General features: G+C 73.1%; 45 protein-coding genes (1 of these 45 running past the window's edge). 18 read left to right on the top strand and 27 right to left on the bottom strand.

All coding sequences use genetic code 11. The features are described 5' to 3' along the window. Positions 1-103 precede the first annotated feature (103 nt). The 5 genes from ACFTWP_RS13215 to sodN all read right to left on the bottom strand — a co-directional run bounded on the left by ACFTWP_RS13215 (position 104) and on the right by sodN (position 3,989). The gene (locus ACFTWP_RS13215) at positions 104-1,240 is read right to left on the bottom strand and encodes a SigB/SigF/SigG family RNA polymerase sigma factor (RefSeq protein ID WP_380264580.1); all 1,137 of its coding nucleotides are present in this window, start codon (positions 1,238-1,240) and stop codon (positions 104-106) included. Positions 1,241-1,415: 175 nt separating this feature from the next. Then, on the bottom strand, positions 1,416-1,829 hold the full coding sequence (locus ACFTWP_RS13210; RefSeq protein WP_380264579.1) for an anti-sigma regulatory factor: 414 nt from the start codon (positions 1,827-1,829) through the stop codon (positions 1,416-1,418). 316 nt (positions 1,830-2,145) lie between these two features. Next, on the bottom strand, positions 2,146-2,622 hold the full coding sequence (locus ACFTWP_RS13205) for a GNAT family N-acetyltransferase (protein ID WP_380264578.1): 477 nt from the start codon (positions 2,620-2,622) through the stop codon (positions 2,146-2,148). A gap of 66 nt (positions 2,623-2,688) precedes the next feature. Continuing rightward, positions 2,689-3,063, bottom strand: coding sequence for a nuclear transport factor 2 family protein (locus ACFTWP_RS13200; RefSeq protein WP_380264577.1), 375 nt, complete (start codon positions 3,061-3,063; stop codon positions 2,689-2,691). A gap of 530 nt (positions 3,064-3,593) precedes the next feature. Further along, entirely contained in the window at positions 3,594-3,989 is a 396-nt protein-coding gene (gene sodN, locus ACFTWP_RS13195) for a superoxide dismutase, Ni (protein WP_380264576.1), read from the bottom strand. Positions 3,990-4,172: 183 nt separating this feature from the next. On the opposite strand from sodN, the gene sodX reads away from it, so the two are divergent. After that, entirely contained in the window at positions 4,173-4,613 is a 441-nt protein-coding gene (gene sodX / locus ACFTWP_RS13190) for a nickel-type superoxide dismutase maturation protease (RefSeq protein ID WP_380264594.1), read from the top strand. Between the two features lie 17 nt (positions 4,614-4,630). Here sodX and ACFTWP_RS13185 read toward each other — a convergent pair whose 3' ends face one another. The 5 genes from ACFTWP_RS13185 to ACFTWP_RS13165 form a co-directional block, all read right to left on the bottom strand. Then, the gene (locus tag ACFTWP_RS13185) at positions 4,631-5,221 is read right to left on the bottom strand and encodes a CGNR zinc finger domain-containing protein (protein ID WP_380264575.1); all 591 of its coding nucleotides are present in this window, start codon (positions 5,219-5,221) and stop codon (positions 4,631-4,633) included. A 114-nt stretch (positions 5,222-5,335) separates the two neighbouring features. Continuing rightward, positions 5,336-6,136: an amino acid ABC transporter ATP-binding protein gene (locus ACFTWP_RS13180; RefSeq protein ID WP_380264574.1), complete on the bottom strand. Its 801-nt coding sequence runs from the start codon at positions 6,134-6,136 to the stop codon at positions 5,336-5,338. Then, on the bottom strand, positions 6,133-7,005 hold the full coding sequence (locus ACFTWP_RS13175; protein ID WP_380264573.1) for an amino acid ABC transporter permease: 873 nt from the start codon (positions 7,003-7,005) through the stop codon (positions 6,133-6,135). The genes ACFTWP_RS13180 and ACFTWP_RS13175 overlap by 4 nt, the downstream gene beginning before the upstream one ends. A 162-nt stretch (positions 7,006-7,167) precedes the next feature. After that, positions 7,168-8,103, bottom strand: coding sequence for an ABC transporter substrate-binding protein (locus ACFTWP_RS13170; RefSeq protein ID WP_380264572.1), 936 nt, complete (start codon positions 8,101-8,103; stop codon positions 7,168-7,170). A gap of 497 nt (positions 8,104-8,600) precedes the next feature. Continuing rightward, a complete protein-coding gene (locus ACFTWP_RS13165) occupies positions 8,601-9,530 on the bottom strand; it encodes an ABC transporter substrate-binding protein (RefSeq protein ID WP_380264571.1) in 930 nt (309 codons plus the stop codon). Between the two features lie 611 nt (positions 9,531-10,141). On the opposite strand from ACFTWP_RS13165, the gene ACFTWP_RS13160 reads away from it, so the two are divergent. Then, positions 10,142-11,347: an NADP-dependent malic enzyme gene (locus tag ACFTWP_RS13160; protein ID WP_380264570.1), complete on the top strand. Its 1,206-nt coding sequence runs from the start codon at positions 10,142-10,144 to the stop codon at positions 11,345-11,347. A gap of 139 nt (positions 11,348-11,486) precedes the next feature. Beyond that, the gene (locus ACFTWP_RS13155; RefSeq protein WP_380264569.1) at positions 11,487-12,449 is read left to right on the top strand and encodes a zinc-binding dehydrogenase; all 963 of its coding nucleotides are present in this window, start codon (positions 11,487-11,489) and stop codon (positions 12,447-12,449) included. 121 nt (positions 12,450-12,570) lie between these two features. Here ACFTWP_RS13155 and ACFTWP_RS13150 read toward each other — a convergent pair whose 3' ends face one another. The 7 genes from ACFTWP_RS13150 to ACFTWP_RS13120 all read right to left on the bottom strand — a co-directional run bounded on the left by ACFTWP_RS13150 (position 12,571) and on the right by ACFTWP_RS13120 (position 23,408). Continuing rightward, entirely contained in the window at positions 12,571-13,623 is a 1,053-nt protein-coding gene (locus ACFTWP_RS13150; RefSeq protein WP_380264568.1) for a PadR family transcriptional regulator, read from the bottom strand. 1 nt (position 13,624) lies between these two features. After that, positions 13,625-14,521 carry a DUF4097 domain-containing protein gene (locus ACFTWP_RS13145; RefSeq protein WP_380264567.1) on the bottom strand — a complete coding sequence of 299 codons (897 nt, stop codon included), beginning with the start codon at positions 14,519-14,521 and terminating at the stop codon, positions 13,625-13,627. 298 nt (positions 14,522-14,819) lie between these two features. Continuing rightward, positions 14,820-14,999: a DUF6104 family protein gene (locus tag ACFTWP_RS13140; RefSeq protein ID WP_380264566.1), complete on the bottom strand. Its 180-nt coding sequence runs from the start codon at positions 14,997-14,999 to the stop codon at positions 14,820-14,822. Positions 15,000-15,093: 94 nt separating this feature from the next. Then, positions 15,094-17,019 carry a serine/threonine-protein kinase gene (locus ACFTWP_RS13135; protein ID WP_380264565.1) on the bottom strand — a complete coding sequence of 642 codons (1,926 nt, stop codon included), beginning with the start codon at positions 17,017-17,019 and terminating at the stop codon, positions 15,094-15,096. 282 nt (positions 17,020-17,301) lie between these two features. Further along, positions 17,302-21,057: a multifunctional oxoglutarate decarboxylase/oxoglutarate dehydrogenase thiamine pyrophosphate-binding subunit/dihydrolipoyllysine-residue succinyltransferase subunit gene (locus tag ACFTWP_RS13130; protein ID WP_380264564.1), complete on the bottom strand. Its 3,756-nt coding sequence runs from the start codon at positions 21,055-21,057 to the stop codon at positions 17,302-17,304. Between the two features lie 391 nt (positions 21,058-21,448). After that, on the bottom strand, positions 21,449-22,579 hold the full coding sequence (locus ACFTWP_RS13125; protein ID WP_380264563.1) for a sensor histidine kinase: 1,131 nt from the start codon (positions 22,577-22,579) through the stop codon (positions 21,449-21,451). 91 nt (positions 22,580-22,670) lie between these two features. Further along, on the bottom strand, positions 22,671-23,408 hold the full coding sequence (locus ACFTWP_RS13120; RefSeq protein ID WP_380264562.1) for a response regulator transcription factor: 738 nt from the start codon (positions 23,406-23,408) through the stop codon (positions 22,671-22,673). A gap of 504 nt (positions 23,409-23,912) precedes the next feature. On the opposite strand from ACFTWP_RS13120, the gene ACFTWP_RS13115 reads away from it, so the two are divergent. The 5 genes from ACFTWP_RS13115 to ACFTWP_RS13095 all read left to right on the top strand — a co-directional run bounded on the left by ACFTWP_RS13115 (position 23,913) and on the right by ACFTWP_RS13095 (position 30,978). After that, positions 23,913-24,686 carry a rhomboid-like protein gene (locus ACFTWP_RS13115; protein WP_380264561.1) on the top strand — a complete coding sequence of 258 codons (774 nt, stop codon included), beginning with the start codon at positions 23,913-23,915 and terminating at the stop codon, positions 24,684-24,686. A 213-nt stretch (positions 24,687-24,899) separates the two neighbouring features. After that, a complete protein-coding gene (lon, locus tag ACFTWP_RS13110; protein WP_380264560.1) occupies positions 24,900-27,293 on the top strand; it encodes an endopeptidase La in 2,394 nt (797 codons plus the stop codon). Between the two features lie 363 nt (positions 27,294-27,656). Next, positions 27,657-29,102 (top strand): hypothetical protein, encoded by a 1,446-nt coding sequence (locus ACFTWP_RS13105; protein WP_380264559.1) that lies wholly within the window; start codon positions 27,657-27,659, stop codon positions 29,100-29,102. Between the two features lie 102 nt (positions 29,103-29,204). Then, entirely contained in the window at positions 29,205-29,732 is a 528-nt protein-coding gene (locus ACFTWP_RS13100; RefSeq protein ID WP_380264558.1) for a GtrA family protein, read from the top strand. A 13-nt stretch (positions 29,733-29,745) separates the two neighbouring features. Beyond that, on the top strand, positions 29,746-30,978 hold the full coding sequence (locus tag ACFTWP_RS13095) for an ROK family protein (protein WP_380264557.1): 1,233 nt from the start codon (positions 29,746-29,748) through the stop codon (positions 30,976-30,978). 281 nt (positions 30,979-31,259) lie between these two features. Here the strand turns inward: ACFTWP_RS13095 and ACFTWP_RS13090 are convergent, their stop codons facing one another. Beyond that, on the bottom strand, positions 31,260-32,318 hold the full coding sequence (locus tag ACFTWP_RS13090) for a DUF3533 domain-containing protein (protein ID WP_380264556.1): 1,059 nt from the start codon (positions 32,316-32,318) through the stop codon (positions 31,260-31,262). Positions 32,319-32,417: 99 nt separating this feature from the next. On the opposite strand from ACFTWP_RS13090, the gene ACFTWP_RS13085 reads away from it, so the two are divergent. Together ACFTWP_RS13085 and ACFTWP_RS13080 are read left to right on the top strand one after the other, a co-directional pair. Next, positions 32,418-32,867 carry a MarR family winged helix-turn-helix transcriptional regulator gene (locus ACFTWP_RS13085; protein WP_380264555.1) on the top strand — a complete coding sequence of 150 codons (450 nt, stop codon included), beginning with the start codon at positions 32,418-32,420 and terminating at the stop codon, positions 32,865-32,867. Between the two features lie 275 nt (positions 32,868-33,142). Beyond that, positions 33,143-34,699, top strand: coding sequence for an MDR family MFS transporter (locus ACFTWP_RS13080; protein ID WP_380264554.1), 1,557 nt, complete (start codon positions 33,143-33,145; stop codon positions 34,697-34,699). Positions 34,700-34,896: 197 nt separating this feature from the next. On the opposite strand, the gene ACFTWP_RS13075 is transcribed toward ACFTWP_RS13080, so the two are convergent. Together ACFTWP_RS13075 and ACFTWP_RS13070 are read right to left on the bottom strand one after the other, a co-directional pair. Further along, positions 34,897-35,148, bottom strand: coding sequence for a hypothetical protein (locus ACFTWP_RS13075; RefSeq protein WP_380264553.1), 252 nt, complete (start codon positions 35,146-35,148; stop codon positions 34,897-34,899). An 11-nt stretch (positions 35,149-35,159) separates the two neighbouring features. Further along, complete coding sequence (locus ACFTWP_RS13070; RefSeq protein ID WP_380264552.1) at positions 35,160-36,332, bottom strand: anion permease; 1,173 nt, start codon at positions 36,330-36,332, stop codon at positions 35,160-35,162. Positions 36,333-36,668: 336 nt separating this feature from the next. On the opposite strand from ACFTWP_RS13070, the gene ACFTWP_RS13065 reads away from it, so the two are divergent. After that, on the top strand, positions 36,669-38,258 hold the full coding sequence (locus ACFTWP_RS13065; RefSeq protein ID WP_380264551.1) for an NlpC/P60 family protein: 1,590 nt from the start codon (positions 36,669-36,671) through the stop codon (positions 38,256-38,258). Between the two features lie 200 nt (positions 38,259-38,458). Here the strand turns inward: ACFTWP_RS13065 and ACFTWP_RS13060 are convergent, their stop codons facing one another. After that, positions 38,459-40,762: an FdhF/YdeP family oxidoreductase gene (locus tag ACFTWP_RS13060; RefSeq protein WP_380264550.1), complete on the bottom strand. Its 2,304-nt coding sequence runs from the start codon at positions 40,760-40,762 to the stop codon at positions 38,459-38,461. Between the two features lie 172 nt (positions 40,763-40,934). Between ACFTWP_RS13060 and ACFTWP_RS13055 the strand changes: the two genes are divergently transcribed. Then, positions 40,935-42,029 (top strand): hypothetical protein, encoded by a 1,095-nt coding sequence (locus ACFTWP_RS13055; RefSeq protein ID WP_380264549.1) that lies wholly within the window; start codon positions 40,935-40,937, stop codon positions 42,027-42,029. 55 nt (positions 42,030-42,084) lie between these two features. Here ACFTWP_RS13055 and ACFTWP_RS13050 read toward each other — a convergent pair whose 3' ends face one another. Next, the gene (locus ACFTWP_RS13050) at positions 42,085-44,028 is read right to left on the bottom strand and encodes an FAD/NAD(P)-binding protein (protein WP_380264548.1); all 1,944 of its coding nucleotides are present in this window, start codon (positions 44,026-44,028) and stop codon (positions 42,085-42,087) included. Further along, positions 44,025-45,122, bottom strand: a complete 1,098-nt coding sequence (locus tag ACFTWP_RS13045) for an amino acid ABC transporter permease (protein WP_380264547.1) — start codon at positions 45,120-45,122, stop codon at positions 44,025-44,027. Before ACFTWP_RS13045 ends, ACFTWP_RS13050 begins: the two co-directional genes overlap by 4 nt. Positions 45,123-45,954: 832 nt before the next feature. Between ACFTWP_RS13045 and ACFTWP_RS13040 the strand changes: the two genes are divergently transcribed. The 6 genes from ACFTWP_RS13040 to ACFTWP_RS13015 all read left to right on the top strand — a co-directional run bounded on the left by ACFTWP_RS13040 (position 45,955) and on the right by ACFTWP_RS13015 (position 52,562). Beyond that, positions 45,955-47,121, top strand: a complete 1,167-nt coding sequence (locus ACFTWP_RS13040) for an LLM class flavin-dependent oxidoreductase (protein ID WP_380264546.1) — start codon at positions 45,955-45,957, stop codon at positions 47,119-47,121. Between the two features lie 123 nt (positions 47,122-47,244). Further along, the gene (locus ACFTWP_RS13035) at positions 47,245-48,204 is read left to right on the top strand and encodes an ABC transporter substrate-binding protein (protein WP_380264545.1); all 960 of its coding nucleotides are present in this window, start codon (positions 47,245-47,247) and stop codon (positions 48,202-48,204) included. Between the two features lie 31 nt (positions 48,205-48,235). Further along, positions 48,236-49,351 carry an amino acid ABC transporter permease gene (locus ACFTWP_RS13030; RefSeq protein WP_380264544.1) on the top strand — a complete coding sequence of 372 codons (1,116 nt, stop codon included), beginning with the start codon at positions 48,236-48,238 and terminating at the stop codon, positions 49,349-49,351. Continuing rightward, positions 49,348-50,124 carry an amino acid ABC transporter ATP-binding protein gene (locus ACFTWP_RS13025; protein ID WP_380264543.1) on the top strand — a complete coding sequence of 259 codons (777 nt, stop codon included), beginning with the start codon at positions 49,348-49,350 and terminating at the stop codon, positions 50,122-50,124. The genes ACFTWP_RS13030 and ACFTWP_RS13025 overlap by 4 nt, the downstream gene beginning before the upstream one ends. Before the next feature lie 81 nt (positions 50,125-50,205). Continuing rightward, positions 50,206-51,195, top strand: coding sequence for an ABC transporter substrate-binding protein (locus ACFTWP_RS13020; RefSeq protein ID WP_380264542.1), 990 nt, complete (start codon positions 50,206-50,208; stop codon positions 51,193-51,195). A gap of 134 nt (positions 51,196-51,329) precedes the next feature. Further along, positions 51,330-52,562, top strand: coding sequence for a serine/threonine-protein kinase (locus ACFTWP_RS13015; RefSeq protein ID WP_380264541.1), 1,233 nt, complete (start codon positions 51,330-51,332; stop codon positions 52,560-52,562). Positions 52,563-52,617: 55 nt separating this feature from the next. Here the strand turns inward: ACFTWP_RS13015 and ACFTWP_RS13010 are convergent, their stop codons facing one another. The 4 genes from ACFTWP_RS13010 to ACFTWP_RS12995 form a co-directional block, all read right to left on the bottom strand. Beyond that, on the bottom strand, positions 52,618-53,463 hold the full coding sequence (locus ACFTWP_RS13010; RefSeq protein ID WP_380264593.1) for an STM4011 family radical SAM protein: 846 nt from the start codon (positions 53,461-53,463) through the stop codon (positions 52,618-52,620). Positions 53,464-53,534: 71 nt separating this feature from the next. Continuing rightward, positions 53,535-54,884, bottom strand: coding sequence for an STM4012 family radical SAM protein (locus ACFTWP_RS13005; RefSeq protein WP_380264540.1), 1,350 nt, complete (start codon positions 54,882-54,884; stop codon positions 53,535-53,537). Beyond that, entirely contained in the window at positions 54,881-55,801 is a 921-nt protein-coding gene (locus ACFTWP_RS13000) for an STM4013/SEN3800 family hydrolase (protein WP_380264592.1), read from the bottom strand. Before ACFTWP_RS13000 ends, ACFTWP_RS13005 begins: the two co-directional genes overlap by 4 nt. 106 nt (positions 55,802-55,907) lie before the next feature. Next, positions 55,908-56,279: the 3' portion of an STM4014 family protein gene (locus ACFTWP_RS12995; protein ID WP_380264539.1), read on the bottom strand. Its footprint extends 825 nt past the window's final position; 372 of the gene's 1,197 nt are visible here — the last part of the coding sequence; its start codon lies off the right edge, out of view; the stop codon is at positions 55,908-55,910.

Here is a 56,279-nt window from a genome sequence, read left to right as displayed (position 1 = left end):
GCCCCCGGGGGGCGGGCGGGCGGGGGGGGGGGGGGGGGGGGGGGGGGGGCGGGCCGCGCGGGGCCCCGGTGTGCGTGTGCCGGCGTTCGCCGTCCCACGGGCCTCACTCCTCGACGAGGAGCTTCTCCCGCAGCTGTGCCAGGGTCCGGGCGAGCAGCCGGGAGACGTGCATCTGGGAGATGCCCACCTCGGTGGCGATCTGCGACTGCGTCATGTTCCGGAAGAACCGCAGGACCAGGATCTTCTGCTCGCGGGGCGGGAGTTGGGCCAGCAGGGGCTTGAGCGACTCCCGGTACTCGACGCCCTCCAGGGCCTCGTCGGTCGTCCCCAGGGTGTCCGCCACGGCCGGCGACTCGTCGTCGCTGTCCGGCACGTCCAGCGACAGCGTGCTGTACGCGTTGGCGGACTCCAGGCCCTCCAGCACGTCCTCCTCGGAGATCCCGAGGTGCTCCGCCAGCTCGTGCACGGTGGGCGAGCGGCCGTGCCGCTGGGAGAGCTCGCTGGTCGCCGTGGTCAGCGACAGCCGCAGCTCCTGGAGCCGGCGCGGGACGCGGACCGCCCAGCCCTTGTCCCGGAAGTGCCGCTTGATCTCGCCCACGATGGTCGGCGTCGCGTACGTGGAGAACTCCACCCCGCGCTCGTGGTCGAAGCGGTCCACCGACTTGATCAGGCCGATGGTGGCGACCTGGGTCAGATCGTCCAGCGGCTCGCCGCGGTTGCGGAAGCGCCGGGCCAGGTGCTCCACCAGCGGGATGTGCATCCGGACCAGCTGGTTGCGCAGCTCCACCCGCTCGGCGGAGCCCTCCGGCAGCGCGGAGAGCCGCACGAACAGCGCCCGGGCGGCCTCCCGGTCCGGCGCCCCGGACCGGTGCGGGGTCGGCTGGGCGGGCACGGCGGCGCGCACCGCCGTGCCGGCCGCCTCGGTCGCGTCGGCGGCCGTGACGTCCGCGGTGTCCTGGTCCGGCAGTGCGGCCGCCGGCTCGGTCGGCCGAGGTGCCGACGGCTCGGCCGCGGGCTCGGTCGACTGCGGCGTCGACGGATCGGACGTCGGCTCGGTCGGCTGGCTCATCCGGTGGGCGTCCTTCGGGTGCGCGTCGTCGTGGGTGGCGAGGCCGGGAACGCTCGCCTGGGGCGGTACGGCCGCTCCGGCCGTCGCGAGGGCGCGGGCCTCCGCGCCGGCAGCCGTGTCGGCGGAGCCGGCCGTTCGCCGGTCGGTACCCGTACGGTCCAGATCACTCACGGCCATTCCCCCGTTCCGTTCCGGGAGCGCCGGGGCCGCGGTCGCGGCCCCGGAGTCATCTCTGTGGTCGTACCGCCTGGGGCGGTACCGGGAGCCGTACGCGCGGCCCGGGTGGTGCCGGGCGTACGGCCCTTGCTCGGTGGTTCGTCGTGCGCCGCGCCTGCGCGCGGCGGCACTACGGGTGGGCCGGGGATCCGCCGCGCTTCTTGTGCAGGCTGATCGACACCGTGTTGTCCTCGCTGACGGAGGAGTCCACCTCGCCCGCCAGCGCGGAGAGCACCGTCCAGGCGAAGGTGTCCCGTTCGGGGGCCCGGCCGTCGGTGGTCGGCGCCGAGACCGTGACCCTGAGCGAGTCGCCGACCAACCGGAACTCGCAGCACAGGACCGACCCCGGCACCGCCTGCTGGAGCAGGATGGCGCAGGCCTCGTCCACCGCGATCCGGAGATCCTCGATCTCGTCCAGGGTGAAGTCCAGCCGGGCCGCGAGGCCCGCCGTCGCTGTTCGCAGCACCGAGAGGTAGGCCCCCGCCGCGGGCAGCCGGACCTCCACGAAGTCCTTCACTCCGGGCTCGCCGTCGATCTGGGACACCCTCACCTCCTGGGTGACGCGCTGTGCTTCCGGCCCCGAGGCCGCGGCACTGTCTGTTGCTTGGCTCAACTGCTTCGCCCCAACTGTCCAGAGGGGTGGTGCGGTACGTACCGGTTCATACCCCGGTAGGGGTGGCCGGACGCCGCGCATCCGCCCGAGACGTTACCGCGATCAGTGGGCGGATGTCGCGATCCTTGACCGTCGTCACGGGAACGGGCGACTCCGGCACCAGGGGTCACTCATGGTAAGTCCTCGCGACGTAGGGTGGCAGGGGGTTGACGCCACCGGCTTTCGGGCGGGTGCGGGCCGGCGCGGGTCAGCGGCGGCCGGCCTCCGCCAGCGCGTCGTCGGTGAGCCGGAAGGTCGTCCACCCGTCCATCGGGACGGCGCCGAGCGACTTGTAGAAGTTGATGGACGGCTCGTTCCAGTCGAGCACCGACCACTCCATCCGGGAGTAGCCGCGTTCGACCGCGATCCGGGCCAGCTCCAGCAGCAGCGCCTTGCCGTGACCGCCGCCGCGGGAGGCCGGACTGACGTACAGGTCCTCCAGGTAGATGCCGTGGGTGCCGCGCCAGGTGGAGAAGTTCAGGAACCAGAGTGCGAAACCGACCGGCTCACCGGTGCTGTCGTCCTCGGCGATCAGGCCGAAAAGCGCCGGGTTCGCGCCGAACAGCGCCTCCCGCAACTGCTCCTCGGTGGCCTGCGCCTCGTGCAGCGCCCGCTCGTAGTCCGCGAGCTCGCGGATCATGGAGCGGATGACCGGGACATCGGTTATGGCGGCGGTACGGATCATGTTGTCGAGGGTACTCAAAGCGCCGGCCGGGCGGGATGTGCCGATCCGGCGGGGCCGGCGGGCGGCTCACTCCTGCTCGTCCCAGGCCTGGATGGACGTCTGGTCGACGATCCGGCCGTCCCTGAGGTCGGCGACCGAGGTGCAGAGCACCTTGACCCCGTCCGGGTACAGGCAGGACTCCATGAAGGCGACGCGGTCGCCCTGGACCACGACCTGCTCCAGTTTGTGGGTCATCTCCCGGCCGTAGACGTCGGCCAGCATGGCGCTGATCTCGGTACGGCCGTGCATGACCAGGGGGTGGCTCGGCTGGGTCTTGTGGTCGACCATGCGGAGCTCGGCGTCGTCCGCGTACAGGGCGAGCAGTGCGCCGGCGTCCCGGTGTTCGATGCCCTCGCGGAGCGCCGTGGTGTCGAAGGCGGTCGGTGCCGCCGTGGTGCCCATGATGTCCCTCCTCCGGTTGGTCCAAGTGGTACCAACGAGCCTACGCCCGACAGCTCAACTGGGCCCCGCCGTGCCCGGATAGGGAGCCGGGCCGGGGGCCGGGGACGGCGCCCCGGAGCGGGCCGCGAGGGGCCGCCCGAGGGCCGCCCGGGGGGCCGCCCGGGGCGGTGCCGGCGGCCGGGATCGGCTCGCCCGTGAGCACCGGAGCACCGCGAGCACCGGGGGTAGGTGCTGGCGGCCGGGGCGGGGGTGCCGGTGCCCGCGGCCTCCCACGGGCCCGCCCGGCACCCGGCCCGACACCCGCGCAAGGGCGCCGGCCGGCCCGGCCCGCGCCCCTCGGCGCCGCCGGGTCGGACGATCCGTCATCCGGCGGCGGGCGGTCCGACCACCCACCCGGGAGCGGTTCATGACGGCGGGCCACCCGGCCGGGTCGGCGGGCGGGGCGGGGAGGCGGCCCGGCGGCGCCCGGACAGCACCGCGCCCCCGCTCGTCGGACGAGCGGGGGCGCGGTGAGGGGTTCCGACCAGGCGTCAGGCCTGCTTGGTCTCCCAGAAGATCTTGTCGACCTCGGCGATGAGGTCCAGCAGGGCCTGGCCGGTGGCCGGGTCCGTCGACGCCTTGGTGGCCGAGGCGGCCTTCAGGGTGTCGTTGATGAGCTGGTGCAGCTGGGGGTACTTCTCGAAGTGCGGAGCCTTGAAGTAGTCGCTCCACAGCACCGAGATGTGGTGCTTGACGGCCTCGGCGCGCTGCTCCTTGATGATGATGGCGCGAGCGCGGAAGTGCGCGTCCTCGTTGGCCTGGTACTTCTCCTGGGTGGCCTTCACGGACTCGGCCTCGATACGGGCCTGGGCCGGGTCGTACACACCGCAGGGCAGGTCGCAGTGGGCGTGGGCGGTGGCGCGAGGTGCAAACAGACGAGAGAACATGGGAGTCCTTCCTTAGATCGTCTTCCCGCGCCGAGATTACCCCGAGAGTCCGGGGCTTTCTCGGCTGCCCCGGGGGCCTAGGGCCAAAGGCGGAGCCTGAACCGGTTGATTTCGGACACGGCCGGGCGAGGTCCGGTGCGGGACACTGGACCCGGTCAACCGGAGGAGGTAGGCGTGGGGCCGATGGAGGAGCCGGCGGGTGGCGCGCCGGGCGGCGGCCTGCTGCCGTTCGGCGTGGTCGACGTAGCGGGGCCGTCGATGGTGCCGACGCTGAACGACGGGGACCTGGTGCTGGTCCGGTACGGGGCGAGGATCAGGCCCGGGGCGGTGGTGCTGTTCCGGCACCCCCTGCAGCAGGATCTGCGGCTGGTGAAGCGGGCGGACGGACGCCGCCGCGGTGGCTGGTGGCTGCTCTCCGACAACCGGCCGGTGGACAGCGACAGTCGTCAGTTCGGTGCGGTCCCGGACGAGTTGGTGCTCGGCCGGGTGCTGCTGCGGGTGCGGCCCCGCCCGGCCTGGCTGGCGCCCTCGCGCCGGTTGGAGCGGGCGCTGCTGGCCGGCCCGCTGGCCCGGGTGCCGGGGCTGGCGCGGCGGCTCGGGGTCTGGCTCAGCCCGGAGCTGTAGGCGCTCGCCGCACCGGCTCAGGCCTGGGCGGCCTCCAGGGCGTCCTGGGCCTCCTGGCGCTTGCGGGCCCGGTAGGCGGCGACGTTCGCCCGGGTCGCGCAGCGGTCGGAGCAGTAGCGGCGCGAGCGGTTGGTGGAGGTGTCGAGGTAGGCGTTGCGACAGGGCGCGGCCTGGCAGATGCCGAGCCGGTCGGCGCCGAGCTCGGTCAGGTGGATGGCCAGGCCCATGCAGGCCACCGCGGTGTAGTTGGCGGCGGCGGTGGGCGCGTTGTCGGCGAGGTGCAGGTGCCAGCGGGGCCGGCCGTTCTCGTCCAGGTAGTCGTGGCCGGAGACCAGCGGGCTGACCGGGTACTCGATCATCAGGCTGTTCAGCAGGTCGACGCCGCGGACCTCGTCGCCCTCGGCGGAGGCCTCGAAGACCCCGCGCAGCCGGGTCCGGGCGGCCCGCAGCCGGGGGAGGTCGGACTCGTCGGCGAGCGAGGCGGCCCGGGACGGGGAGCCGAACAGGGCGCGGACGGCGTCCACCGACGTCAGCTGGTCGGTGCCGCGCCAGGGCTGCTCGCTGTTGACGAGCCGGACGGCGAAGTCGGCGTACGAGGCGAGCTCCACGGTGGTCCTTCCAGGGCCGGTAACGGGTGAGCTGGCTCCAGCCTATTACTTCCGGGGGGAACGCGACGGCGCCCGGCAGGATCGCACCTGCCGGGCGCCGGACCGCGCGGAGGACTAGAGCACCTTGGAGAGGAAGGCCCTGGTCCGCTCGTGCTGCGGGTTGGTGAGCACCTCGCGCGGGTTGCCGGACTCGACGACCACGCCGCCGTCCATGAAGACCAGCGCGTCGCCGACCTCGCGGGCGAAGCCCATCTCGTGGGTGACGACGATCATCGTCATGCCCTCCTCGGCCAGGCCGCGCATGACGTCCAGGACGTCGCCGACCAGCTCGGGGTCGAGCGCGGAGGTGGGCTCGTCGAAGAGCATCAGCTTCGGCTTCATGGCCAGCGCGCGGGCGATCGCCACCCGCTGCTGCTGGCCGCCGGAGAGCTGGGACGGGTAGTTCTTGGCCTTGTCGGCCAGTCCGACCCGCTCCAGCAGGGCCATCGCCCGGTCCCGGGCGTCGCCCTTGCTCTCGCCCTTGACCTGGACCGGCGCCTCGATGACGTTCTCGATCGCGGTCATGTGCGGGAAGAGGTTGAAGCGCTGGAAGACCATGCCGATGTCCCGGCGCTTCATCGCGACCTCGCGGTCCTTGAGCTCGTAGAGCTTGTCGCCCTTCTGGCGGTAGCCCACCAGCTCGCCGTCCACCCAGAGGCGTCCGGCGTTGATCTTCTCCAGGTGGTTGATGCACCGCAGGAAGGTCGACTTGCCCGAACCGGACGGGCCGACCAGGCAGAACACCTCGCCCTGCTTGACCTCCAGGTCGATGCCCTTGAGCACCTCGACCAGGCCGTACGACTTGTGCACGGCCTCGGCCCGCACCATCGGGCCGGCGGGCGCGGTGTCGGCGGGGGACTTCGTCAGATCGGTCATGCCGCACCTCCGCCTTCGCCGCCGCCGCCGTGGACGCCCGCGTTCGCAGGCTTCGCCGCCGGTGCCGACTTGATACCCCGGAACAGTCCGCTCACCCGCTGCAGCGGTGTCGGCGGCAGCGAGCGGTTGGAGCCGCGGGCGTAGTGCCGCTCGATGTAGTACTGGCCGATGGTGAGGATCGAGGTGAGGAACAGGTACCAGAGGCTGACCACGATCAGCAGCGGGATGCTCTGGAAGTTGCGCGAGTAGATGTTCTGCCCGGCCCGGAAGAGCTCCTCCAGGGCGATGACGCTGACCAGCGAGGTGGTCTTCAGCATCGAGATGGTCTCGTTGCCGGTCGGCGGGATGATCACTCGCATGGCCTGCGGCAGGATGATCCGGCGCATCGCGTCGAACCGGTTCATGCCCAGCGCCTGGGACGCTTCCAGCTGCCCCTCGTCCACCGACTGGATGCCGCCGCGGACGATCTCCGCCATGTACGCGGCCTCGTTCAGGCCGAGGCCCAGCAGTGCGGCGACGAAGGTCGGGATCAGGACGTTGGTCTGCTCCGACCAGAAGGCCGGGCCGAACGGGATGCCGATCGAGATCTTGGCCCAGAGCACGCCGAGGAAGTTCCAGAACACCAGCTGGACGAGCACGGGTGTCCCGCGGAACACCCAGATGTAGACCCAGGCCGTGCCGGAGAGCAGCGGGTTCGGCGAGAGCCGCATCACCGCGAGCAGGATGCCGCCGACCACGCCCATGACCATGGCGAGGGCGGTCAGCTCCAGCGTGACCACCAGGCCGTGCAGGATGCGGTCGTCGAAGAGGTAGTGCCCGACGAGATCCCACTTGAAGGCGGGGACGGTCACGATGGCGTGGATCAGCATGGCCGTGAGCAGCAGGATGACTGCGGCTCCGACCCACCGTCCGGGGTGGCGGACCGGGACGGCCTTGATGACGTCAGGCCGTCCCGGGGCAGCCGGCCCCTTGTGGAGAGAGTTCACTTTGTGGCCTCAGAACAGGTCGCTGTGGAACGAGGGCGGCAGGGGTCAGCTGGTGGCACCGTTGAGCTGAGCCTTGTCGATCGCGCCCGCCTCGACGCCCCACTTCTGCAGGATCTGCTTGTACGTGCCGTCGTCCATCAGCGCCTGGACGGCCTTCTGGACGGCCGGGGTGAGCGCGGAGCCCTTGGCGAGCGCGATGCCGTACGGCGCGGAGTCGGTGGTGGCACCGAGCTTCTCCAGCTGGCCGCCGGTCTGCTTGAGGGCGTAGTCGATGACCGGGGAGTCCGCCATCATGACCTGGTCGCGGCCGGAGACCACGGCGTTGGTGACGTCCGTCTGCAGGTCGAACTTGTCGCCGTCGTTCGGGACGGTCGGCTTGCCGGCCTTCACGCACGCCGGGTTGATCACGTCGACGATCGCGTCGGCCTGGGTGGTGCCGGTCTGGACGGCGATCTTCTTGCCGCAGAGGTCGTCGGCGGAGATCTTGTCCGGGTTGCCCTTCTTCACGGCCGCGGCGGTGCCGGCGGTGAAGTAGGTGACCATGTCGACGGTCTGCTCGCGCTCCTTGGTGTCGGTGAAGGAGCTCATGCCGAGCTGGTACTTGTTCGCCCCGATGCCCGGGATGATCGCGGTGAAGCCCGCGTTCTGGACCTCGGCGGTCAGGCCGAGCTTGGCGGCGACGGCGTTGGCCAGGTCGACGTCCATGCCGACGATGGTGCCCTTGTCGTCCTGGAACTCGTTCGGGGCGTACGAGGCGTCGGACCCGACGACCAGCTTGCCGGCGGACTTGACGTCGGCCGGGACGAGGGCGGCCAGTGCGGGATCGGCGGTGACGGCCTTGACCGTGGCGCCCGCGCTCGTGCCGGTGGAGCCGGAGCCCGAGTCGGAGCCGCTGCTGCCGCAGGCGGTCAGGGCCAGCGAGGCGGAGGCGAGGACGGCGCAGGCCGCGAGGAGGCGGGTGCGCGGGGTGCGAGCGGTCATGAGGGGGATCTCCTCCTGATGGAGAGGTCGGGCGGAGTGCGCCGTCGGGGGTACGGCACACCGGGGGCCGGCTGTCCGTACTGCGCTGTACGGGCTGCGCTCGTGCTACGGGGCCGAGCCGGTCGTGCGATGGGTCTGCAGGTGGTGCCGGGTGCTGATCCGCCACCCTCCGCCGAGGTGGACGTCGACCGAACCGCCTCGACCAGTGGCCGGCTCGATCCGAGTTGAAGGGAATCCTGTCATCAGATGACCGTCAGAATGCCCTCATCCAGATCAAAATCGGATAACGAGGGGTCTTCGTGTCCGCTATTCGGACGAATATCGCGTCCCTGTCACCCTGCGTATAAGTATGCAGATCTGCCGGCATCCGGCAGGTCGACCCGCCCGCGAACCCGGCCTGCGGCCCCCGCGCGGCGGCCCGCACGGGGGCCGGGCCGGGCCCCTCGGCGGCCGATCACCCTCCGCGACGGGCCCGCCCGCTCCCGGACGCCCCCGGGTCACAGACCCCCGTTGATCGCCGCCGCCTGGGCCGCGCCCGCGCTGACGTTCCACTTCGCGAGGATCTTGTCGTACTCGCCGCTGCGGATCAGCTGGTCGAGCCCCTTGGCCACGGCGTCCCGCAGCTCGGTGTCGCCCTTGTTGACCGCGATCCCGTACGGGCTGGACTGGGACTGGGCGCCGGTCACCTCGAAGCGGTTGCCGCCGTCGGTGGTCTTCGCGGCGTAGGCCGCCACCGGGTAGTCGTTGAAACCGGCGACCGCCGCGCCCGAGGCCACCTCGGCCAGGGCCTGGCCGTCGCTGTCGAAGCGGTGCACCTGCAGCGGCTTGCCCTGCCGGGCGCAGGCGGCCACCTGCCGGCCGATGATCTCGTCCTGGGTGGTGCCGCGCTGCACCGCGACCGTGCGGCCGCAGATGTCGTCCAGGGTCCGGATCCCCTTGGGGTTGCCCTTCTGCACGATGATCGAGGTGCCGGCGATGAAGTAGTCCACGAAGTCGACGCCGGGCTGCCCGGAGGGCTTGCCCTCGTCGGTCAGCGCGTCGCGGCGCTGCGGGGTGTCGCTGATCGCGGACATCGCCACGTCGAACTGCCGGCCGTTCAGCCCGGGTATCAGCTTGTCGAACGGCGTGTCGACGATCTCGACCCGCAGGCCGAGGACGGCGCCGAGGGCGTTGGCCAGGTCCGGGTCCAGGCCGTCGGGCTTGCCGTCCGCGTTGCGGAAGTCGACCGGCGGGTAGTTCAGGTCCGACCCGATCCGCAGGACCTTGGCGGCCCGCAGCGCGGAGGGGACGGCCTCGTGGATCTGATCGGCGGCGCTCTTCGGGGCCGCGGAGCCGCAGCCGGTGAGCAGCAGGGCGCCGGCGGCGGTGAGGGCGGCGCCGGCGGGCAGGGCCCGGCGGGGGTGGGGCGGGCGCGGGTGGTGGTGCAAGGTGGTGCTCCTCTGAGGGGCGAGGTGGTGCCAGGGGTGCCGGTGGTGCGAGGGGTGTCCGCAGGGGGTGTGCGGGAGGTTGGCCGAAAAAGTGGCCGGAAAAGGGGATCCTCCCATCCCGCCCTGCTGGGGCGGGCGGCGGGTATGTCAGAATCTGGTATCGGGTGACCCCCGATCCCGAACACAGGCCGCCGGGTCGCGACAGACCCGGGGTGCACAGGACCGGAAGCCGAGGACGTCGGCTCCGTATCCCAGGCACCAGCTCCCCTACGTGTCTGCGTTCACTCCTGCGGGTGTCCGTGCTTCCTCACCGTTGCCGTCACCGGATCCGGTCACTTCCGAAACCGGGTCTGTCAAGTGACAGGCAAAGGGATGAAGAGCACGTGACGAGGACGAAAAGGCATAGGTGCGATGCCTCCGTCCGACCTACGCTCGGCCCGGAAGCACAGCGCAGACATACGACACAAAACCCTCACCCGAGGGCGCCGCCCGACGGCAGCGCCCCGACCCCGACCCGGGTCCGCTTCGGCGTACCCGGTTTCCAGTTTCCCTGGACGTGGTCGCCCGCCCGTCGGACCGCGCCCTCGCTGATCAATGACGAAGAGGTCATCGTGGCAGCGGAGATCATCCACCCCAACACCCAGGACACCCAGGACACCATCGACCCCGTCGATGCCGTCTTCGCGCTTCACCGCGGCGGCAAGATGGAGGTCCGGGCCACGGTTCCGGTGCGCGACGCGGACGATCTGTCCCTCGCCTACACGCCCGGCGTCGCCCGGGTCTGCACCGCCATCGCCGAGCAGCCCGAACTGGTGAACGACTACACCTGGAAGTCCAACGTGGTCGCGGTCGTCACCGACGGCACCGCGGTGCTCGGCCTCGGTGACATCGGCCCCGAGGCCTCGCTCCCCGTCATGGAGGGCAAGGCCATCCTGTTCAAGCAGTTCGGCGGCGTCGACGCCGTGCCGATCGCGCTGGCCTGCACGGACGTGGACGAGATCGTCGAGACCGTGGTCCGGATGGCACCGTCCTTCGGCGGCGTCAACCTGGAGGACATCTCCGCCCCCCGCTGCTTCGAGATCGAGCGCCGGCTCCAGGACGCCCTGGACATCCCGATCTTCCACGACGACCAGCACGGCACCGCGATCGTCTCCACCGCCGCCCTGTGGAACGCCGCCAAGGTGACCGGCCGCGAGATCGGCGACCTGCGCGCCGTCATCTCCGGCGCCGGCGCCGCGGGCATCGCCATCGCCAAGATGCTGGTGGCCGCCGGCATCGGCGACGTCTCCGTCTGCGACCGCCGCGGCGTGGTGTACGACGGCCGGGGCGACCTGACCGACGTCAAGGCCGAGATCGCCGCCGTCACCAACAAGGCCGGCCTCAAGGGCTCGCTGGCCGACGCGCTGAACGGCGCCGACGTCTTCATCGGCGTCTCCGGCGGCACCGTGCCGGAGGAGGCCGTCGCCACCATGGCCGAGGGCTGCTTCATCTTCGCGATGGCCAACCCCACCCCGGAGATCCACCCGGAGGTCGCGCACAAGTACGCCGCCGTGGTCGCCACCGGCCGCAGCGACTTCCCGAACCAGATCAACAACGTGCTGGCCTTCCCCGGCATCTTCGCCGGCGCCCTCCAGGTCCGGGCCACCCGGATCACCGAGGGCATGAAGCTCGCCGCCGCCCAGGCCCTGGCCGGCGTGGTCGCCGACGAGCTGACGGCGCAGAAGGTCATCCCCTCGCCGTTCGACGAGCGGGTCGCCCCGGCCGTCACCAAGGCGGTCGCCGAGGCCGCCCGGCGCGAGGGCGTCGCCCGGCGGTAGCCGCGACGCGCGCCCCTGGGCCCGTCCGGCGGATCCCGCCGGACAGGCCCTAGCACCTTCCGGAGGCCCGGAACACGCGGTGGAGGTCACACCCCCGTGTTGTTCCGGGCCTCCGGCGTCCGGCGCTATCGTCCGTGGCATGTTCGCTGCCTACGCCGCACGTATCGACGCCGAAGACCCCCTGAGCGGACTGGAGGTCGGCGAGCTCCCCGAGCCGCAGGCCCGGCCCGGTTGGAGCGTGGTGACGGTACGCGCCGTCACCCTCAACCACCACGACCTGTGGTCGCTGCGCGGGGTCGGGCTGCCCGCCGAACGGCTGCCGATGATCCTCGGCTGCGACGCCGCCGGTGTCGACGAGGACGGCAGCGAGGTGGTCATCCACTCCGTGATCGGCCAGAGCGGACACGGGGTGGGACCGGCCGAGCCGCGCTCCATCCTGACGGAGCGCTACCAGGGCACCTTCGCGCAGAAGGTCGCCGTACCCACCTGGAACCTGCTGCCCAAGCCCGCCGAGCTCTCCTTCGCCGAGGCGGCCTGCCTGCCCACCGCCTGGCTGACGGCGTACCGGATGCTGTTCACCAACGCGGGCGTGCGGCCCGGGGACACCGTGCTGGTGCAGGGCGCCGGCGGCGGCGTCTCGACCGCCCTGGTGGTGCTCGGCAAGGCCGCCGGGCTGCGGGTCTGGGTCACCGGCCGGGACGAGGCCAAGCGGGCCCGGGCGGTCGAACTGGGCGCCGACGCCGCCTTCGAGAGCGGCAGCCGGCTGCCCGAGCGGGTGGACGCGGTGATGGAGACCGTCGGCGCCGCCACCTGGTCCCACTCCGTCAAGTCGCTGCGGCCCGGCGGCACGATCGTCATCTCGGGTGCCACCTCCGGCGCCAACCCCAAGGCCACCGAGCTGAACCGGATCTTCTTCCTGGAGCTGAAGGTGGTCGGCTCGACCATGGGCACCAAGGAGGAGCTGGCCGGGCTGCTGGCGCTCTGCGCCAACTCCGGCGTCCGGCCGGTGATCGACTCGGTGCTTCCGCTGGCCGACGCCCGGGAGGGCTTCGCCCGCCTGGCCAAGGGCGACGTCTTCGGCAAGATCGTGCTGACGCCGTGACGTCGTGACGCGTCGGCACCCTGACGCCCTGTCGCCCTGACGCGCCGGCACACGAACGGGCCCGGACGCGCGCGGGCCCGGCGCCCCCCTCGGGGGAGCACCGGGCCCGGCCGGGCGGTCGTCAGCCCAGCAGCCCGCGCAGTCGCGCGGCGGCCACCGCGAGCGCGCCGCGGGCCCCCTCCAACTGCTCGGCCGTCACCCCGCCGTCCCGCGCGGTGTCCCTGACCTGGTCGCGGAAGCGGTCGAGCAGCCGCTCCAGCTCACGGGCCGGGTCGCCCGCCGGGTCGGTCGCCGTCCAGCCGGGGAGGTCGGCGGGCGCCGTCGGCGCGGCGTCGGCGGTGTCCTCCTTGTCGAGGTCGATCCGGGTCACCCGGATCTCCTCGTCGGCCGCCGGCCCGCCCGCGGTCGGGTGGCCCCACTTGGCGGCGTCCGCCAGGCCGGCCAGCCCCTTGGTCAGCTCCGAGAGGCCCTCGGCGAGGCCGGTCGGCCAGTCGCCGCGCGCGGCGTGCTCGCGGACCTGCTGCTCGACCCGGCGCTTGATCCGCAGCGCCTCCTGCTGGGCGGCGGTGCGGGCGGCCCGGGACTGCTCGCGCAGCCGGCGGGCCTCCTCCTCGGCGGCCTTCGCCTTGGCCTTGGCGGCCTTCTCCTGCTCCTTGGCGCGCTTGGCCTGCTCCTTGGCGTGCGCCTTGAACTGGGCGAACTCCTCCTTGGCCCGCTGCCAGCTCTCCTTGTCGCCCCACGGTCCGGCCCACGGGTCCCGGTCGCCGCCGGCGGCCTGCTCGGCCCGGGGCGCCTGCTTGGCCGCGCCCCAGAGCTCCTCGCGCAGGTCCTTGGCGCTGTCCCGGACGTCCTCGCGGATCGCGCCGGCCAGCTGGGCCACCGAGTCCCGGATCTCCACCTCCAGCTCGGCGATCTCGCCCTGCCGGGAGTCCAGCTCGGCGTGCCCGGCGTCGGTCAGCCGGTAGACCTTGCGACCGCCCTCGGTGCTGTGGGTGACCAGGCCCTCCTGCTCCAGCTTGGCGAGCCGGGGGTAGACGGTGCCGGCGGACGGCGCGTACAGGCCCTCGAAGCGCTCCTCCAGCAGTCGGATCACCTCGTAGCCGTGCCGGGGCGCCTCGTCGAGCAGCTTGAGCAGGTAGAGGCGAAGGCGGCCGTGGCCGAAGACCGGGGTCATCTCAGACCTCCTTGGTGAGGTCGGGGCCGGCGGGGAGCTCCTTGACGACGACCGGGCCCTCGTCCTCGGTGTCGGGGCGGTGCAGCACCGTCACCGCGCCGGAGACCGTGGTGACCTGCAGGCTGCCCTTGCCGTCGCCGAGCTGGCCGGAGAGCTTCTTGGCGCCCCAGGTGCCGTTGACCTTCAGCTGCTCGAAGGTGCTGGAGACGTCCCCGCTGTTGGTGCCGGCCTCCACCCGGGCGTCGGCGAGCGAGGGCAGCCGGACGCCGACCGCGCCGCTGACCGTGTTGACCTTGATGTCGGACGGGGTCTCCACGTCCAGGTCGAGGGTGACGGCGCCGCTGACCGAGCTGGCGGAGAGCCGGTCGGCGGTGCCGGCGACCACGGTGATCCCGCCGGAGACGGTCTTCACCTTGAGCTCCCCGGAGACGGACTGCGCGTCGACGTCCCCGGACACGGAGTTGGCCTCGGTACGGCCGGAGAGGCCGACCAGGGTGGTGGCACCGGTGGCGCCGTGCACGGCGACGTGGCCCGCCACTCCGGAGACGGTGGTCTCCGCCGACACGGTGCCGATCTTCACCTCGGCGCCCGCCGGGACGGCGAGCGAGACCACGGCCCGGCGCTTGAGGCGCAGCGAGCGGAACAGCTCCTTCACGGACTGGACGGACTTGACGGACTCGCCGAGCTCGCCCCAGTTGAGGTTCTTGTAGGTCACCGTGAGCACTCCGTCCTCCACGGTGACCTGCAGCGGGTCGCCGTCCAGCTCGGTGACCTCCAGCCGGGCCGGGCCCTCGGCGGCGACGACGTTCACGGCGCCCTCGATGATCCGCACGTGCAGGGTTCCGACCGGCTCGTCGAAGGTGATCCTGCCGGGTTCGCTGACCGTCCACTGGCTCATCTGTGCCGCCTCCCGTTGTGATTCGCGATGTATCGCGAGCTCCTGATGAACACGATATATCGCGTGCGGGGTAAGTCAAGCGTGCCCGGCGGAAGCCGGGGTGGGCTCAGGGTCGGCCTCGGGGTGGGCTCGGGGGAGGCCCCCGGACGCTCTCGGGGAGAGCCCCGACGACCCGGCGGGCCCGAGGGCCGGGGAGCGAGGCCGGCCGGGAAGCAGGGAGGGCCGGGGGAAACGCCGAGGGCCCGGGAGGCGGTTGCCTCCCGGGCCCTCGTCCCGGCCGTAGCCGGTTCAGCCGCACCTACTCGTCGTCCTCGTCGTCGAGCCGGGCCAGCCAGGTGGCCAGCCGCTCGACCGGGATCTCGAAGTCGGGGTTGAGGTCGACGAACTCGCGCAGGCGCTCGGACAGCCACTCCAGGGTGACCTCCTCGTCGCCGCGCCGGCTCGCCAGCTCCTCGATGCCACGGTCGGTGAAGTACACGGTGCGCTCCGGTCCGGTGGGATTTCGACCAGGTCAGGATAGACCCGGGCGCCCGGCCGGCCGCCGTCGCGGTGGCGCCGCCGGGCGCTGCCGGTCAGCCGTCGTTGCGGTAGTAGGTGACCGCGAGCTTGGTGGCGCCGCTGGAGTTGCCCTGGGTCAGCACCTTGGCGATCACGATGCTGCCGCTGGCGCGGTGGCGCAGGCAGAAGATCCGCCCGGGCGGCAGCGCGTCGTAGCGCAGCGACCCGGTCGGCTGCCGGTCGATGGCGGCCGAGCACTGCTCCGGCGTCAGCTGGGCGTCCGGGGTGATGTACGCGTCGGTGCCGTTCCACTGGAAGGACGAGGATCCGGTCTCCAGCTCCCAGGACGGGTTGGCGGAGGAGTTGACCACCTTGCCCTCGGCGAGGTCGTACCCGTAGTTGTAGTCCGGCGTGCCGAGCTCGCGGTCCTGGTAGACGGCGGTGTAGACGGCGGCCCCCCGCGGCGTGCTGGCCGCCGCGGACGGCGACTTGGAGGCGCCGGCCGCGGTGCTCCTGCTCGGCGACGGGCTGTCGCTCGGCGCGGAGGCGGACGGCGTGGGGGCGGCCTGCGGGCTGCTCGGGCCGGCGGTGGGCGAGCTGCCGCCCGCCGCGCTGTTCACGCCCTTGTCCTTGCCCTTGTCGAGCTGCTTGACCAGCACGATCCCGCCCGCGGTGCCGCCGACGGCCATCACCAGGGCGACGGTCAGCAGCACCTTCCAGGACACCCCGCGGCGCCGGGGCTCCGGGGCCGCGGCCGGGGTGTCGGTGACGACCGGGCCGGGCGGCGGGGTGTCGAACGACGGCTGCTGGTGCAGCTGCACGGTGGGCGGGGAGGGGAGCAGCGGGCCGGTGGGCGCCTCGTTGGCGGGCTGCGCGACACCGTACGAGCCGACCGGCGGCGGGACGAATCCGGGCTGCGGCTGCGGCGGGGTCTGCGGCGGGCCGAAGCCGGGTGCGCCCGCCGGCGGCGGGGGGAAGCCCGGCGCGGTGGTCGGTGCGGTGGTCGGCGGCCCGAAGGCGGGGGCGGTCGCCGGGGGCACCGGCAGCGGGGTCGGCGGGGTCTTCGGCAGGTCCGAGCGGCGGGTGATCTCGGTGTTGATCTGTCGGGGCAGCCAGTCGTCGGCGAACCGCAGCTGACCGCCGACCACCGGGTGGTTGCGGGCGATCTCGATGATCTCGGCGGGCCTGGGGCGGTCCTCAGGGTTCTTGGCCAGGCAGCGCTGCAGCAGCTCGCGCAGGTCGGCCGGCACGCCGTCCAGCTCCGGCGGCTCGTGCACCACCCGGTAGAGCACGGCCGTCTCCGGGCCCTCGCCGAAGGGCGGGATGCCGCTCGCGACGTACGCGGCCAGCGCGCCGAGCGCGAAGACGTCGGTGGCGGGGGTGACGGCCCGGCCCTGGGCCTGCTCGGGTGCCATGAAGGCGGGGGAGCCGATCCGGAATCCGGTGCCGGTCAGCGCGGTGGCGTCGGCGGCGCGGGCGATGCCGAAGTCGATCACCCGGGGGCCGTCGCCGGCGATCAGCACGTTGGCCGGCTTGAGGTCCCGGTGCACCACCTCGACGCTGTGGATGGCCTGCAGCGCCTCCGCGATGCCGCCGGTCAGCAGCAGGACGGTCCGCACCGGGAGGGCGCCGTGCTCGCGCACCACCTGCTGCAGCGAGGGGCCGGGGACGTAGGCGGTGACCAGCCAGGGCGCGTCGGCGGCCAGACCGGAGTCGATCACCTGGGCGGTGTACAGCCCGTGGATGCGCTGGGCGTTGGCCACCTCCTGGGCGAAGCGGCGCCGGAACTCCACGTCCTCGGCGAACTCCGGCCGGACCACCTTCAGCGCGACCGGGCGCCCGCCCGGCGTGTACGACAAGTAGACCCGGCCCATGCCGCCCGCGCCCAGCCGGGCGAACAGGCGGTACCCGCCGACCTCCCGCGGGTCCTCGGGCAGCAGCGGCTGGAAGATCGGCGGCAGCGGTGGAACGGCGGCGTCCCGAGGATTCTCGGCGGTCATACGGGTGTCCCCCTGGTACGAGCGGTTGGTCCGGCCGGCCGCGGGGCCCGCGAGCGGCGCGGTGCCCGTGGCCGGTCGGACGTGGCTGTGGCCGCCGCCGGGCCGCGTGACGGGCCTGCGGGCGGCGGCGTGACGGGCCATAACCTATCGACCCGTCAGGCCGCGGCCCAATCCGTCCGCCGGATGGTTGCAGAGCTGGGACTTCGGCGAGACGTCGAGGGAACGCCGAAGGCCCGGCGCCCGCACTGGCGTGCGAGGACCGGGCCTTCGGTGCGACGGATGTCAGAGGGTGAAGATCTCCTCCAGCAGCGCCTGCTGCTCGGCGGCGTGCCGCTTGGCCGAGCCGACCGCCGGGGCGGACGAGGCGGTGCGCGCCACCCGGCGCAGGCGGGCGCCGCCCGCGCTGCGGCCGACGACGACCTGGAGGTGGTCGACCAGGTTCATCGCGATGAACGGCCAGGCACCCTGGTTGGCCGGCTCCTCCTGCGCCCAGATGAACTGGACGTCGTCGCCGTACCGGCCCAGCTCCTCCTGGAGCTCGGCCACCGGCAGCGGGTAGAGCCGCTCGACCCGGACGATCGCGGTGTCGGTGACCCCGCGCTCGGCACGGGCCGCCGCCACGTCGTAGTAGAACTTGCCCGCCGTGATGACCACCTTGCGGACGTTGGCCGGGTCGACGGTGGTGTCACCGATGACCGGGCGGAACGAGCCGGCGGTGAACTCCTCGGTGGCACTCGCCGCGGCCTTCAGACGCAGCATCGACTTCGGGGTGAAGACGATCAGCGGCTTGTGGTGCGGGTTGTGCGCCTGCCAGCGCAGCAGGTGGAAGTAGTTCGACGGCAGGGTCGGCATCGCGACCGTCATGTTGTTCTGCGCGCACAGCTGCAGGAAGCGCTCGGGGCGGGCGGACGAGTGGTCCGGCCCCTGGCCCTCGTAGCCGTGCGGCAGGAGCAGGGTGACGCCGGAGTGCTGGCCCCACTTCTGCTCGGCGGAGGCGATGTACTCGTCGACGACGGTCTGCGCGCCGTTGACGAAGTCACCGAACTGGGCCTCCCACATGACCAGCGCGTTCGGCCGGGTCAGCGAGTAGCCGTACTCGAAGCCCATCGCCGCGTACTCCGACAGCAGGCTGTCGTAGACGGTGTAGCGGGCCTGGTCCTCGGTCAGGTACAGCAGCGGGGTGTAGTCCTCGCCGGTGACCCGGTCGATCAGCACCGCGTGGCGCTGGCCGAAGGTGCCGCGGCGGCTGTCCTGGCCGGCGAGGCGGACGGGGTGGCCCTCCATCAGCAGCGAGCCGATGGCGAGGGTCTCGCCCATGGCCCAGTCGATGGTGTTGTCCTCGACCGAGGCCGCGCGGCGCTGCAGCTGCGGCAGCAGGCGCGGGTGGACGGTCAGCCAGTCCGGCAGGTTGACCTGCGAGGCGGCGATCCGCTTCACCATCTCCTGGGAGATGCCGGTCTGGATGTTGACCGGGAAGTCCGCCTGCGGCTTGCCGCCGGCCGCGGAGGCCGGGGTCTGGGCGGCGTCGCGGACCTCGGAGAAGACCTTCTCCAGCTGGCCCTGGAAGTCCTGGAGCGCCTGCTCCGCCTCTTCCATGGTGATGTCGCCGCGACCGATCAGGCCCTCGGTGTACAGCTTGCGCACCGAGCGCTTCTTGTCGATCAGGTCGTACATCAGCGGCTGGGTGAACGACGGGTTGTCGGCCTCGTTGTGACCGCGGCGGCGGTAGCAGATGAGGTCGATCACGACGTCCTTGTGGAACTCCTGGCGGAACTCGAACGCCAGGCGCGCGACGCGGACCACGGCCTCCGGGTCGTCGCCGTTCACGTGGAAGATCGGCGCCTCGATCATGCGGGCCACGTCGGTGCAGTACATCGAGGAGCGCGAGGAGGCCGGGGCGGCGGTGAAGCCGACCTGGTTGTTCACCACGACGTGCACGGTGCCGCCGGTGCGGTAGCCGCGCAGCTGCGACATGTTCAGCGTCTCCGCGACCACGCCCTGGCCCGCGAAGGCCGCGTCGCCGTGGATCTGGATCGGCAGCACCGGGAAGGACGTGCCGGCCAGGTCGAGGACGTCCTGCTTGGCGCGGGCGATGCCCTCGACGACCGGGTCGACCGTCTCCAGGTGGGAGGGGTTCGCGGCCAGCGAGACCTTGATGGTCTCCCCGTCCAGGCCGGTGAAGGTGCCCTCGGAGCCCAGGTGGTACTTGACGTCGCCGGAGCCGTGCATCGACTTCGGGTCGAGGTTGCCCTCGAACTCGCCGAAGATCTTGCCGTACGGCTTGCCGACGATGTTGGCGAGCACGTTCAGGCGGCCGCGGTGCGCCATGCCGATCACGGCCTCGTCGAGGCGGTGCTCGGCGGCCGAGTCGATGGTGGCGTCCAGCAGCGGGATGAGCGACTCGCCGCCCTCCAGCGAGAAGCGCTTCTGCCCGACGTACTTGGTCTGCAGGAAGGTCTCGAAGGCCTCCGCGGAGTTCAGCCGGCGCAGGATGCGCAGCTGCTCCTCGCGCTCGGGCTTGGTGTACGGCTTCTCCAGGCGCTGCTGCAGCCACTTGCGCTGCTTCGGGTCCTGGATGTGCATGTACTCGATGCCGACCGTGCGGCAGTACGTGTTGCGCAGCAGGCCGAGGATGTCGCGGAGCTTCATCATCTTGTGGCCGCCGAAGCCGCCGACGGCGAACTCGCGCTCCAGGTCCCACAGGGTCAGCCCGTGCTCCACGACGTCCAGGTCGGGGTGCTTGCGCTGCTTGTACTCCAGCGGGTCGGTGTCGGCCATCAGGTGGCCGCGGACCCGGTAGGAGTGGATCAGCTCCATGACGCGCGCGGTCTTGTTGACCTCGTCGTCGTGGGTGGCGGCGACGTCGGTCGCCCAGCGGACCGGCTCGTACGGGATCCGCAGCGACTCGAAGATCTCGTCGTAGAAGCCGTGCTCGCCCAGCAGGAGCTGGTGGATGGTGCGCAGGAACTCGCCCGACGCCGCGCCCTGGATGACCCGGTGGTCGTAGGTCGAGGTGAGCGTCATGATCTTGGAGATGCCCAGCTTGGCCAGGGTGTCCGGGGACGAGCCCTGGAACTCGGCCGGGTACTCCATCGCGCCGACGCCGACGATGGTGCCCTGGTTCTGCATCAGGCGCGGCACGGAGTGCACGGTGCCGATGCCGCCCGGGTTGGTCAGCGAGACCGTGACGCCGGTGAAGTCGTCCATGGTCAGCTTGTTGGCGCGGGCCCGGCGGACGATGTCCTCGTAGGCCTGCCAGAAGCCGAAGAAGTCGAGCGTCTCGGCCTTCTTGATGGCCGCGACGACGAGCTGGCGGTCGCCGTTGGGCTTCACCAGGTCGATGGCCAGGCCCAGGTTCACGTGGTCCGGCTTCACCAGGAACGGCTTGCCGTCCTTGACCTGGTAGCTGTGGTTCATCCCCGGGCTGGCCTTGACGGCCTGCACCAGGGCGTAGCCGATCAGGTGCGTGAAGGAGACCTTGCCGCCGCGGGCGCGCTGCAGGTGGTTGTTGATGACGATGCGGTTGTCGATCAGCAACTTGGCGGGCACGGCGCGCACGGAGGTCGCGGTCGGCACCTCCAGCGAGGCGTCCATGTTGGTGGCGACGGCCTTCGCCGGGCCGCGCAGCGGGACGAACTCGGGGCCCGCGGTGGCCACCGGGGCGGCGGCGGGAGCCGCGGCCTTCGGGGCCGGCGGAGCGGCCGGCGCTGCGGCCAACGGCGCGGGAGCCTGCTGCACGGGCGCCGGAGCGGCCGGGGCGGCGGGCGCGGGCGCCGCCGGAACGGCAGCAGGGGCAGGGGCGGCAACGGGGGTCGGCGTGGGGCCGACCTGGGTCGCGGCCTGGGTCACTGGAGTCACCTCGGTACCGGGCTTGTAGTCGGCGAAAAAGTCCCACCAGGCTCGGTCGACCGAGTTTGGATCCTGGAGGTACTGCTGGTAGATCTCGTCGACGAGCCACTCATTGGGGCCGAAGCCCGCGGGCTCCGTCGTAGTGCGTGGGGCCGAGCTGTTGGGGGTTTCAGGGGACTGTGGCGACACGGCGGCAACCGCCCTCTTCCGCTTCCTTTTGGGATGGTTGGACAGCGGGGATTAAGGCTACGCCCCTGATCAGTGATCGCGTAGTCCCAACAGCCCAGGCGTCACCCAGATCACAGTCGTGACCTGCAATTTGGCCGAAAAAGTGCGTTAGAAGTTCCGTGGTCAGGGGAAGCGATCGGTTCCGATCCGTGGTCGTACCCTAGTAAATCCGGACAAAACCCGGATGCGCGCGGTCCACATGGTGGACGGTCGCATGATCGGAAATGTTCTGTCCCGATTGTGTGACAGTTGCCCCGGTTCTCCCCGTGTCGCGGCAGCCCCGCCGGTGCCGCCGCCGTCCGTCCCGCCGCCGCTGCCCGTCGCACCGCTGTCCGGGCAGCCGCCGTCCGTCCTACCGCTGCCCGGGCAGCCGGACCTCGATCCGGCAGCCCCGGGCCGCCTCCGCCACCTCGATCTGCCCGCCGTGCAGGTCCACCGCCCAGCGGGCGATCGCCAGGCCCAGGCCCGTACCGCCGTCGCTGCCGGGCCCCTGCGCCGTCGCGGCGCCGCTGCGGCTGAACCGCTCGAAGACCCGGCCGCGGTCCTGCAGCGGGATGCCGGGGCCCTCGTCCTCGACCTCCAGCAGCAGTCCGCCGGGATCCGCCGAGGGCCGCGCGCGCACCGTCACGGTGCCCCCGGGCGGGGAGTGCTTGCAGGCGTTGTCGACCAGGTTGGCGACCACCTGGTGCAGGCGCTCCGGGTCCGCGACGCCGGTCAGCCCGGAGGGGTGGACCTCCAGCGCCAGGCGTACGTCCCCGCGGCGGGAGAAGGCCCCGCCGGCGGTCGCGCCGTCCACCGTGACCCCGCGCAGGACGCCGTCCAGGAAGGTGCGCACCTCGAAGGGGCGGGCGTCCAGCGGCACCACGCCGCCGTCCAGCTTGGACAGGTCCAGCAGGTGGGTGACCAGCCGGCCCAGGCGCTCGGTCTGCTCCAGTGCCGCGCCCAGGGTGGCCGGGTTGGGCTGGACGACCCCGTCGACCACGTTCTCCAGGACGGCGCGCAGCGCGGCGATCGGCGTGCGCAGCTCGTGCGAGACGTTGGCGACCAGCTCGCGCCGGTGCCGGTCGGCGGCCTCCAGATCGGCCGCCATCTGGTTGAAGGTCGCGGCCAGCTCGCCGATCTCGTCGCGGGAGGAGACCTCGACCCGGCGGCTGTAGTCGCCGCCGGCCATCTCGCGGGCGGCGAGCGTCATGTCGCGCAGCGGGGCGGTCAGCCCGTGCGCGAGGAACTGCATGAAGAGCAGGGAGGCGATCATCGAGAAGATCATGATGATCCGGATCTGGGTCTCCGACCGGATCGCGACCACGACCATGCCGCTGGCCAGGAAGACCGAGACGATCACGAGCAGGGTCAGTTTGCCCTTGATCGAGCGCACCGGGTCCAGCGGTCGGATGTCGGCCCAGACGCGGCGCGCCGCTCGGGCGGCCAGGGTCGGCGGCCGGGCGGTGTCGGTGTCCCCGTTGCGTTGCTGTGGAAAGGTCATGAGTCCCCTGACTGATCCCCCGCGAGCCCCCGTTGTGCGTGCACGGCATGGGCCCCCCGGAGGCCCAGCCGCTGGTCGTTCGTCCCGGCCGTCAGGCGGCCGGTGCCTCCAGCGCGTACCCCACGCCGTGGACGGTGCGGATCCAGCTCGCACCGATCTTGCGGCGCAGCGCCTTCACGTGGCTGTCGACGGTCCGGGTGCCGGAGGCGTCGGTCCAGTCCCAGACCTCGGCGAGCAGCTGTTCGCGGGTGAGCACCGCGCGCGGCTGGGCCGCCAGGCAGGCGAGCAGGTCGAACTCGGTCGGCGTCAGGTGGACGTCGCCCGAGGCCAGCCGGACCCGCCGCTGGACGTGGTCGATCTCCAGCTCGCCGAAGCGCAGGCTGCCGAGCGTCGGCGTCCGCGCCGCCTGCTGGGCGCGCTCCACCCGGCGCAGCAGGACGTTGACCCGGGCCGCCAACTCGCGCATGGAGAACGGCTTGGTCATGTAGTCGTCCGCGCCGACCCCGAGGCCGACCAGGAGGTCGGTCTCGTCGTCGCGGGCGGTCAGCATCAGCACGGGCACCGGGCGCTGCGCCTGGATCCGCCGGCACACCTCCAGGCCGTCGAAGCCGGGCAGCATGATGTCGAGGACGACGAGGTCGGGCTGCCAGGTGTGGAAGCCGTCGACCGCGCCGGGGCCGTCGTGGGCCACGGCGACCTTGAAGCCCTCCGCGCCCAGCCGGGCCGCGATCGACTCGGCGATCGTCGGCTCGTCCTCCACCACCAGCACTCTGCGCTGGCTGCTCACCGCGCTGCTGGTGTTGTTGTTGTCCTGCTGAATTTCTGTCACGGTCACGCCACCGCCCCCAGGGCTGCGGGCCGGCCGTCGATGGGACGGCGGGCTCCGCTCGTAGTCTTGTTCCGTCGTGGACTGTGCCGGGTCCGCCGTCCCCGCAGGTGCGGACGGGGTCGCAGGTGTGGACTGCGGACCCCTTCCGCACACCCGCAGAGTACGGACAGCGGGCGGTTTCCGGCAGGTGGACCAGGCGTTTTCGGCCCGTGGGCCGACCCCGGGGACCGGGATCCGGCCCGGTCCGGAGTTGGCACGGGCCGATACCTTACCCGCCCAGAATTTCCCCCGTAACGGTGCGTATGCACCCAAGCGGGTGGCAGACTCCCCGGGGGTACCGCTACTCGTGCGTAAACAGAGGGATGGTCCGGACCATCCGGGCCGACTCCTCGATCGTGTGTGCTCGATCTTCACAGCGTGTTCCCAGGGAATGCTCAGATCCCCAAAGTAACGTGAGCACGACAAGTGTGGCAGCAAAGTCGTCCGGCCGGGAACGGAGGTGCGGTGGCAGGGACGCGACGGGAGTCCGCCGCTCCGGGGCCGCCCTACGGCGGCCTGCGCTTCGGCCTGCGCACCGGGGTCGCCGCGTGGGTGCTCCGGCGATTCCCCACGCCCCGGCGCACCCCCTTCACGCTGGCCTTCCTCGGCGTGCTCGTGGCCACCACGCTCTTTTCCCGGCTGGCCGATCCGGGGCTGGTCGGCCACCTCCAGGCGCTGTCAAGCACGGACGGTCACAACCTGCTGCGGCATCCGCTGCGGGCACTGGTCCTCAGCGGCTTCTGGGTGGCCGGCCCGGTCTGGATGCCGTACCTGTGGGCCTTCGTCCTCGCCGCGGCCCCGCTGGAGCGCCGGGTCGGCGCGGCCCGGGCGGCCGGGGTGTTCGCCGCCGGGCACGTGCTGGCGACCCTGCTCTCGCAGGGCGTGGTCGCCGCCGCAGTCCGCACCGGCCGGCTCGGCCCCGACGCGCTGGACCGCCTCGACATCGGGATCAGTTACGGCGTGCTCGCCACTCTGGGGGCGCTCGCCGTGCTGCTCCCGCCGGTCGGCCGGCTGCTTGTGCTGGGGGGAGTGGGGCTGCTGGTCGCCGACCAGGTGGTCGCCGACCGGGACCTCGTCACGGGCGTCGGCCATCCGGCGGCGCTGGTGCTCGGCGTCCTCCTCGGGTACCTGCTGCGCCGCCGGTCGCGCCCGCCCCGTCGGGCCGGCGGCTCCCGTCCGGCCGCCGGGCCCGAGCCCACGGGGCGCCCGCGCGGGCGGGCCGTCCTCGACCGGGTCTGACCCTCCCCGGCCGGTCCCCGCCGTCGGCCCGCCCCTCGTTCGTCGTGGCCGCACCCCGCCGCCGGCCCGGGCCCACGGCTGTCCAGCAGGGCTTTTGACGCGGTCCCGGCAGGCCCCCCGCCCTTTCGCTGCCGGCGAACATCCCCCCGGGAACAACCGGCCCTCGCGAAACCTTAGTCAGGTCAGCTCAACTTCACTGACTGGGGAGAGATCATGGCATCGACGTCCACACCGCTCACCCTGCCCGTCCTGCCGCTCGACGACGAGGTCGTACTGCCGGGCATGGTCGTCCCGCTGGACCTGTCGGACACCGAGGTGCGGGCCGCGGTCGAGGCCGCCCGGGCCGCGGCCGTCGGCACCCAGAAGCCCCAGGTCCTGCTGGTCCCGCGGGTGGACGGCTCGTACGCGGCGGCCGGCACCCTCGCCACCGTCGAGCAGGTCGGCCGGCTCGCCGACGGAGACCCGGCGGCGCTCGTCCGGGCCGTGCGCCGGGTCCGGATCGGCGTCGGCACCACCGGCCCCGGCGCCGCGCTCTGGGTGGAGACCGGCCCGTTCCGCGAGTCCACCGTGCCGACCCCGCTCACCGGCCGGGCCGCCGAGCTGGCCAAGGAGTACAAGGCGGTCTCCACCCAGTGGCTGCGCAAGCGCGGCGCCTGGCAGATCGTCGACCGGGTGGCCCAGATCGAGGGCGTCGGCGAGCTCGCCGACAACATCGGGTACGCGCCCTTCGCCACCGCCGAGCAGAAGCTCAAGGTGCTGCTGGAGGCGGACCAGATCGCCCGCCTGGAGTACGCGCTCACCCTGCTCCGCGACCACCTCGCGGAGGAGGAGGTCAACGACACCATCCGCAAGGACGTCGAGGAGGGCGTCGCCAAGCAGCAGAAGGAGTTCCTGCTCCGCCGCCAGCTGGAGGCCGTCCGCAAGGAGCTGGCCGAGCTGAACGGCGACCCGGCCGACGAGGAGGGCGACTACCGGGCCCGGGTCGAGGCCGCCGACCTGCCGGCGAAGGTCCGCGAGGCGGCCCTCAAGGAGGTCGACAAGCTGGAGCGCGCGTCCGACCAGTCGCCCGAGGGCAGCTGGATCCGCACCTGGCTGGACACCGTGCTGGAGCTGCCCTGGAACGAGCGCTCCGAGGACGCCTACGACATCGCCGGCGCCCGCGCCGTGCTCGACGCCGACCACGCCGGCCTCGCCGACGTGAAGGACCGCATCGTCGAGTACCTGGCCGTCCGCAAGCGCCGCGCCGACCAGGGGCTCGGCCTGATCGGCGGCCGCCGAGGGGGTGCCGTGCTGGCGCTCACCGGCCCGCCCGGGGTCGGCAAGACCTCGCTGGGCGAGTCGGTGGCCCGTGCGATGGGCCGCTCGTTCGTCCGGGTCGCGCTCGGCGGCGTCCGGGACGAGGCCGAGATCCGCGGCCACCGCCGCACCTACGTCGGCGCGCTGCCCGGCCGGATCGTCCGAGCGATCAAGGAGGCCGGCTCGATGAACCCGGTCGTGCTGCTCGACGAGATCGACAAGGTCGGCTCCGACTACCGGGGCGACCCGGCCGCCGCCCTGCTCGAAGTGCTCGACCCGGCCCAGAACCACACCTTCCGCGACCACTACCTGGAGGTCGAGCTCGACCTCTCCGACGTCGTCTTCCTCGCCACCGCCAACGTGGTGGAGGCCATCCCCGAGGCCCTGCTCGACCGGATGGAGCTGGTCCGCCTCGACGGCTACACCGAGGACGAGAAGGTCGTCATCGCCCGCGACCACCTGCTCCCGCGCCAGCTGGAGAAGGCGGGGCTCAGCCCGGACCAGGCCTCGCTGACCGAGGAGGCGCTGCGCCTGCTCGCCGGCGAGTACACCAGGGAGGCCGGCGTGCGGAACCTGGAGCGCGCCATCGCCCGGGTGCTGCGGAAGGTGGCCGCGCAGAGCGAGCTCGGCGAGCGCGAGCTGCCGGTCGCGATCGGCGCCGGCGACCTGCGGGCCCTGATCGGCCGGCCGCACCACACCCCGGAGGCGGCCCAGGAGCCGGCCGAGCGGCGCACCGCCGTCCCCGGGGTGGCGACCGGGCTCGCGGTGACCGGCGCGGGCGGCGACGTCCTCTACATCGAGGCCTCGCTCGCCGACGCCGAGACCGGCGGCACCGGCCTGACCCTCACCGGGCAGCTGGGCGACGTGATGAAGGAGTCGGCGCACATCGCGCTCTCCTACCTGCGCTCGCGCGGCGCCGAACTGGAGCTGCCGGTGACCTCCCTGCGGGACCGCGGCGTGCACCTGCACGTGCCGGCCGGGGCCGTGCCCAAGGACGGGCCGAGCGCGGGCATCACCATGACCACCGCGCTGGCCTCGCTGCTCTCCGGCCGCAAGGTCCGCAACGACGTGGCGATGACCGGTGAGGTGTCGCTCACCGGGCGGGTGCTGCCGATCGGCGGGGTGAAGCAGAAGCTGCTCGCCGCCGACCGGGCCGGCGTCACCACGGTGATCATCCCCAAGCGCAACGAGCCGGACCTCGACGACGTCCCGGCCGAGGTGCTGGAGCGGTTGACCGTCCACCCGGTGGCGGACGTGCGCGAGGTGCTGGCCCTGGCCCTGGAGCCGGCGGGGGTGCTGGTCGCCGCGTAGGGGCTGGCCGGCAAGATCCGCCGGCGGGCCGGGTCCGGGCGCGCCCGGCGGGACGTGACGTCCCGTCGGGCGCGTCCGCGTGCTGGGACGCCCTTGTGAGACGCCTCGTCAGTACTCCAGCATGGGGCCCATGGATCGCCACGCCCACCTGAGCCGTCGACTCGACGTCGACCTGGCCCACGCGTGTTCCGCGATCTGTCGCCGCGCCGTCTGACAGCGCGGTGACCCCGCCCGGCCGTGTCCGGGTCCTTCCCTGTCCGAGACTCCCCGGGTTCCGGGTGAGCGTCCGGGCGGCGTGCACCGCTGTCCTCCGCCCCCGGGCGCGTCCCGGAGCGGCTCACCACGACCCCGGACGGGACACCCATGCGCCTCGCGCCCCCTCTTCGCGCCGCCGTACTCTCCGCCGCCGCGCTGCTGCTCACCCTCGGCGGGACCACGCCCGCCGCGGCGGCCGGCACCTTCGGCCCGCTGCCGCCGCACAACCCCTACGCCGGCCCGGCGGGCACCGCCACCATGCACGGCGACACCGGCTCCTCGGACGCCACCCCGCTGCCCGGCCCGAAGGCCGGCCCGCTCTCCTCCGACCGGATCGCCCTGCAGTCCGCCTGCCCGACCGTCCTGGTCGGCTCCGACGGATTCCCCGTCGCGCTCTGCACCACGATCTTCGGGCTCACCCCCACCGTCCACCTGCTCGACCCGGCCGACGGCGGCTCGCTCGCCGAACTGCCGCTCGCCAAGGGCTCCCTGCTCGGCGGCGTGTACGCCTACCTGGACAACCTCGACCGCCTGGTCGCCGTCGACGGCAACGGCGACCTGCTGCGGATCGCCCACCGCCGCGACGCCGCCGGCCACTGGGGGCTGTCCGTCGACAGCCGGCTCCCGCTCGGCGCCGCCGTCCCGGCCGGGGACGCCGTCACCGGGGTCTCGCCCGACTGGCAGGGCCGGGTCTGGTTCGCCACCGGCGGCGGCGTGGTCGGCACCGCCGACGACCGGACCGGCACCGTCCGCACCCTCGCGCTCCCGGCGGGCGAGAAGGTCGCCAACAGCATCTCCACCGCCCCCGAGGGCACCGCCGTCTCCACCACCCACGCCACCTACCTGCTGACCGCCGGGGCCGACGGCACCCCCGCGATCACCTGGCGGCGGGCGTACGACCGCGGGCCCGCCCGCAAGCCCGGCCAGCTCAGCTGGGGCACCGGCTCCACCCCCACCTTCTTCGGGCCGCGCACCGGCACCGACTACGTCACCATCGTCGACAACGCCGCGCCGACCGTGAACCTGCTGGTCTACCGCACCGACACCGGCGCCCAGGTCTGCTCCGTACCCGTGCTCCGGGCCGGCGGCAGCGGCAGCGAGAACTCACCGGTGGCCGTCGGCAACGCCGTCTTCGTCGCCAGCACCTACGGGTACCCGTACCCCAAGCTGCCGGAGGACGCCGGCCCGAGCGTGCCCGCCTCCGACAAGTTCCGCGGCGGCCTCAGCCGGGTCGACGTCCGCGCCGACGGTTCCGGCTGCGACCTGGCCTGGGACACCAAGGTGCGCTCCGCCGCGGTGCCCAGGCTCTCGACCGCCGACGGGCTGATCCACACCGTGCTGCGCAACCCGGTGATCCCCGGCACCGACGCGACCTCGGTGCTGGACCCCTACTACTACGCCGAGGTCGACCCGGCGACCGGCGCGGTGGTGCGCACCGCGTACACCGGTGCCGGGTTCATCTTCGACACGCTCCAGATGGTCGGCTCGATCGCACCCGGCGGGGTCGTCTACCAGGGCACCACCACCGGCGTGCTGCGGATCACCGCGGAGTGAGCCCGGGCGGGTAGGGGCACGACGGGGCGCCCGGTGCCGGCCGTGAGCCGGGCCGGGCGCTCGGATTCCGACTGCGGCCGGTCACCGTGCGAGACTGCGAAGATGCCGTCCCCCACGCAGCGCGCCCTGGCCCGAGTCCCGGCCGGAATGCGCCCCTTCCTGGTGAGACACCGCAAGCTGGTGAAGTTCCTCCTGGTCGGGAGCACGTGTTTCGTGCTGACCCTGGTGGTGAACCTCTCGCTGAAGCTCACCGTGCTCCAGCACAAGCCGGTGGCGGCCCTGACCGTCGCCACCGTCATCGCCACCGTCGTCTCCTACGTGCTGAACCGACAGTGGTCCTTCCGGGCGAACGGCCGGCAGCGGGAGGCCGTCCTGTTCTTCGTGGTCAGCGCGGTGGCCGTGCTGGTCAACGACGTGCCGCTGATCGTCTCCCGCTACCTGCTGGACCTGCGCGAACCGGACGTCAGCGCCTTCACCCAGGAGATCGCGGACCTCGTCAGCGGCATGCTGATCGGCACCCTGCTGGCCATGGTCTTCCGCTACTGGGCGATGAAGCGCTGGGTCTTCGTCCACCTGACCGAGTCCGCCTCGGCTCCGCAGGACAGTCCCCAGCGGGTACCCCAGGCCTGAGAGGGCGAGAGCGATGCGTGAGACGGACGCCGGGCAGGCCGGACCGGCCAGCCAGCAGGGCATGCGCCGGGCCAACCTGGCCCTCGTGCTCGGACAGATCGCCCAGGGCCCGCGCTCCCGGGCCGAGGTCGCCGCGGCCACCGGACTCACCCGGGCGGCGGTCTCCTCGCTGGCGGAGGAACTGCTGGGCGCGGGCCTGCTCACCGAGGCCGGCACCGCCACCCCCAGCGGCCGGGTCGGCCGGCCCGGCACCGCCCTGGGCCTCGCCCCGGACGGACCGGGCGGCCTGGGCGCCGAGATCGGGGTCCAGCACCTGGCGGCCTGCGTGGTGGACCTGCGCGGCGAGGTCCGCAGCTGGCACCGGACGGAGATCCGCAACCAGGGCCGGGAGCCCGCCGCCGTCCTCGCCGACCTCGCCGACCTGCTGCGCCGGGCGGTGGGCGAGTCCGGCCTGCGGCCGGCCGGGCTCACCGTGGCCGTTCCCGGCCTGGTGGGCTCCGCCGAGGGCATGGTCGAGCGGGCGCCCAACCTCGGCTGGTCCCGGGTGCCGGCCACCGCCGAGCTTCGGCAGGCACTGCGGGGGGCCCGGGCCGGCGAGCTGGCCGCCCTGCCGATCGAGATCGACAACGAGGCCAACCTGGGCGGACTGGCCGAGCTCTGGCTCGGCGGGCGGCCCGGCGACTTCGTCCACCTGTCGGCCGAGGCCGGCATCGGCTCGGCGATCGTGGTCGGCGGCCGGCTGCTGCGCGGGGCGCGCGGCTTCGCGGGCGAGCTCGGACACGTACCGGTGCGCCCGGACGGGCCCCCGTGCGCCTGTGGGGCGCGCGGGTGCCTGGAGCAGTACGCGGGCGAGGCGGCGGTCCTGCGCGCGGCCGGCCTGGAGGGCGACCGCGGCGACTGGGTGGCGCTGCTCGCCGAGCGGGCGGCGGCGGGGGACGAGGCGGTGCTGGCCGCGCTGGCCGGGGCCGGCGCGGCGCTCGGCATCGCCGCCACCGGCGCGGTGAACCTGTTGGACCCGGCGGAGCTGGTGCTCGGCGGCGGCTACACCGAGCTGGCGCCCTGGCTGCTGCCGGCGATGCGGGCCGAGCTCGCCGCCCGGGTGACGGTGCGGCCCTGGTCGGACGAGTGGCTGACGGTCTCCGAGCTGGGCCGCCGGGGCCCGCTGCTGGGCGCGGCGGTCGGCGTCGTCCGGGCGATCGTCGCGGACCCCGGCCGGTTCGCGGGCCGCGGAGCCGACTCCGCCTGAGGCGCCCCGCCGGACCCGTACCGCCGGACCCGTACCGCCCGACCCGTACCGCCGGACCCGTACCGCCGGACCCGTACCGCCCGACCCGTACCGCCCGACCCGTACCGCCCGACGCCCGGGTGCGGCGGGCGGGCGGGCCCCCGGGGGGGGGCCGGCCCGCCCCCGGGGGGGCGGGCACCCGGCCCCGCGCGCTCGCCGACCGGCCGTCGCGCCCGGGCGCCCCGGCCCCCGGCGAGGGGGCCGGCCGTCCGTCGGGCGAGCGTACGCCGCTCAGAGCCGTTTCAGAGCGGGGCCGGTTCGCGGTCCGGGCCGGGCACCGCGCCCGCCTCCTCGCGACCGGGCCGGAAGCCCACCGCCAGCAGGGTGCCGCCCACGCCGACCACCGCCCAGGCGACCAGCACCATCAGCGGCACCGCGATCCCGGTGGCGCCGAAGTACGCGATGGAGCGGGCCACGTCGGTGCCGGCGCCGTTGGGGAACCAGGCGCCGATGGCCCGCCAGAACGCCGGCATCAGCGGCGGCGGGAAGACCCCGCCCGCGCTGGGGTTGCCGAGCACCACGAAGAGCAGCACCGCCAGCCCGATGCCGACGACGCCGAACAGGCACTGCAGCGCCATGGTGAAGGCCCCGACGGCGAACACCACCAGGCTGCCCAGGCCCGCCAGGCCCCAGAGGGAGCCGGGCAGCGCGTCCAGCACGGGGCCGACGATCACCGCGCCGCCGATGCCGGCCGCCACCGAGTAGAGCGCCAGCGCGCCCAGCCGGATCACCGCACGGCTGGTGTTGGCCGGCCGGGAGCCGGCGCTGATGCCGAGGATCGAGGCGACCAGGTAGCCGCCGACGCACCAGCCGATCACCAGGTAGAAGGAGGAGAGGCCCTCGGCGTCCCCCGCGGCGAGCGGCACCACGTCCCGGACCACGATCGTCCGGCCCTGGCTCCCGGCGATCCCGGTGGCGATCTTCTCGGCGGCCGTCGCCGCGGCGGGTCCTCGCGCGTTGGCCACCAGCAGGGTGTCCTGGGTGCCGGCGGGGTCGAAGAGGATGGCCGCGTAGACCTTCTGATCCTTGATCAGGGAGGTGGCCGCGGCCGGGTCGGCCGCCGTGGACGCCCGGACGGCGTCGTCCGGTACCGCCTCCAGGGCGGCCACCAGTCCGGGCTGCACCTGGGGCGGGGCGACCACCGCGATCGAGAGCTGATGCGGCGTCGGATCGTGCAGTGCGCCGACGTACGACACGATGAAACCCAGTTGGAGCAGGAGGACGGCGATGACCAGCAGTGCTGTGCGGGGGGTCACCGCGTCCTTGAGTTCGGCGGCGAATCCCTGCCCGGGGGCGGCCATCGACATCTCCTCACTTTCGGGGATGAATCGGATACTTCATATCATCAACTACTGATCTGCCCGGGAATCCCGCGCCGATGCCTGCGGGATACTGACCCGGTGAGTGACGAGCGGGCTCTGCTGGCGGTGGAGCGGGAGATTGCACTGCTGTTCCGGCGTGGCCGGGCGAAGGTGGCGGAGCTCTCCCGCCAGGTGCACCCGGAGCTGGAGGGCACGGCGTACAGCATGCTCGGCTTCATTGAGCAGGCCGGCCGGGTGCGGGTGACCGACATCGGCGCGCACTTCGCGGTCGGCAAGGCCACCGTGAGCCGGCAGGTCAAGGCACTGGAGGAGATCGGTCTGGTCGCCCGCGAGGCCGACCCGCTGGACCGCCGGGCCTCGCTGGTCTCGCTCACCCCGGACGGCGCGGAGCGCTACCTGCGGGTCCGCGACTCCCGTACGGGACGCTTCCGCGAGCTGCTGGCGACCTGGCCGCAGGACGACGTGGTGCGCTTCGCCGACCTGTTGGAGCGGTTCAACGGGCTGACCGGGGAGTCGCCGGAGAGCTGACCGGGTCGGTCTGCTCCCTCCTTCTCCGACGCGCCCCCACGTTCGGCCCGTCGGTCCGCTCCCTCCTTCCTCCGAGTCCTCGCCCCGCGTTCGGCCCGTCGGGGTGATCCGACGTGCCCCGGCACGCCCCCGCGCGGCGGGGCGGGGACGAACCACCGGCGCGGTTCATGGGCGGTCGAGGATTTTACTTGGGCTTGAATAAAGTTGCCTGAGTCAACCATTCACCCTATGGTTGCTCAAGGCAACGAATTTCGCGTCAACGCCGAAGGACCCCGATGACCGTCACCTCACCCGCTCCGACCGCGGCCGCCACCGGCGACGACACCCCGATGACCCACCGCCAGGTGCTCGAAGCCCTCTCCGGACTGCTGCTCGGGCTGTTCGTCGCGGTGCTGTCCTCGACGGTCGTCTCCAACGCCCTGCCGCGGATCCTCACCGACCTGCACGGCGGCGAGTCCGCGTACACCTGGGTGATCACCGCGGCCCTGCTCTCGCTCACCGCGTCCACCCCGATCTGGGGCAAGCTCTCCGACCTGGTCAGCAAGAAGCTGCTGGTGCAGATCGCCCTGGTGATCTACATCGTCTCCTCGGCGCTCGCCGGCCTCTCCCAGAACACCGCCGAACTGATCGCCTGCCGGATCCTCCAGGGCATCGGCGCCGGCGGCGTCACCGCGCTGGCGCAGATCTGCCTGGCCGCGATGGTCCCGCCGCGCGAACGGGGGCGCTACAGCGGCTACTTCGGCGCCGTCTTCGCCCTCGCCACCATTGGCGGCCCGCTGATCGGCGGCGTCATCGTGGACACCGACTGGCTCGGCTGGCGCTGGTGCTTCTACGTCGGCATCCCCTTCTCGCTGGTCGCCATCCTGGTGCTGCAGCGGACCCTGAAGCTGCCGGTGGTCCGCCGCAAGGCGAAGATCGACTACCTCGGCGCGACCGTCATCACCGGCGCCGTCAGCCTGCTGATGATCTGGATCACGCTGGCCGGCAAGAACTACCCGTGGCTCTCCTGGCAGACCCTGGCGATGGTCGGCGGCGGTCTGCTGCTCGGCGCCCTCGCGGTCGTGGTCGAGCGGCGCGCCGCCGAGCCGATCATCCCGCCGGCGCTCTTCCGGCACCGCACCGTCACCCTCGCCGCGATCGCCAGCGTGCTGGTCGGCGTCGGGATGTACGGCGCGACGACCTTCCTCAGCCAGTACTTCCAGCTGGCCCGGGAGAAGTCGCCCACCACGGCCGGCCTGATGACGCTGCCGATGATCCTCGGCCTGGCGGTCTCCTCCACCGTCGCCGGCAAGCTGATCACCCGCTACGGGAAGTGGAAGGCCTACCTGGTCGCCGGAACCTTCCTGCTGGCCGTCGGGTTCGCGCTGCTGGGCACCGTCCGCGACGACACCGGGTACGGCCTGCTCTCCCTCTACATGGCGCTGACCGGCATCGGTCTCGGCCTGACCATGCAGAACCTCGTCCTCGCGGTGCAGAACACCGTGCCGAAGGCCGAGCTCGGCGCGGCCAGCTCGGTGGTCACCTTCTTCCGCACCATGGGCGGCGCTATGGGCGTCTCGGCCCTCGGCGCCCTGATGACCAACCGGGTCGGGCACTACCTGACCGAGAACCTGGCCGCGGCGGGCATCCCCGCCGGTCACGCCGGCGCGGCCGGCGGCGGCGAGATCCCGGACCTGCACGCGCTGCCCGCGCCGGTCGTCCCGCTGGTGACCGACGCCTTCGGGCACGGCGTCGGCGTGGTGTTCCTGGTGGCGGCGCCGTTCGCGCTGCTGGCCTTCCTGGTGGTGCTCCTCATCCGGGAGATCCCGCTGCGGACCGGTACCCAGGGCTGAGGCGGCGAGCCGGCCGGGCGCCGGCGAGGCGAAGGGGCTGACGGCGGAGAACCTCCGCCGTCAGCCCCTTCGCCGTCTGCCCTTCCCGCGCCCCCGTCCCCCGATCCCGCGCTCCGCTGCCGCCGGGCTGGCACCCCCGGGAACGCCGAACGGCCGGGGCGGATGACCGCCCCGGCCGTTCGACGTGCGGGTGGTGACTACCCCGCGATCAGCGACAGTCCGTAGACCACCACCGCCGCGCAGGCGGCGAAGCAGAGCGAGGCGCCGGCCAGGTGGGCCTTCGCCCGGCCCGCGCCGGCGCCGCCCGCGGTGGCGGAGCCGGCCGCCTCCAGGGCGGCCTCACGGCGCGACAGGGCGAGGATGCCGAGGGCGAAGACCGTCACCACCGCGACGGTGATGCCGAAGCTGATGCCGGCGGTCTGGGCCAGCGCGTTCCACTTGATGTTCATGGCGTTGCTCCTCAGGCCGCGACGGTGGTCTTGACGGGGGCGGGGGAGGCCGGGGTCGGCACCGGGGTGACCTCGACCGCCGCGGCGTCGTGGACGTTGCCGGCGTGGACCGGCTGGCGGCGGGAGACGACGTACATCGCGCCCGAGCCGGCCACCAGGGCCGCGCCGACCACGATGACGCCCCAGGTGCCCTGGTCGGCGACGAACGCGGCCAGGCCGGCCACCGTGGCGGCGGCGGGCAGGGTCAGGCCCCAGGTGTAGACCATCCGACGCGCCATGCTCCAGTTGAGCTCGCGCTTGGGGCCGCCGAGGCCGGCGCCCATGATGCCGCCGGAGCAGACCTGGGTGGTGGAGAGGCCGTAACCCATGTGGGACGAGGTCAGGATGACCGCGGCGGCGGCCGTCTCGGAGGAGAAGCCCTGCGGCGGCTGGATGTCGGCCAGGCCCTTGCCCATCGACCGGATGATGCGCCAGCCGCCCATGTAGGTGCCGAGCGCGATGGCCGCGCCGGCGCCGATGATCACCCAGGTGGGGGGCAGCGCGCCCTTCGGCAGGGCGCCGACGGACACCAGGGTCAGGGTGATGATGCCCATCGTCTTCTGGGCGTCGTTGGTGCCGTGGGCCAGCGAGATCAGCGAGGACGAGGCGATCTGGCCGGTCTTGAAGGCCTTGGTGGTGGTCTTCTCGTTGCCCCGGCGGGTGATCGCGTACGCCAGCTTGGTGGCGCCCCAGGCGGCCAGGCCGGCCACGATCGGGGAGGCCACGGCCGGGATGAGGATCTTGGTGACGACGGTGTTGAAGTTCACGCCGTTGATGCCCACGCCGACGATCGTGGCGCCGATCAGGCCGCCGTACAGCGCGTGCGAGGAGCTGGAGGGGAGGCCTCTGAGCCAGGTCAGCAGGTTCCACAGGATCGCGCCCACGAGGGCGGCGAAGATGATCGACGGGTGGATGCCCGCCTTCTCGTTGACGATGCCACCCGAGATGGTGGTGGCCACCTTCACGGACAGGAACGCGCCCGCGAAGTTGAGGACCGCCGCGATGGTGACCGCGACCTTGGGCCGCAGGGCACCGGTGGCGATGGAGGTGGCCATCGCGTTGGCGGTGTCGTGGAACCCGTTGGTGAAGTCGAAGGCGAGCGCCGTGATGATCACGACGGCTACCAGGAACGAGATGTGTTCCATACCCAAACAATCGTCGTAGTTGTCGCACTGACGTTGGTGTCACGGGCGACCGTAGGGATGGCGGATGAACGGAAGGTGAACAGGGTCGGGCATCGTGGGGCCTGGGATGTCCGGGAGGTTGCGGAGGCCCTGTGAAAGTGTGAAGAGAGTGTTGCCGGGCCGCCATTTTGAGCGGTTCACACCCTTCGTGGTGTTTTGCTGAGATCTGGCTCACAGTCCCTGAAGAATTCATCAATATGTGCGGGCACGGTCTGTCTCGGCCGGGGCCGCCGTGACAGGATTCGGCAGAGATCCGGAGGCCGAACCGAAGAGCTGCCGGAGGGGGAGGGCGGGCCGATGGGCGGGGCTTTGTGGCGTACGGAGTCGACCGGGGTACGACCGTGGGTACGGGCCGCGCTCCGCTGCGGCGCGGTGCTGGCGGTGGCCGCGCTGTCACTGCCCTTCGCCACCCAGGCGGCGTTCGCCGCACCCGAGCCGTCCGGCACCCCCTCGATCTCCGCGCCGACCGTCTCGCCCGGCGCTGACCCGCTCGCCGACGCGAAGAACACCCTCGGCCCGCTGCTCGACCAGCTGCACCTCCTCTACGGCAACGCCGAGGCGGCCACCGAGCAGTACAACGCCACCGTCGCCAGGCTCGCCGAGCAGCAGACCACCCTCGCCGACCTGCGCGGCCGGGTGGAGCGCCAGCAGAAGGCGGTGGACGCCGGCACCGACGTCGCCGCCCAGCTCGCCGCCGCGCAGTACCGCAACGGCAGCGCCTCGGCCTACGCCGAACTGCTGCTCGCCGAGGACCCGTACGAGGCGGTCACCATCGCCGAACTGCTCGCCGAGGCCAGCCGCTCCCAGTCGGCCTTCCTGGACCACCTCAAGGCCGACCGCGCCAACCTCACCGAGCTGCAGAAGCAGGCCGAGGCGGCGCTGAAGGAGTCCCAGGCGCTCGCAGTCCAGCAGGACGCGGCCAAGGCCACCGTGGCGACCCAGCTCGCCGAGGTCGAGAAGCTGGTCACCTCGCTGACCGGCGCCCAGCGCACCGAGCTCGCCGTCCTGGAGAAGGCCCAGGCCGACCAGGCCCAGCTGGCCTTCCTCGCCTCCGGCGCACTCGGCAAGGGGGAGCGCACGCCCTCGCAGGCGGGTCGCGCGGCGGTCGCGTACGCGCTGGCCCAGCTCGGCAAGCCCTACGTCTGGGGCGGCGCGGGGCCGGACGTCTTCGACTGCTCGGGGCTGACCTCGCAGGCCTGGCTGCACGCCGGCCGGCCGGTGCCGCGCACCAGCCAGGAGCAGTGGGCCCAGCTCCAGCACGTGCCGCTGAACCAGCTGCGCCCCGGCGACCTGGTCGTCTACTACGCGGGCGCCACCCACATCGCGCTCTACATCGGCGGCGGCCTGGTGGTGCAGGCGCCGCGCCCCGGCGCGGTGATCAAGGTGTCGCCGATCGGATCGATGCCGATCCTCGGTGCCGTCCGCCCCGACCCGGACACCGCCTCCGACGAGCAGGGCGGCGCCTGGAAGGTGCCGGAGCTCCCGAAGGACTGGGACACCGCCACCCCGATCGCGCCGTCCCCGCCGGCCACCCTGCCGCCCGTGGTGCCCGCGCCGGGCACCGGCACGCCGCCCGTCACGACCCCGGGCACGGCCGAGCCGACGACCTCGCCGACCGCCAACGGCACCCCGACCGACCCCGGTACGCCGTCCGGGACGGGCACCCCGTCGGGCACGGGCACCCCGTCCGGGACGGGTACGCCGTCCGGCACCGGCAGCCCGTCGGGCACGGGCACCCCGTCCGGGACGGGCACGCCGTCCACCGCCACGCCGGACCCGTCCGCCACCGCGCCGTCCGCCTCGGGCACCGTCGCGTCCTCCGCGGCGCCGACCTCGGCCTCGGCGCAGCCGGAGAGCGCCTCGGCCTCCGCCTCCGGGACGGGCTGAGCCCGCCGCTGGCCGAGCCCGGCCGCACCCCGGGTGGGGGTGCGGCCGGGCTCGCTGGTTCAGGTCCGCTGGTTCAGGTCCGCTGGTTCAGGTCCGCTGGTTCAGGTCCGCTGGTTCAGGTCCGCTGGTTCAGGTCCGCTGGTTCAGGTCCGGTGGTTCAGGTCCGGTGGTTCAGGTCCGCTGGTTCGGGTCCGGTGCTTTCAGGCCTGGGCGAGGCCGCTGTCGGGCTCGAAGCGCACCACGACCGCCTTCGAGGTCGGGGTGTTGCTGATGTCGGCGGTCGAGTCCAGCGGCACCAGCACGTTGGTCTCCGGGTAGTAGGCCGCCGCACCGCCGAGCGCCACCGGGTAGTGCACCACCATGAAGTGCGGCGCCCGGCGCTCCACGCCGTCCCGCCACTCGCTGACCAGGTCCACGTACGCGCCTTCGTCCAGGCCCAGGGCGGCGGCGTCCGCCGGGTTCACCAGCACCACCCGCCGGCCGCCGGTGATGCCGCGGTAGCGGTCGTCCAGGCCGTAGATCGTGGTGTTGTACTGGTCGTGCGAGCGCAACGTCTGCAGCAGCAGCCGGCCGGGCGGCACCTCGGGCGCGGTCAGCGGGTTGACGCTGAAGTTGGCCTTCCCGGTGGTGGTGGGGAAGGACCGGCTGTCGCGCGGACCGTGCGGCAGGGCGAACCCGCCGGGGCGGCGGACCTTCTCGTTGAAGTCCTCGAAGCCGGGTACGACGCGCGCGATCCGCTCCCGGATGCTGTCGTAGTGCTCCGCGAAGTCCTCCCACGGGGTGTCGTCCTGCGGGCCGAGGGTGGCCCGGGCCAGCCGGCAGACGATCGCCACCTCGGAGAGCAGCCCCCGCGCCGGCGGCCGCAGCCCGCCGCGCGAGGAGTGCACCATGCCCATCGAGTCCTCGACGCTGACGAACTGCGCGCCCCCGCCGGTGACGTCCCGGTCGGTGCGGCCGAGCGTCGGCAGGATCAGCGCCCGGGCGCCGGTGACCACGTGCGAGCGGTTCAGCTTGGTCGAGACGTGCACGGTGAGCCGGCAGCGCCGCATCGCGGCCTCGGTCACCCCGGTGTCCGGGGTGGCCGCCACGAAGTTGCCGCCCATCGCGAAGAACACCCGCACCCGGCCGTCGCGCATGGCCCGTATGGTCTCCACCGCGTCGAAGCCGTGCTCGCGCGGCGGCTCGAAGGAGAACTCCTTGCCCAGCGCGTCCAGGAAGGCCGAGGACGGTCGCTCGAAGATGCCCATCGTCCGGTCGCCCTGGACGTTGCTGTGCCCGCGCACCGGGCAGACCCCGGCCCCGGGCCGGCCGATGTTGCCGCGCAGCAGCAGGAAGTTGACCACCTCGCGGATCGTCGGCACGGCGTGCTTGTGCTGGGTGAGGCCCATCGCCCAGCAGACGATGATCTTCCGGGAGGAGAGCACCATCGAGGCGAGTTCCTCGATCTGCTCGTACGGCAGGCCGGTGGCGGCGAGCACCGCCGCGCGATCGGTCGTCCGGGCGTCGGCCGCCCACTCCTCGAAGCCCAGGCAGTGCCGCTCGATGAACTCGTGGTCCAGCACGTTGCCGTGCTTCTCCTCGGCGGCCAGCAGCAGCTGGTTGAGCGCCCGGAACAGGGCCAGGTCGCCGCCGAGCCGGATCTGCAGGAACAGGTCGGTGAGCTTGGTGCCGTGGCCGGCCAGTCCGCGGGCGTTCTGCGGGTTCTTGAACCGCTCCAGGCCGGCCTCGGGCAGCGGGTTCACGCTGACGACCTTCGCCCCGGCCCGCTTGGCCCGCTCCAGGGCGGAGAGCATCCGGGGGTGGTTGGTGCCCGGGTTCTGCCCCGCCACGATGATCAGGTCCGCCTGGTACAGGTCCTTCAGGCTGACGCTGCCCTTGCCCACCCCGAGCGTCTCCACCAGCGCGGAGCCGGAGGACTCGTGGCACATGTTGGAGCAGTCCGGCAGGTTGTTGGTGCCGAGGCGGCGGGCGAACAGCTGGTAGGCGAAGGCGGCCTCGTTGCTGGTCCGGCCCGAGGTGTAGAAGGCGGCGCCGTCCGGGGTGTCCAGGGCCCGCAGCTCCTCGGCCACGATCGCGAACGCGCGCTCCCAGGAGACCGGCACGTAGTGCGAGGCGCCCTCGTCCAGCAGCATCGGCTCGGTGAGCCGGCCCTGCTGGCCCAGCCAGTAGCCGGAGCGCTCGGCCAGCTCCGCGACCGGGTGCGCGGCGAAGAACTCGGCGGTGATCCGCCGTTCGGTGGCCTCCTCGGCGACCGCCTTGGCGCCGTTCTCGCAGAACTCGGCGGCGTGCGTCTTCCCGGGTTCGGGCCAGGCGCAGCCGGGGCAGTCGAAGCCGTCCGGCTGGTTGACCTTGCTCAACGTCGCCAGGGTGCGGCGGGCGCCCATCTGCTCGGCGGCCATCCGAAGGCTGTGGCCCACGGCCGGCAGGCCGGCCGCCGCGTGCTGCGGGGCGGACACCTGCGGGGCGTCCTGGGCCGGGTCGCTCTGCGGGGCCTGCTTCGCCATGACTGGCACCTCCGGATCGTGCGGGCCGCGCCGTCGCCTGCCCTCGTTCCCATCCTTCCACTCGTACCGACGAGCCGGATCGGCCGGGCTTCCCGGGCCCGCGGCCCCGGGCCCGCGGCCCCGGGCCGGCGGCCGCCTGGTCCGGGCGGAGCGGGACGGGACACAATGTGCGGTGCCGACCGACGCAGAGGAGCCGTGGACCATGTCGCTGAGCGGAGCCGCACCGGAGCCCCCCGGGCGGTACGGGCCGCCGCCGGCCGCACCTCCGGCGCCGTACCCGGCCGCACCGCCGGCCCCGCCCGCCGCGCCGCCGCTCGTACCCGCCGCGGCGGTGCCCGGCACGGTACCGCCCGCCGCCGTACCCCCTGCCGCCGTACCGCCCGCTGCCCTACCGCCAGCCGCCGTACCGCCGCCCGCCGCGCAGCCGCTGGTGCCGGCGGCCACCGACGGAGTCCGGGCGGAGCTGCTCCGGCAGCGGGAGGCGGCGCGCGGGGCCGAGGCCGGCGAGGCGGCGCGACTGCTGGACGGGATCGCCCGCGAGATGGTCGCCCGGCTCGGCCGCTACGACCGCGACACCCTCACCACCTGGCGCGAGCTGGCCTGGTACCGGGACGCCCGGGGGGACGCCGGCGGCGCCCTGCACCTCCTGGAGCAGGTCGTCCCCGACCTCGTCCAGGCCCTCGGCCCGGCCGATCCCGACACCCTGCAGGCCCGCTTCGAGCTGGCCGTGCTCACCGGCACCGTGGGCAACCCGCACGGCGCCGCGCAGCAGCTGCACGCGCTGATCCCGCAGCTCGCGGCCACCCTGGGGCCCTACGACGAGCGGGTGCTGAAGGCCCAGCACGACCTGGCGCTGCAGGTGGCCGACACCGGGGACGTGGGCGGGGCGCTGAACCAGCTGCGGCTGCTGGTGCCGCTCGTCCAGCAGATGCTCGGCGAGGGGCATCCGCTGCTGGCCGAGGTCCGGCTGGACCTCGGCCGCTACGCGGAGCTCTGGGGTCTGACCCCGGGCGGCCGGTCCGCCGGGCTCGGCTGGGTGGAGGCGGTGGCGATGGTCCACCGGCTGCTGGTCTGGGACTTCGAGACCGACCGGGAGGCCGACGCCACCCTGCGCGAACTCGAACGCCGCACCGGGGTGCGTGACCTGATGGACCGGATCTTCCTGGCCCCGGAGCACCTCACCACCGAGCAGGTGGCGGCGACGGCGCTCGGCGTACCGGGCCGGCCGTCGCCCGTACCGCCGCCACCGCCGGTCTCCGCCTACTGATCGCCTGCTCGGCGGGCCGCCGGATCGGGAGGCCCGGGAGAGGTGCCGGCCCGGCCTACGGCGCCGCCGCGACCGCGAGGCCGCCCGCGCCCTGCCGGGCGGCGGGCCGCGGGCCGGCCAGGTCGCGCAGGATGGCCCGGGCCGCCGCGTCGTTCTGCCGGAAGCCCGGCGAGTCGGTCCGTGGACGGGCGAAGGCGCCGGCCGCCCGCAGGCTGGTGTGCGGGCCGAGCGCGGTGCGCCGCGGATGGGCGGCGCCGCCGAGCGCGGGGTCCAGGATCCGGCTCTCCCCGGGCGAGATGGTGAGCAGGCCGGAGCGGTGGGTGTGCTCCTCGTCGGCGACCACCTCCTCGGCGATCCGGCCGTCCTGGTACAGCTGCCGCAGCAGCGGGTCCTTCGTCCGGGCCAGGACGTGCGGCGGGAGGTAGCCCTCGATCAGTGCGGTGGCGGTCACGCTGTGCCCGGGCACGGTCGGGCTGGTGGCCCGGAAGGTGCCGGTGGCCTCGTCGGTCTCGACCGCGATGTCGGCGCCCAGGAAGCGCACCACCCCGGCCTCGGAGAGCGCGAGCAGCTGGCGCAGCCGGAATCCGGGCGGGCCGGAGGCGAGGAAGTTGAAGAAGCCGAACCACCACCCGTCCAGCTCCTCCTCCACCGAGCGGGCGGTGAGCCGGTCGGAGGTCATCAGCCGGGGCAGCTGGCCGAACAGCGAGAGCAGGGCGAGGAAGGCGCCCAGGTCGGCGCTGTGGGCGGGGTCGGCGCGGCGGTCGGCGTCGGCCGCGACGTAGCCGCGCAGCCGCTGCTGGAGCTCCTCGTCGGAGCCGAGCCGCAGGCCGGCCAGCGGGTGGTCCAACTGCTCGAAGTCCAGCCGGTCGGCGGGGTCGGGCACCGCGGCGGCGGTCAGCCGGGCCAGCGTGGGCGAGTACCAGTCGAGCCGGTCGTACGCGGCGAGGAAGTCCGCCCAAGGGACGGTGGTGCGCTCGGGGTGCGCGTGGAACAACTCGTGGTAGTACCCGAAGCCGACCTCCTTGGCCATCAACGGCCAGAAGTCCCGCCGGAGTTCGAGCCGGCCGGGCCGGGCGAGGACTTCGTCCACGGCGGCCCGGTCGAAGTAGCGGGGGAGCGGCGCGAGCGGGCCCTGCAGCCGGTAGCCGGTCTTCGAGTGGTACGGGACGCCGCGCCGCGAGCCGGCGTGGATCACCGGCTCCCGGCCGGACGGACGGTAGACCAGGCCGTCGGCCGTCTCCTCGAAGCGGCCGCCCCGGCCCTCGGTGAGCATCGCCGTCAGGTCGACGAAGGCCAGGCCCAGACCGCGCAGCAGCACGTGCTCGCCGGGGGCTATCGCCGAGAGGTCGGCGTCCGCCGAGTAGGCCGGCGCGAGGTGGAACCGGCCGTGCCGGGCGGCGAACCGGGCCATCGGGGCGTGCCGCGGATCGGGCTCGGAGTCCAGGTGCCCGAGGGTGAGCGCCACGTGGTCGGCGCTCAGCGTGCGGCTGCCGAGGCGCACCAGTTGCGGGCCGTCGGCCGCGCCGGTGAGCTCCAGGACGGTCTCGCGGTGCACGGTGACGGTGACGTGCGCCGGCAGGTCGGCGACCGCGCGGCGGAGCACCCAGTCCAGGTAGGCGCTCTGCGCGCGACGGGTGGGGAAGTCGGTCGGCGCCAGCTCGCGCAGCTCGTCCCGGACCGCCGGGTCGGCGACCTCCCGGTACGGCGCGAACTCCGTGCTGCGGGCGGCCCATTCGGCCAGTGAGGGGCCCGGGCGGACCGGCCCCTCGATGGTCGACCGCTCGTCCGTGAACATGGTCACGTCCTCGGCCATCGAGTTCATCCGGAGCAGCGGCGACTGCTCGTGGCGCCAGATCCGGCCACCGCCGGGCGGGTGCGGGTCGACCAGGTGGATGTGCAACGGCTGGTCGGAGGGCAGGAGTTCGGCGGCGTTGGCGGCGATCCGCTCCAGCAGGCCGGTGCCGCGCGGCCCGGCGCCCACGATCACCAGGGTGGTCATCGGCCCTCCCCGGGGGTGCTCGCGTCGGCTCGCCCGAGCAGCCGGCGGTAGCCGGCCGCGGCCCGTTGCAGCGGGGTCGGCGGCAGGCCGTCCCGGCTGGCGCCCCGGGCGAAGTGGCGCTCCACGTAGTACTGGCCGGCCGACAGGACGGTGGTGACCACCAGGTACCAGAGGGTGGCGACCACCAGCATCGGGATCACCTGGTAGGTCTGGTTGTAGACCAGCTGCACCGAGTAGAGCAGGTCGGAGACGGCCAGCACGCTCACGATGCTGGTGCCCTTGAGGGCGCTGATCAGCATGTTCCCGGCGGTCGGCACGATGGACCGCATGGCCTGCGGGATGACGATCCGGCGCAGCACCCGCGCCCGGCCGAGCCCCAGTGCCTGGGCGGCCTCCAGCTGCCCCCGGTCGACGGAGAGGATGCCGCCGCGCACCACCTCGGCGGCGTACGCGGCCTCCAGCAGGGTCAGTCCGATCACCGCGGTGAGGGTCGGGCCGAGCAGGTTGACGGTCTTGAAGGTGATGAACTCCGGGCCGAACGGGATGCCCAGGCCGAGCGTCGGGTAGAGCGCGCCGATGTTGAAGAAGAACAGCAGCTGGACCAGGGGCGGGGTCGAGCGGAAGAGCCAGATGTAGCCCCAGGCGACGGTGCGCAGCACCGGGTTGCCGGAGAGCCGCATGGTGGCCAGCACGGTCCCCAGGACGAAGCCGAGGGAGAGCGTCGCGGCGGTCAGCCACAGGGTGAGGGTGAGGCCGTCCAGGACGGAGGTGGAGGTGAAGTAGGCGGCCACCACGTCCCATTGGAAGGCCCGGTTGCGGACGATCGAGCTGACCGCCATGGCGAGCAGCAGCAGCGCGACCGCGGCGGAGACCCACTGCCAGGGGCGCCGGCGGCCGACCACCGGGGCGTCGGTGAGCGGGTCCGGCGGCGCGTCCGGTGGGGCCGCGGGCGGGGTGCCCGGCGGGGTGTCCGGTCGTGGCTGCGGGGTGCCGGCCGGACCGGTGCCGGACGGGGTCTCGGCGGGTGCGGGCGTGGCGGGTGTCTTGGCGAGGGGGGTTCCGGCGGCGGTCAGGACGTCCTGCGGCGTGGCCATGTGGAGGGCTCCAGGCGGGGAGGTGCGGGCAGGCAGGCGGGCGTCGTCACGTACTGCCGTCGCGCGGTCCGCGTCCCTCAACGCGGCCGGGCGTGCACTCACTCCACCTGAATCGTACGCGCGAACGATCGGTCCGTGTCAAGGGCGGTCTTGTGGTCGGTCCATCAATGCTGCTTTCCTGCTGAGGAGTTGACGGACATTACCGGCGTCCGCGCCCCGTGGTGGCCGGCGGGGCGGTCGGAGCGCGGATCGAGGGGGACAGGAGAGCGGCAGGAGGGGGCGGGAGAGCATAGGGGGCAGGTTAGGGGTGCACGGAAATGGGACGGTGGTTGACGAAGCCCGTCCTTCACTGCTCAACTTGCCCCATGTACGCCGAGCAGCACCTGGTCACCCGCGACCACATCGACTTCGGTCGGGTGTGGTCCGCGGCGTGTCGCGGCTGACTCGGCAGCGGGCCGTCTGACCGGCCCTTCTCTCCTTCGGAGACCCCTCCCTCGGTGCCCCCGACGCGGGCCGGGAAGCCGTCCCCAGTCGACGGTTCCCAAGGCGCACGCTGCCGCCTCCTCACTCCAGTCGTACCACCGTCACGCGTTGCCACCCCCTGCTCGCCGGACCTCCCGTTCGTCGTTCCATCGCCGCCGCCCCCTGCCCGCCCGGTCCCTGTCAGGGCCTGCTCCAGCCTGCTCGAACGTGCTGCCGCGAGGCTGCGCGCTGCCCTGCCGCCCTCCGCGGGCTGCCACCCGACCATGGTCGAACGGCGCTGCGGTGCGAGGGAGTTGGGCACACAGTTCATCCGCGGTCAGCCGCGAAGCGAAGCGAAAGGTCAGCCCTCATGCCTGTCGAGTTCCTCGGTATCGCCGCCACCGGAGACGGTTCGGAGACCACCCCCCGTACGACCGCCGCCTTCGACCGCGACTACACCCTGCGTCTCGCCCGGGCCCACGAGGACAACGGCTGGGACCGCGTCCTGTTCGCCTACGCCGCCGGCGCCCCGGACCCGGCGCCCGCCGCGGCGTACATCGCCGCCAGGCTCGACCGGCTGCAGATCCTGCTGGCCCACCGGCCGAACGTCTCCTACCCGACCTTCGCCGCCAAGACCTTCGCCACCCTCGACCGGATCAGCGACGGCCGGCTCACCGTGCACTTCATCACCGGTGGCAACGACCACGAGCAGCAGCGCGAGGGCGACTTCCTGACCAAGGACCAGCGCTACGACCGGACCCGCGAGTACATCCGGATCGTCAAGCGGGCCTGGACCAGCCGCGAGCCCTTCGACCACGAGGGCGAGTACTACCGCTTCAACGACTTCGTCTCCGACGTCTTCCCCGTCCAGTCGCCGCGCCCGAACGTCTCCTTCGGCGGCAGCTCGCCCGCCGCCTACGCGGCCGGCGGGGCCGAGGCGGACATCTACTGCCTCTGGGGCGAGCCGCTGGCGCAGACCGCCGAGCAGATCGAGACGGTGCGGGCCGCCGCGCTCGCCGCCGGACGCACCGACCAGCCGCGGATCCAGGTGGCGTTCCGGCCGATCATCGCGCCGACCGAGGAACTCGCCTGGGAGAAGGCCCACCGGACGGTCGACACCATCAACGAGCGCAAGCGCTCCGGAGCCTTCGTCCGCCGGCAGAACCTCGGCGACCCGGCCGCCGCGCCGGCGCCCGAGAACACCGGCTCCCAGCGGCTGATCGCCATCGCCGAGGCGGGGGAGCGCTACGACCGCGCGCTGTGGACCCCGACGGCGGCCGCCACCGGCGGGTCCGGCAACTCCAACGCGCTGGTCGGCACCCCCGAGACGGTCGCGCAGGCCCTGCTCGACTACTACGACCTCGGCGTCGACATCCTCTCCGCGCGCGGCTACGACCTGCTCGACGACGCGATCGACTTCGGCCGCTACGTCATCCCGATCGTCCGCGAGGAGGTCGCCAAGCGCGACGCGGAGAAGGCCGCCCGGCTCGCCCGGGCCGAGCACGACCGGCACCAGCTGATCGCCGCCCAGGCATGAGCGGCGACCGCGCCCCCCGGCCGGCCGACAGCTGTCCGGCGCACCGCACCGCACCCGCCGCCCCACTCCTCCCACTGCCGGACCCCACCTGATGTCAGGTCACCACCGAAAGGCGCCAACCCCGTGAGAGCCACCACCCAACGACGCGGCCTGCTCGCCGCCATCGCCCTGCTCCCGGTGCTGGCCCTGAGCGCCTGCGGCTCGGACCCGGCCGCCCCCGGGACGGCGAAGCCGGCGCCGGCCGGCAGCCAGGTCGGCATCTCGGCCGACGAGGACGTCGTCTCCGCCCTGACCAAGGTCGACAGCATCGCCGCGCTCGTTCCGGAGGAGGTCCGCAAGGCGGGCGCCGTCAAGGTGGGCGGCTCGGTCGGCAGCCCGCCGACCGCCTACTACCAGGACCAGGCGAACAAGAAGCTGGTCGGCATCGACATCGACTTCACCGACGCCGTCGGCCGGATCCTCGGGCTCACCGTCCAGCGCGAGGAGGCCAAGTTCGAGACCATCCTGCCGGCCCTGGACAGCGGCAAGTACGACTTCGGCGTCGGCAACTTCGGGGTGACCACGGCCCGGCTGAAGACGATCGACTTCGTCACCTACATCGACGACGGCCAGGGCTTCGCGGTGAAGAAGGACAACACCACCGTCCAGCCGGTGACCGACCTCGGCCAGCTCTGCGGCCTCGTCATCGGCGTCGGCGCCGGCACCACCTTCGAGTCCACCCTGAACAGCAAGAAGAACATCTGCGCCGACACCGGCCGCAAGCCCTTCGAGGTGAAGGCCTTCTCGGACAACGGCGCCGTCCTCACCGGTCTGCAGCAGGGCCGCATCGACATCGTCATGTCGACCATCAACGGCCTGCGCTACCAGGCGGCCCAGCCCGGCGCCGGGACGAAGTTCCTCGGCGAGTTCCACCGCCTGGACGTCGGGTTCGCCTTCAAGAAGGGCTCGGCGCTGACGCCGGCCTTCCAGGGCGCCGTCAATCAGCTGATCAAGGACGGTACGTACGACCGGATCCTCAAGAAGTGGGGAGTGACCGACTCCGCCATCAAGGAATCCCTGATCAGCCCGCCCGAGCACCCGTGATCCCGTGTCAGCGCTTCGGAGGAATCCCACCATGACCGCCACCACCGGTCCCGCCGCCGGTGCCGCCACCGGCACCACCGCAGAGGCCGATGCCGCCGCAGGAGCCGGTGCCGCCGCCGGCGGTACCGCGGAAGCCGGCAGAGCCACGCCGGTCCGCGTCCGCAAGGCGCGGCCGGCCGCCGACCCCAAGGCCACGCCGCCCGACGATCCGGAGGGCCTGCCGATCGTCCCGGCCCGGCACCCCTGGCGCTGGGCGGCCGGCGCCGTCGCCCTCGTCGTGCTGGCCCAGTTCATCCACGGCCTGGCCACCAACCCCGGCTGGGACTGGCCCACCTTCCGGGTCTTCTTCAGCACCGAGACGATCCTGCGATCCGTCTGGATCACCATCCAACTGACCTTCTACGGGACGGTGCTGGGCTTCCTGCTGGGCACCGGGGTGGCCGCCCTGCGGCTCTCGCGCAGCCCCATCCTGCAGACCATCGGCTGGGCGTACATCTGGGCCTTCCGGTCCATCCCGCTGATCGTCCAGCTGGTCTTCTGGTTCAACCTCTCCTACCTCTACAAGCGGCTCGGGGTGGGCGTCCCGTTCGGCCCGACCGTGTGGACCTTCGACACCATCGACGCGCTGGGGGCCCTCGGCGCCGCCGTGCTCGGCCTCGCCCTGCACCAGGCCGCCTACGCCGCCGAGATCATCCGCGGCGGCATCATCTCGGTCGACGGCGGCCAGCTGGAGGCCGCCGCGGCGCTGGGCATCCCCCGGCTGCGGCAGGCCTGGCGGATCGTCCTGCCGCAGGCCATGCGCGGGATCCTGCCGGCCGCCGCCAACGAGGTGATCTCGCTGTTCAAGGGCACCTCGATCGTCTACGTCATGGCGATCGGCGAGCTCTTCTACCAGGTGCAGGTGATCTACGGTCGCACCGGCCGGGTGGTGCCGCTGCTGATGGTCGCCACGGTCTGGTACATCCTGCTCACCACGCTGCTCTCGATCGGCCAGTACTACGTCGAGCGCTACTTCTCCCGGGGCGCGCTGCGCACCCCGCCGCCCACCCCGCTCCAGCGGGCCCGGGACTTCGTCCGGAACATCCAGGCCACCCGCCGCACCCCGCCGGCCGGCCGCACCGCACCGTCCACCGGAGGCCGCTCATGACCACGACCACCACCGACACCATGGTGCAGGTCCGCGGTGTCCACAAGCGGTTCGGCGCACTGGAGGTGCTGCGCGGCGTCGACCTGTCCGTGCCGGCCGGCTCGGTCACCGTGGTGCTCGGGCCCTCCGGCTCCGGCAAGTCCACCCTGCTGCGCGCGATCAACCACCTGGAGAAGCTCGACCGGGGCTTCGTCGCCATCGACGGCGAGCTGATCGGCTACCGGCGCTCGGGCGGCAAGCTGTACGAGCTGAAGGAACGCGAGGTGCTGCGCCAGCGCACCCACATCGGTTTCGTGTTCCAGAACTTCAACCTCTTCCCGCACCTGACCGTGCTGGAGAACATCATCGAGGCGCCGGTGAGCGCGCTCCGGCAGCCGAAGGCCGAGGCCCGCAAGGCCGCGCTGGCCCTGCTCGACCGGGTCGGCCTCGCCGACAAAGCGGACGTCTACCCGCGCCAGCTCTCCGGCGGCCAGCAGCAGCGGGTGGCGATCGCCCGGGCGCTCGCGCTGGAGCCGAAGGTGCTGCTCTTCGACGAGCCGACCTCGGCGCTCGACCCGGAGCTGGTCGGCGAGGTGCTGGACGTGATCAAGGACCTGGCGCGCACCGGCACCACGATGATCGTCGTGACGCACGAGATCGGCTTCGCCCGCGAGGTGGCCGACACCGTGGTGTTCATGGACGGCGGGCTCGTCGTCGAGCAGGGGCCGCCGTCCGCCGTCCTGGACGACCCGCAGCACGAGCGCACCCGCGCCTTCCTCTCCAAGGTCCTCTAGGGCCGCCGGGGCCGCGCCGGCCCCGGCCCACACCTTTCCCGCTGTACCCCGAAAACCCCTGCGCTCGTAAGGAGTTCCGCCATGTCCCTACCCCGTCGCGCCCTGGTGGCCGCAGCCCTCTCGCTCACCACCGCCCTCACCCTGTCGGCCTGCGGCAGCTCGCCCAGCGCCTCCACGGACACCGCCGCCCCCAAGGGCACCACGGCTCCGAACGGCGTCTCGGTGAACCTCACGCCGGACCAGAAGCGCATCACCACGCCCAAGGTGGACGCCATCGCGGCGCTCGTGCCGGAGGAGATCAGAAAGAAGGGCACGCTGGCGGTCGTCGACTCACTGGGCACCATCCCGCCGCTGGACTTCTACGCCACCGACGACAAGACCGTCATCGGCGTCGAGTCCGACATCGCCACCCTGATCGGCAACGTGATCGGCCTCAAGGTGGAGTTCAACCCGGTCTCCTGGGAGAACGTCTTCGTCGGCCTGGACAGCGGCAAGTACGACGTCGGCATCACCAACATCACCGTCACCGAGGCCCGCAAGGAGAAGTACGACTTCGCCACCTACCGCCTGGACGTCCTCGGCTTCGAGGCCAAAAAGGGCAGCGGCTGGAAGGTCAGCGGGCCCAAGGACGTCGCCGGCCACACCATCGCGGTGACCTCCGGCACCAACCAGGAGAAGCTGCTGGTCTCCTGGAACGAGGAGAACGTCAAGGCCGGGCTCAAGCCCGTGGACATCAAGTACTTCCAGAACTCCGCGGACTACTACCTGGCGCTCTCCTCCGGCCGGATCGACGCCTACCTCGGCCCCAACCCGAGCCTGGCCTTCCACGCCGTCCAGACCGGCGAGACCGAGGTGATCGGCACCTACTCCGGTGGCGGTGCCGACGTCCTCGGCAAGATCGCGGCCACCACCAAGAAGGACAACGGCTTCGTCAAGGCGCTGAACGAGGCGATCAACGAGATCATCAAGAACGGCACCTACGAGCAGGCGCTCAAGCGCTGGGGGCTGGAGAACGAGGGCGTGAAGACCTCCGAGATCAACCCGCCCGGTCTGCCCAAGACCAAGCCGTGACCTGATGGGCGGCGGGTCGGGACACTCCCGCCGCCCATCGGCCCACCCCCGCGGCTATCGTGAACACCGTTCGAGTCCGGCGGAGTTGGGGGCGGGGCATGCAGGTCGGGGACGTACTGGACAGTCGCTACCGAATGGTGCGAAAGATCGGCCGCGGCGGCTTCGGCGTGGTCTGGGAGGCCTTCGACGCGAAGGTCGGCCGCCCGGTCGCGGTGAAGGTGATCTCGGAGGAGAACGCCACCGACGAGCGCGAGGTGCGGCGGTTCGTGGCCGAGGCCAGGACGGTCGGCAACCTCTCGCACCCGCACATCGTGACCCTGTACGACCTGGGGGAGGTGCGCGGCGCCGGCTTCGCCACCCACTACCTGGTGATGGAGCTCGTCCGGGGCAGCTCGCTGGCCGAGGTCCTCAGGGGCGGCCTGCCGGGGCGGGAGCTCGCCCTGCGCTGGGCGGGCCAGGTCTGCGGCGCGCTGGACGCGGCCCACCGCGCCGGGGTGGTGCACCGCGACATCAAGCCCGAGAACATCATGATCACCGAAGCGGGCGAGGCCAAGGTGCTCGACTTCGGGATCGCCCGCCTGGAGACCCAGGCCGCCGGCCTCACCAGCACCGGCAGCGTCATCGGCAGCCCGCACTACCTCGCGCCCGAACGCTGGTCCGGCGGCCCGGTGGACGGCCGCGCCGACCTCTACGCACTCGGCTGCGTGCTGTACCAACTCTGCTCCGGCGAGAAGCCGTTCACCGCCGACAACGCGGTCACCCTGATGTACCAGCACCTCAACGACACGCCCGACGCGCCGCCCGGCGTCGAGCCCGAGCTCGCCGCGCTGGTCCTCCAACTGCTCGCCAAGGCACCGGCGGACCGGCCCGCCGACGCGGCCGAGGTCCGCCGCCGGCTCGCCGCGATCGAGGCCGGCCCGCCGGTGCCCGCCGCTCCGGCGGGCCCGAGCCCGGAGCAGCTGAAGGAGCGGGCGGACCAGGCCTGGGCGCGCGGCGCCGACGGCGAACCCGCCGAGGCGGTACGGCTGCTGCGCGCCCTGCTGCCCGAGTTCGCCGGCGTCTGCGGACCCGCCGACCCGCGCACCCTGCGGACCTGCCACGACCTGGCGCTCTGGCTCGCCAGGTCCGGTGAGCTGCTGCTCGCCGTGGACCTGCTGCGCGAGCTGGCGGCCCCGCCGGCCGGACCCCCCGGAGCCGGCGCGGCCGGGGAGGGTGCGCGCGCCGACGCGGCCCGTGACCTGGTGCGCTGGGAGCGTGAGCTGGCCCGCCGGGGCCCGGGCGGCGGGCGGCTGGCCGGCGGCGCCTCGCTGACCCTGGGCACCGTCCTCCTCGGCGGCCCGCCGGCCGGCGGCCCGCAGCGCCGCTGAGCGGCAGCGCCGTCCCTCGGGCGTCCGCCGTCCGTCGGGCGCCCGAGGGGCCGGCTCACCAGTCGTGCGGGATCCGCTCCAGGACGCCCGCGCCGAAGAGCTCGTACAGCGGCAGCGTCTCCAGGTGGACGTAGCCGATGTGGCAGTCGCAGACGGCCAGTTCGCAGGGCCGGGGGCCGAGCGCGGCGCGGTACGAGCCGTCGTACAGGTTGCCCAGCGGGGTGCGGACGAAGTGGCAGCGCGAGACGGTGCCGTCGCCGTCCACCGAGATCACCGAACGGCCCGTCCGGCAGGGCCGGCCCGCGCTCGGGTGCGGGGTGCGGCTGTAGCCGAACAGCGGGTCCAGCGCGGTCCACCGGGACGCCTCGGGGTCGGTGTACGTCCGCCCCTCGGCGGCGTTCACCCACAGGTAGACGTCGGCCGGGAGCTCCGCCCGCAGCCGGCGGGCCGGCTCCAGGTGCTCGGGCTCGCCGACCACGCCGACGCTGTAGCGCACCCCGAGCGCGGTCAGCTCCCGGCACTTGGCCAGGAACCGCTCGTGCGACACCTCGCCCGGGTGGTACGTCGCCCACAGCGCGAGGGTGTCCCGGTCGGCGTCGGCCAGCCAGCCGGTACGGAAGCTGAGGTTGGTCTGGATCGCCACCCGCCGCACGTGCGGGAGCCGGCTGAGCCGGGCCAGCGTCTCCCGGTACCAGGAGCGGACCAGCCCCTCGCCCCACGGGGTGAACAGCAGCGAGAGGGTGTCGCCCACCTGCCCGGCGGCCCAGTCGGCGAACCGGTCGAGGGCGGCCCGGTCGGCGCGCAGCTGCTCGGGGGTGTCGCGCCGCTTGCCGAACGGGCAGTACGGGCAGTCGTAGTCGCAGGAGGCCAGCGGACCCCGGTACAGGACGGTGAGGTCCAGCGGCTCCACGGCCGCCGCCGGGGCCGGGCGCGGGCCGGGCATGCCGAGGTCGGTGACGTTCCGGGGCCCGGTCACTTCGCCTCGTAGGCGGCCATCAGGTCCCGCACGGCCGAGGAGAACAGCGCCGGGCCGACGGCGTCCGAGTGGGCCAGGCCCTCGGCCGTCAGTCGCAGCCGGCCCGGGGCGTCGGCGAGCCGGCCGCGGGCCCGCAGGTCGGCCAGCTCGACCGGGAAGTCGGCCACGGGGTCGGTGCCGAAGCGCCGCCGGTACTCGGCCCGGTCGAGGCCCTCTGCCTGGAGCAGCGACTGCACCAGGTGGCGCCGTCGGGCCTCCTCGCCGTCCATCCGGTGGCCGTACTCGGCGTGCGCGAAGTCGGTGGTGGACACGTACTCGTCGATGATCGAGCGCACCCGGGTGGCGTCCACCGCGTAGTCGAAGGAGTAGTGCAGGGCGGAGGTGTACGAGCGCGAGCCGCAGCCCAGGCCCACCATGCCGTCGGTCTGGCAGCTGTACTCCTCGCTGCCGGCCTGCGGCGAGGCGGCCCGGCGGAACATCCGCATCGACACCTGCTGGTAGCCGCGGTCGAGCAGGTGGTCCCGGCCGGCCCGGTAGAGGGACAGGCGTTGTTCGTCCCAGGCCCGCGAGCCCTGGTCGCCGGCCCGGCGGCCGAGGCCGGTGAGCGGGCGGACGTACAGCGGGTAGAGGTAGAGCTCCTCGGGCTCCCAGGCGAGCGCGGCGTCCAGCGAACGCAGCCAGCTCGCGGGGGTCTGGCCCTCGATGCCGTAGATCAGGTCGATGTTGAGGACGGGGAACCCGGCGGCCCGGATCCGGCCCAGCGCCGCCTCCACCGCGGCGCGCTTCTGCGGGCGGACCGCCGACCTGGCCTCCTCGTCCAGGAAGGACTGCACGCCGAGGCTGAGCCGGGTGGTGCCGCGGGCCGCCAGCACCTCCAGCCGGTCGGCGGTGGCGGTGTCGGGCGAGGCCTCCACCGAGAGCGGGATCGCGCGCAGGTCCGCGCCCATCCGCCGCTCGGCGATGTCGCACAGGCGCTCCAGTTCGGCGGCGCTCAGGTAGGTGGGGGTGCCGCCGCCGAACGCCGCCACGGCGAACCGGGCACCCTCGTCCAGGGCCTCGCGGACGGCGTCGGCCTGCCGCTCCAGCGCGTCCAGGTACGCGGTGGTGAGGCCGTCCGGGCCGCCGATCCGGGTGAACAGGTTGCAGAACCCGCAGCGCACCTCGCAGAACGGGACGTGCAGGTAGAGGGAGAGCGCGTGCTGCGGCTCGCCCGCCCACAGCTCGCGCAGCGCCGGCCGGTCCGGCAGCCGCCGGTAGGCCGTCTTGTGGGGGTAGGCGTAGACGTAGCTGCGGTACGGAGAGTCCGCCGACGGGGTGTCGGTCAGCAGCGGAAGGACGGTGGTCATCCGGCCTGCGCCTCCTCGGTCGTGGGGGTGGTGGGGGCGTCGCCCACGGCTGCGGGGCCGGACGCGCCGGGGCCGGAAGCGGTGCCCGTGGCCGGGTCGGCGGCCGGGTCGGCGCCGAGCGGGAGGGTGAAGTGCGCGTACGGGACCGTCCAGACCACCTCGTGGCCGAGCCGGTGCCCGACGTAGCCGTCCTCGCCGTACGCCGTGCCGTGGTCGGAGCAGACGATCGCGAAGCACGGGCGCCGGCGGCTCATCGCGGCGAACAGCCGCCCGATGTGCCGGTCGACGTACTCCAGGGCCGCGGCGTGGCTGGCCCGGCTGTCGCCGTGCTCCCGGGTGGCGCCGGGCAGGTGGAACCAGTTCGGCTGGTGCAGCGCCGATACGTTGAGGAAGAGGAACAGCGGCTGCCCGGCCGGCTGGTCCGCCGCGACCTGCTCGGCCCGGGCCACCTGCGCCTCGAAGGAGACCGGCGAGGGCACGCCGAACTCCGGCTCCCAGTGGCTCTCCTGGAACAGGCCGGGGAGCACCGAGCCGAGCGGCCCCGCCTTGTTGAAGAAGCCGACGCCGCCGACGCAGACCGTGCGGTAGCCGGCCGCGGCGAGCGCGGAGGGCAGGTCCGGGGTGTCGAAGACCCAGGTACGCGGCTCGGTCGTCTCTGAGCCCGCGAAGCGCGCGGCGAACAGCCGCGGGTGCGGGCCGTCGGGGCTCGCCGGGGTCGGCAGGAACCCCGCCAAGATGGCCTGGTGGGCGGCGTACGTGAAGCTGCCGGGGGAGTGCCGGCGCTCCCACCGGCCCCCGGGCAGGACGGCGGCCAGGTGCGGGATGCGGCCGGCCTCGGCCAGTTCCCGGGCCACGTCGAAGCGCAGGGTGTCGAGGGTGACCAGCAGCAGGTCGTGACTGCCGACGATCTGGTTCATGTCGGGGATGGCGTGGCCGGCCGGCTGGTCCGTGGCAGGGCCGGCGGCGCGGTTCGTCGGGTGGCTCATGGGCTCGCTCGTCCGGTCGTTCATGGCGTGGCTGGGTTCATGGCGTGGCTGGGTTCACGGCGTGCTGGGTGCCTGGTGCGGCCGGGTTCACGGCGTCGCCCGGCTGACGGCGCGGCGCGCGGGCCAGGGCCCCGGACAGGGCCGCGAGCTGCGCGCCGTACGTGTCGAGGCCCTCGGCGGGGCCGCCGGGCAGGCCGGTGAGGCCGGGCAGCAGGTCGCCGAAGGCGTTGACCTCCGCGACCAGGTAGCGCCGCCAGTCGGCGGTGGGCAGCACGTCCACGCCGGCCATCAGGGAGCCGGGGAAGCACCCGGCGGCCCGCTCGGCGGTCTCCAGCAGGGTGGCCCAGTGCCGGCCCGCGGCCGATCTGAGCAGCTCGACGTCGCCCCGGGCGCCGCCCAGATGGAGGTT

Source organism: Kitasatospora sp. NPDC057015 (assembly GCF_042673745.1).
GTDB lineage: Bacteria > Actinomycetota > Actinomycetes > Streptomycetales > Streptomycetaceae > Kitasatospora.
Note: the sequence above shows the minus strand (reverse complement) of the source record. Positions and strands in the feature narration are given on the sequence as shown.

What these genes read in the sequence shown, in the direction of transcription:
- ACFTWP_RS13205 (WP_380264578.1), bottom strand. Translation starts at nt 2,622, where the DNA reads ATGATCCGTACCGCCGCCATAACCGATGTCCCGGTCATCCGCTCCATG.
- ACFTWP_RS13200 (WP_380264577.1), bottom strand. Translation starts at nt 3,063, where the DNA reads ATGGGCACCACGGCGGCACCGACCGCCTTCGACACCACGGCGCTCCGC.
- sodN (WP_380264576.1), bottom strand. Translation starts at nt 3,989, where the DNA reads ATGTTCTCTCGTCTGTTTGCACCTCGCGCCACCGCCCACGCCCACTGC.
- sodX (WP_380264594.1), top strand. Translation starts at nt 4,173, where the DNA reads ATGGAGGAGCCGGCGGGTGGCGCGCCGGGCGGCGGCCTGCTGCCGTTC.
- ACFTWP_RS13180 (WP_380264574.1), bottom strand. Translation starts at nt 6,136, where the DNA reads ATGACCGATCTGACGAAGTCCCCCGCCGACACCGCGCCCGCCGGCCCG.
- ACFTWP_RS13175 (WP_380264573.1), bottom strand. Translation starts at nt 7,005, where the DNA reads ATGCTGATCCACGCCATCGTGACCGTCCCCGCCTTCAAGTGGGATCTC.
- ACFTWP_RS13170 (WP_380264572.1), bottom strand. Translation starts at nt 8,103, where the DNA reads ATGACCGCTCGCACCCCGCGCACCCGCCTCCTCGCGGCCTGCGCCGTC.
- ACFTWP_RS13155 (WP_380264569.1), top strand. Translation starts at nt 11,487, where the DNA reads ATGTTCGCTGCCTACGCCGCACGTATCGACGCCGAAGACCCCCTGAGC.
- ACFTWP_RS13150 (WP_380264568.1), bottom strand. Translation starts at nt 13,623, where the DNA reads ATGACCCCGGTCTTCGGCCACGGCCGCCTTCGCCTCTACCTGCTCAAG.
- ACFTWP_RS13145 (WP_380264567.1), bottom strand. Translation starts at nt 14,521, where the DNA reads ATGAGCCAGTGGACGGTCAGCGAACCCGGCAGGATCACCTTCGACGAG.
- ACFTWP_RS13135 (WP_380264565.1), bottom strand. Translation starts at nt 17,019, where the DNA reads ATGACCGCCGAGAATCCTCGGGACGCCGCCGTTCCACCGCTGCCGCCG.
- ACFTWP_RS13125 (WP_380264563.1), bottom strand. Translation starts at nt 22,579, where the DNA reads ATGACCTTTCCACAGCAACGCAACGGGGACACCGACACCGCCCGGCCG.
- lon (WP_380264560.1), top strand. Translation starts at nt 24,900, where the DNA reads ATGGCATCGACGTCCACACCGCTCACCCTGCCCGTCCTGCCGCTCGAC.
- ACFTWP_RS13105 (WP_380264559.1), top strand. Translation starts at nt 27,657, where the DNA reads ATGCGCCTCGCGCCCCCTCTTCGCGCCGCCGTACTCTCCGCCGCCGCG.
- ACFTWP_RS13100 (WP_380264558.1), top strand. Translation starts at nt 29,205, where the DNA reads ATGCCGTCCCCCACGCAGCGCGCCCTGGCCCGAGTCCCGGCCGGAATG.
- ACFTWP_RS13095 (WP_380264557.1), top strand. Translation starts at nt 29,746, where the DNA reads ATGCGTGAGACGGACGCCGGGCAGGCCGGACCGGCCAGCCAGCAGGGC.
- ACFTWP_RS13090 (WP_380264556.1), bottom strand. Translation starts at nt 32,318, where the DNA reads ATGGCCGCCCCCGGGCAGGGATTCGCCGCCGAACTCAAGGACGCGGTG.
- ACFTWP_RS13080 (WP_380264554.1), top strand. Translation starts at nt 33,143, where the DNA reads ATGACCGTCACCTCACCCGCTCCGACCGCGGCCGCCACCGGCGACGAC.
- ACFTWP_RS13075 (WP_380264553.1), bottom strand. Translation starts at nt 35,148, where the DNA reads ATGAACATCAAGTGGAACGCGCTGGCCCAGACCGCCGGCATCAGCTTC.
- ACFTWP_RS13070 (WP_380264552.1), bottom strand. Translation starts at nt 36,332, where the DNA reads ATGGAACACATCTCGTTCCTGGTAGCCGTCGTGATCATCACGGCGCTC.
- ACFTWP_RS13065 (WP_380264551.1), top strand. Translation starts at nt 36,669, where the DNA reads ATGGGCGGGGCTTTGTGGCGTACGGAGTCGACCGGGGTACGACCGTGG.
- ACFTWP_RS13060 (WP_380264550.1), bottom strand. Translation starts at nt 40,762, where the DNA reads ATGGCGAAGCAGGCCCCGCAGAGCGACCCGGCCCAGGACGCCCCGCAG.
- ACFTWP_RS13050 (WP_380264548.1), bottom strand. Translation starts at nt 44,028, where the DNA reads ATGACCACCCTGGTGATCGTGGGCGCCGGGCCGCGCGGCACCGGCCTG.
- ACFTWP_RS13045 (WP_380264547.1), bottom strand. Translation starts at nt 45,122, where the DNA reads ATGGCCACGCCGCAGGACGTCCTGACCGCCGCCGGAACCCCCCTCGCC.
- ACFTWP_RS13040 (WP_380264546.1), top strand. Translation starts at nt 45,955, where the DNA reads ATGCCTGTCGAGTTCCTCGGTATCGCCGCCACCGGAGACGGTTCGGAG.
- ACFTWP_RS13030 (WP_380264544.1), top strand. Translation starts at nt 48,236, where the DNA reads ATGACCGCCACCACCGGTCCCGCCGCCGGTGCCGCCACCGGCACCACC.
- ACFTWP_RS13025 (WP_380264543.1), top strand. Translation starts at nt 49,348, where the DNA reads ATGACCACGACCACCACCGACACCATGGTGCAGGTCCGCGGTGTCCAC.
- ACFTWP_RS13020 (WP_380264542.1), top strand. Translation starts at nt 50,206, where the DNA reads ATGTCCCTACCCCGTCGCGCCCTGGTGGCCGCAGCCCTCTCGCTCACC.
- ACFTWP_RS13015 (WP_380264541.1), top strand. Translation starts at nt 51,330, where the DNA reads ATGGTGCGAAAGATCGGCCGCGGCGGCTTCGGCGTGGTCTGGGAGGCC.
- ACFTWP_RS13005 (WP_380264540.1), bottom strand. Translation starts at nt 54,884, where the DNA reads ATGACCACCGTCCTTCCGCTGCTGACCGACACCCCGTCGGCGGACTCT.
- ACFTWP_RS13000 (WP_380264592.1), bottom strand. Translation starts at nt 55,801, where the DNA reads ATGAACCAGATCGTCGGCAGTCACGACCTGCTGCTGGTCACCCTCGAC.